Below are 57,671 nucleotides of genomic sequence, written 5' to 3' on the forward strand. Positions count from 1 at the left end.
ATGCTCCACCCGGACGTGCCCGAGGAGCTGCGCGGGACCTACGCGGGCATGGCGCACCCGTCGGTGATCGAGCACCTCGTGACGCTCGGCGTCACGGCGGTCGAGCTCATGCCCGTGCACCAGTTCGTCAACGACCCGAACCTTGTCGAGAAGGGGTTGTCGAACTACTGGGGCTACAACACGATCGGCTTCTTCGCGCCCCACAACGGGTACGTGGCCTACGGGACGCGCGGCCAGCAGGTCATGGAGTTCAAGTCCATGGTCAAGGCGCTGCACGAGGCGGGCATCGAGGTGATCCTCGACGTCGTGTACAACCACACGGCCGAGGGCAACCACATGGGGCCCACCCTGAGCTTCCGCGGCATCGACAACAAGGCCTACTACCGCCTGGTCGACGGCGACGAGGCGCACTACTTCGACACCACGGGCACGGGCAACTCGCTGCTCATGCGCTCGCCGCACGTGCTGCAGCTCATCATGGACTCGCTGCGGTACTGGGTGACGGAGATGCACGTCGACGGGTTCCGGTTCGACCTCGCGGCGACGCTCGCGCGCCAGTTCCACGAGGTCGACCGCCTCTCGGCCTTCTTCGACATCGTGCAGCAGGACCCGGTCATCTCCCAGGTGAAGCTCATCGCCGAGCCGTGGGACCTCGGCTCGGGCGGCTACCAGGTGGGTGGCTTCCCGCCGCTGTGGACCGAGTGGAACGGCGACTACCGCGACACGGTGCGCGACTTCTGGCGCGGCCAGTCCTCGACGCTGCCCGAGTTCGCGAGCCGGCTCACGGGGTCGTCGGACCTCTACGAGCACAGCGGGCGCAAGCCCATCGCGTCGATCAACTTCGTCACCGCGCACGACGGCTTCACGCTCAACGACCTCGTGTCGTACGACCACAAGCACAACGAGGCGAACGGCGAGGACAACAAGGACGGCGAGAACCACAACCGCTCGTGGAACTGCGGCGTCGAGGGTCCGACCGACGACCCCGAGGTCCGGGCGCTGCGCGCCCGCCAGCGCCGCAACTTCCTCACGACGCTCCTCCTGTCCCAGGGCGTGCCCATGCTCGCGCACGGCGACGAGATCGCCCGGACCCAGGGCGGCAACAACAACGGGTACTGCCAGGACAGCGAGATCACGTGGATGGACTGGCGCGGCATCGTCGACGACGCCCACTCGGCGGAGCCGCCGTCGCACGACGACGACGTGCCCGCGGACCCGGACGCCGAGGAGCGCCGCGCGCTGCTCGAGTTCGCCCGCCGCGTCGTGTGGCTGCGCCGCGACCACCCCGTGCTGCACCGACGGCGCTTCTTCGTGGGACGCGGCGCCGAGGACACGGCGGACGACGCCGCGCACCTGCCGGACATCGAGTGGCTCGACATCACGGGCTCGCGCATGGACTCCGAGGACTGGAACCAGGCGTTCGCACGGTCCGTGATGGTGTTCCTCAACGGCGACGCGATCCCGGAGACGGACCGCCGCGGCGAGCCGATCGTCGACGACTCGTTCCTGCTGCTCCTCAACGCGCACCACGACGTGCTCGAGTTCACGGTCCCGGGCGCGGAGTACGGCGAGTCGTGGTCCGTCGTGCTCGACACGGACGGCACGGTCGACCTCGGCGACGAGCTCCGCCCGGGCGACACCGTGCCGGTCACGGGCCGCAGCTCGATCGTCCTGACCCGGCCCCCGCTCCGGTGACGGGGCGCATGACCGGCACGGCGACGGAGCGGACGGGCGAGGCCGTGCGCGACCCGGAGCCGGGCGCGCCGTCGCACCGGGCCGCCCCGGTCTCGACCTACCGGCTCCAGCTGGGGCCGGACCTCACGTTCGACGCCGCCGCGCGCCAGGTGCCGTACCTCGCGCGCCTCGGCGTCACGCACCTCTACCTGTCCCCCGTGCTCCAGGCGGCGCCGGGATCGACGCACGGCTACGACGTCGTCGACCACTCCCGCATCAGCGCCGAGATGGGCGGCCGCGCCGGACTCGACCGGCTCGCCGCGGCCGCGCGGGACGCGGGGCTCGGGATCGTGCTCGACGTCGTGCCCAACCACATGGCGGTCCCGACGCCCGCATGGCACAACCGCGCGCTGTGGTCCGTGCTCGCGGACGGCCCCGAGTCGCCGTACGCGTCGTGGTTCGACGTCGACTGGTCCGCCGGGGAGGGGGCGCTGCTCATGCCCGTGCTCGGCGTGCGGCTCGGGGACGCGCTCGCCGCGGGCGACCTCGTCCTCGACGAGATCGTCGTCCCCGACGCGCCCGACGACGGCACGGTCGACCCACGCTCCGACGTCGCGGCCGACGACGCTCCGGGCGGGACGCGCACGACCGTCCTGCGGTACTTCGAGCACGTGTTCCCCGTGCGCGAGGGCACGCAGGACCTCCCCCTCGCCGAGCTCGTCGAGCGGCAGCACTACCGCCTGGCGTTCTGGCGCGTCGGCGACGAGGAGCTCAACTACCGGCGGTTCTTCGACGTCGGCTCGCTCGTCGCGGTGCGCGTCGAGGACGAGGCCGTGTTCGACGCGACGCATGCGCTCCTGCTCGAGCTCGTGACGTCCGGGGTCGTCGACGGCCTGCGCATCGACCACCCGGACGGGCTCGCCGACCCCGGGCAGTACCTCGACCGGCTCGCCGAGCGCACGGACGGCGCCTGGGTCGTCGTCGAGAAGATCCTCGCGGGCGACGAGCAGGTGCCGCCGGACTGGGCCACGGTCGGCACCACCGGGTACGACGTCGCGTGGCGCCTCCAGCAGCTCTTCGTCGACCCGGGCGGTCGCGCCGGGCTCGACGCGGTGATGACACGTCTCACCGGCGACCTGGCGGGTGGGCTCGAGGGCGTCGTCGAGCAGGCCAAGCACGAGGTCGTGGCCGGACCGCTGTACGCGGAGGTCCACCGCCTGACGGACCTCGCGGCCGCGGTCTGCCACGACGACCCGCGCCTGCGCGACCACACGTGGCGCGCCCTGCACCAGTGCCTGCGCGAGCTGCTCGTCGCGTTCGACCGGTACCGGGCCTACGTCGAGCCCGGCGTCACGCCGCGGCACGAGGCCGTGCGTGCCGTCGAGGAGGCCGCGGCGCGCGCCCGCGCGCGCCTGGACCCGCAGCGCGGCGACACGCTCGACGTCGTCGTCGACCTGGTGCTCGGGCGCGAGGTCGGGAGCGCGGGGCGCCGCCGCGAGGCGCGCCGCGACGAGCTCGTCGTCCGGTTCCAGCAGGTGTGCGGCGCGGTGACCGCGAAGGGTGTCGAGGACACCGCGTTCTACCGCTGGACCGAGCTCTCGAGCCTCTGCGAGGTCGGCGGCGAGCCGGACCGGTTCAGCCTCGGGGTGCACGACTGGCACGCCTTCGCCCAGCGCTTCTCGGCGCTCACACCGCTCGCGCTCACGGCCGGGTCGACGCACGACACGAAGCGCGGCGAGGACACCCGCGCCGCGCTCGGGGTCCTCGCCGAGGACGCGACCGGCTGGTCCCGGCTCGTCGAGGAGGTCCGGTCCGCGAGCGCCCCGTACCGCGGCGTGCTCGTCGACGGGCTCGCCGAGAACCTGCTGTGGCAGACGGTCGCGGGCACGTGGCTGCCCGACGCGCCGGCCGCGACCGACAGGACCGATGCCGCCGACGGGCCGACGCGCTCCGGCGACGAGCACCGGGTGATCGCGGCCGACCGACTCGTCGACTACCTGCGCAAGGCGCTGCGCGAGGCCAAGGTCCGCACGTCGTGGACGAGCCCCGACGAGGCGTACGAGCGCGCGGTCGAGGACCTCGCGCGGCGCGCGCTGGAGGACCCGGCGGTCCTCACCGCGTTCGCGCGCTGGTCCCACGACCACCGCGAGGAGCTGCGCGCGGCGAGCCTCGGCATCAAGCTCGCGCAGCTCACCGCCCCGGGGGTCGCGGACGTGTACCAGGGCAGCGAGGGATACTCCCCCACGCTCGTGGACCCGGACAACCGGCGCCCGGTGGACGTCCGCGACCTCGACCAGCGCCTCGTACGGCTCGACGAGGGCGGCGGCGCACGGACGCTCGCCGACGAGAAGCTCCTCGTCACGTCGCGCGCGCTGCGGCTGCGTCGCGACCTCCCCGAGGCCTTCGTCGGGCCCGGGGCGGGCTACTCGCCCGTCGCCACGTCGACCCCGTGCGCGCTCGCCTTCGCCCGTACGCTCGACGGCACGCCGCGCGCGGTGACGGTCGCGACCCGCCTGCAGGGCACGGTCCGGCGTCTCGGCGGGTGGCGCGACCACGTCGTCGCGCTGCCTGCCGCGACCGGCGGGTGGCGGGACGTGCTCACCGACCGCGTGCACCCCGCAGGGCCGGTCCTGGTCGCCGAGCTCCTGGCGGACCTGCCGGTCGCGCTGCTCGTCGAGGCGGGTACCGCATGACGCCGGCCCCACCGCCGCGCGGGACCCCGATGCTCTCCGTGCCGGGACCTCGACCGCTCGTGTGGGCGCCGACCGCGCGGACCGTCGAGCTGCTCCTCCCACGGCCGGGCTCGGGCACGTTCGACGACGCCCGTCGGGAGTCGCTGCGGCTCGTCGGGGCGCACGTCCCGGGCTGGTGGGGCTACGACCACGAGCTGCCGGGAGGGACGGACTACGGCTTCGCGGTCGACGACGGCCCCGGCCGCCCGGACCCGCGCAGCCCGTGGCAGCCCTACGGGGTGCACGGTCCGAGCCGCACGTTCGACCCGTCGTTCGCCTGGACCGACGACGGCTGGGCAGGTCGCGACGTGCGCGGCGAGGTCCTGTACGAGCTGCACGTCGGGACCTTCACGGAGGAGGGCACGCTCGACGCCGCGACCGGCCGGCTGGACCACCTCGTCGACCTCGGCGTCGGCGCGGTCGAGCTCCTGCCCGTCGCGGCCTTCGGGGGCCGCCGGGGCTGGGGGTACGACGGCGTCCACCTCTACGCGGTGCACGAGCCCTACGGGGGGCCGCGCGCGCTGCAGCGCTTCGTCGACGCCGCGCACGCGCGAGGTCTCGCCGTCGTGCTCGACGTCGTCTACAACCACCTGGGTCCGTCCGGGAACTACCTGCCCGAGTTCGGGCCGTACTTCACGGACGCCCACCACACGCCGTGGGGTGCGGCGGTCAACCTCGACCGCTCGGGCAGCCGTGAGGTGCGCGAGTGGGTCGTCGACAACGCGGAGCGCTGGTTCGTCGAGTTCCACGTGGACGCGCTGCGTCTCGACGCGGTCCACGCGCTCGTCGACGACTCGCCGACCCACGTGCTCGCCGATCTCGCGCGGCGGGTCGACCGCGTCGAGCAGGAGCTGGGCCGCCCGCTCACCCTGATCGCCGAGTCCGACGAGAACGACCCGGCGACCGTGACGGCCGTCGAGCAGGGCGGTCGCGGCATGCGCGCGCAGTGGGCCGACGACGTGCACCACGCCCTGCACGCGCTCCTCACCGGGGAGCGCGACGGCTACTACGTCGACTTCGGGTCGGTCGCCGTGCTGCGCAAGGCGCTGACCGGTGTGTTCGTCCACGACGGCACGTGGTCGACGTTCCGCGGCACGCCCTGGGGCCGGCCGGTGCCCGAGGGGACCGACGGGCACGCGTTCGTCGTGTGCACCCAGAACCACGACCAGGTGGGCAACCGCGCGCAGGGCGACCGGCCGTCGGCGACGCTCGACCCCGGAGGTCTCGCGACGTCCGCGGCGCTCGTGCTGCTGTCCCCGTTCACCCCGATGCTCTTCATGGGCGAGGAGTGGGGTGCGTCGACGCCGTGGCAGTTCTTCACCGACCACGACGACCCGGAGCTCGCCCGGGCGGTCCGGGAGGGCCGCGCCGCGGAGTTCGCCGGGCACGGCTGGGGCGCGGTGGACGGGGGCCCGGTCGTGCCCGACCCGCAGGACCCCGCGACGCGCGACGCGAGCGTGCTCGACTGGTCCGAGCGCCACGACGGCGACCACGCGCGCCTGCTCGACTGGTACCGCACCCTCGTCGGGCTGCGCACACGCGCCGACGTGCGCTCCGGTGACCTGTCGGCGGTGACGGTGCACGGCCCCGAGGGCGCGGACGACGACGCGTCCGGCGAGGAGGGCAGACGTGGCCCCGAGGACGGGCCGGCCTTCGTCGTGGAGCGCCGGACGATCGCCGTCGCCGTGAACCTGGGCCGCCGACGTCGGACCCTGCAGCTCGCCCTCGGCGGCTCGCCCCGACTGCTCGCGGCGTGGGACCCGGCGACGGAGGTCCGGGGACGGATCGTCGACCTTCCCGCGCGTTCCGTCGCCGTCGTGTCCTGGGTGTGACTACGCTCACGCCCATGGCTGCGGCGAAGAAGAAGTCCCACAAGAGCTCGGGCACGAAGACGTCGGGCAAGCACTCCGGCAAGCACGGAGGCAAGCACGGCGGGGGGAAGCACTCCGGCAAGGGGTCCTCCGCGACGTCCGGCGCGTCCGCGAAGAGGTCCGGTGCCGCGGGTGGCGCGGCCCCCGACTGGGACGCCCCGCCGACGGAGGTGCTGCGCGCGCCGTCGAGCTTCGACCTCGCGGCGTTCGACCGGCACTCCACCCCCGGTTTCAGCGGGGACAAGGCCGCCGGCGAGGCGCTCGTCGCGCACCACGCCGACGAGCTGTCGGACCTGCAGGAGCGGCTGTTCGCCGAGGGCCGGTCGGGTGGCTCGCGCTCGGTGCTGCTCGTCCTCCAGGGCATGGACACCTCCGGCAAGGGCGGGATCGTGCGGCACGTCGTCGGGCTCGTCGACCCGCAGGGCGTCGCGCACCGCTCGTTCGGCGTCCCGACACCCGAGGAGCTGCGGCACCACTTCCTCTGGCGCATCCGGCGCGCCCTTCCGCGCCCCGGGCACATCGGCGTGTTCGACCGGTCGCACTACGAGGACGTGCTCATCGGCCGGGTGGACTCGCTCGTGCCCGAGGACGTGCTCGAGAAGCGCTACGACGAGATCAACCGGTTCGAGGAGAAGGTCGTCGCGTCAGGCACCACGATCGTCAAGGTCGCGCTGCTCGTGTCCTACGAGGAGCAGCGCGCACGGCTCATGGAGCGGCTCGAGCGCCCGGACAAGTACTGGAAGTACAACCCGTCCGACGTCGACTCCCGCTCGAAGTGGCCCGCGTACCAGGAGGCGTACCAGACGGTGCTCGACCGCACGAACACCGAGGTCGCGCCTTGGCACGTGATCCCCGCGGACCGCAAGTGGTTCGCGCGCCTCGCCGTGAGCGAGCTCCTGCTGGACGCGCTGCGCCGGTTCGACCTCGGCTGGCCGGCGGCGGACTTCGACATCGAGGTCGAGAAGCGCCGCCTCGCCGCGACCTGACGCTCGCGCTCACGATACTCACGATCGAGACACTCAGCGGTGTGCAGATCGTCCCCTTCTTCGAGGACCTTCTAGTACCCCTCATCCGAACCCAGACGCACCTCGCTATCTCCGCGCCAAGCATGAGACGCGCCCCATTTGCATCTGTCGAAGGCACTGTGCGAGCAACTTCAGCCCCACGCCACCCGAATGCCAGGGCTTCCTGGCCGATAGTGCCGACGGCGGGTACCGTGTGCCCGTGACCCTTGCGATCATTGAGCGCGTCGAGAAGCGCGTCGAGAGCGTCCGCAACGACTGCGATGACACAACTCTGTTTCTTGAGTTGATGTATCTGGGCGAAGCCACGCTGAAGACGATGGTCGCAGGAATGATCGCAGGCATCGATGACGACCGAGACCGGCACCGGTATCGACTAGAGCATGCAGTACTTCGCGCATCTGGCATCGGAGACTGGGCGACGGCACTAGACGACCTACTCACGGGACCGGCCGCCGCAAGCCTCTCACTCGCGACCCGGAACGAAGCGTCCGAACTTACTCGGACGTTCGACTCTCGGGTCGCTGACGCCTGGCAAGTTGAGGCAGTTAACGAAATTGTTCAAGCATGCCGGAGCATCGAAGAAGACTACGCCACCGACTCTGTCAAAGTCTCGGCTCGAAACTGGGTTCGGCACTTTACATGGCTGCGCAACAAGACCCGTGGACACGGCGCGACCAAGGCCGCGACCTGTCGAAGGATGGCACCGCACCTGGAGAAATCAATCCGGGCTCTCATTGACAACTTTTCCCTATTCTCCCGAGAATGGGTGTATCTCCATCAGAACCTTTCGGGCAAGTACCGCGTGATTCCGGTGTCGCGCGCCGCGGGATCCCTGGAACACCTCAAGCGACCGAACGATGTCAGTCTAGATGACGGCATATACATTGTATTGGACGCGCCAAGGCGAGTTTCTTTGATCGATTCAGATGTCGAACTCGCCGACTTCTATCTCTGTAACGGAGCCTTCAACGATAGCTCCGCGATGGCTGAAGCCCTGTCATACGTCACAGATCAACGGCGTCTCATCGATGGGTCCCACTGGCTCACACCACCGAGCAAGCTGCCGGCCAGCGAGACTGAAGGTGCAATCGGATTAGAACTTGAGGGAAATCAGTTCGCGAATATTCCTCCACGCCAAGATGACTACGTACGCCGACCACAACTGGAAGAAGAACTTCACAGATTCCTTCTGAACGACAGGCATGCGGTCGTGACACTCGTTGGCCGCGGCGGAATTGGCAAGACGTCGCTAGCCGTCGAGGTTCTGCATAGAATCGCCGAATCGGACGACTTCTCGAGCCGCTACTTTGCGACCATTTGGTTTTCTGCGCGAGATGTCGACCTGACCGAGTTGGGACCGAAGCTCGTCCGTCCACAGGTTGTGAGCATCAAGGACGTGGCCGAGCAGTTGGTTACTTTGCTGAATCCCAGCGCTGGACGCGAGAAGGGCTTCAGCAAGTTGAACTACCTGGCGCAACAACTCGGGGCATCGGACGTAGGGCCGCTACTTCTCGTATTCGACAACTTTGAGACTGTGCTCGAACCCCAGCAGATGTACGAATGGCTTGACACCTACATCCGCCCACCAAACAAGATCTTGATCACGACGCGGCTGCGCGAGTTCAAAGGCGACTATCCCGTTGAAGTCGGAGGGATGCTACGCGAGGAGTTCGACGCCCTGGTGCACCGAACGGCAGTGCGGCTTGGGATCGGCAGCAAGGTGAGCAGCGACTACGAAGCAGTGCTCTACGACCAGTCCGATGGACATCCATACGTCGCCAAGCTCCTGCTGGGAGAAGTGGCGACGCTCGGTCGGCCAGTGCGCCTCGACCAGGTCGTAGCAAGCCGCGAGGACGTTCTCCAGGCTCTCTTCGAGCGGACATTCATCAAGCTCGCACCGTTGGCTCGTCGATTGTTCCTGACACTTTGCGGCTGGCGCTCTGCGGTCCCGCGGCTTGCTATCGAGGCCGCTCTTTTGCGGTTGGCAGAGGAGCCACTCGACACAAGTCGCGCCGTCGACGAGCTTGTTCGAAGTTCACTTGTCGAAGCAAGCAGGAGTCCAGAGGGCGATGAGTTCCTCAGCGTTCCACTGGCTGCGTCTCTCTTCGGGCGGAAGAAACTCCATGCCAGCCCTTTGCGAAGCGCTATCGAGAACGATGTAGAGTTCCTTCGGCTATTTGGAGCGGCTCGCGGGTCGGACGTTGAGCAAGGTTTCAAGCCACGCTTGAATCGTCTCGTCCGCGCACTGGCGCAGAAGTCGCAGACCGACTCGGAGATCATTGTCGCCAATCGTCCCGTTCTCGAGCATATCGCACGGCAGTACCATCCCGCCTGGCTGTTGATTGCAGACCTGCTTGAGGAGCAGGGCTCCAGATACTGGACGGGCGAAGCGACGGAGGCAGTTCGGCACTATCTTGAAGAAGCACCGGGCGACATCGCAGCATGGTCTCGGTTGGCTGAGCTTTGCCGTCGGCGGGGTGATTTCCAGGGAGAGGTGCAGGCGCTCGTGAGCCGGGCGACTCAACCCTCGGTGGGAGCAGCACTGAACAGTGAGGCTGCATTTCGGATCAACAACCTGCACTCGGCGGGTTCGCTCACCGATATTCCTTCCGATGAGCGTGAAACGATGTACTCCACACTCCTAGATGAACTGGACTCGATCGGCACTTCGTCACTAACGGCGACTGACTACAGCCGCATGACCTGGTTGGCGGTCAACGGGAAGGACAATGCGCGCGCCCGCGCCTATCTGACGCTGGGACGTGCGATCGATCCGACAAACCTGCACATTCAGCGACTTTCGTGGCTAGACTCTGCGCAACTCTGAACCACGTCAGGGCAACAGGGCGCCGGTTCTGATCTACGGATCCAGCAGGAGACTGAGCGCGAGTTGTAGTCATTCACCGCATCGCTGTGCCAAAGGGCGTGCTCAGCGTGTGCAACCGTCCCGTCAGCGTCCAGGATCAGCGCAGACGGCGAACGACTGTTCGGCCGTCCTCGGCGAGCGCGCCGAGCCGCGACAGGGCGCGGAAGTACTTCTTGCGGTAGCCGCCGCGCAGCATCTCGTCGGTGAAGAGGCCGGTCTCACCGGTCCCGCCCAGCAGGACCGGCACGTCGCGGTCGTAGAGCCGGTCGACGAGCACGACGAGGCGCAGCGCCGCGGACTGCTCGGTGACGGCGTGCACGCCCGTGAGGGCGACGGCCGCGACGCCGTCGAGCATCGCGCCGTACCGGCTCGGGTGCACGTGCGTCAGGTGGGCGAGCACGTCGTCGAAGGCGTCGAGCGTCGCCCCCGGCACGCTCGCCGCGGTCGTCCGCACGACGTCCTCGGGCAGCGGTGCCGAGTCGGTGACGACCGCGCGGTGGCGGTAGTCCTCGCCGTCGACCCGCAGCACCTCGAACCGCGCAGCGAGCGCCTGGATCTCGCGCAGGAAGTCCTCGGCGGCGAACCGGCCCTCGCCGAGCGCCTCCGGCAGCGTGTTCGACGTCGCGGCGAGCGCGACGCCGCGGTCCGCGAGCTCGCGCAGCAGGCGCGACATGAGCACCGTGTCGCCCGGGTCGTCGAGCTCGAACTCGTCGATGCACACGAGCTTCTTCGCCGCGAGCGCCTCGACGGTCGCCTGGAACCCGAGCGCCCCGACGAGGTTCGTGTACTCGACGAACGTGCCGTACGCGCTGACGTCGAGCCCCACGGCGTGCGCGAGCGAGGTGAGCAGGTGCGTCTTGCCGACGCCGAACCCGCCGTCCATGTACACGGCGGGGGCCGTGGTGCGGCGTGCGAAGAGACCCTTGCGCGGGGGCTTCACGACGGCGGCGGCGACCTCCTCGAGCCGCGCGACGGTCCGCTCCTGGCTGGGGTACCGCGGGTTGGCGCGGTACGTGGCGAACCGCACGTCGGCGAAGTGCGGCGGCGGGACGAGGTCGGCGAGCAGCCGTAACGGCGGGACGGACGGCCGGACGGCCGCGAGGGCGGCGACGCGCGCGACCTGCTCCCGCGATCCCGGGTCTCGCGGGGCGGGGTCCGGTCCGGTCGAACCCGTCGGCGCGGTGGTCCCGCCGGTGGCTGGCGCTGAAGTCACGAGGATCCAGCCTACGCCTGCCGCTACCGTGGCCGCTGTGACCTCTGCCACGACGCCCACGCCCGGGTCCACGCCCTCGGTGCCCTCGATCGGCGAGCCACCCGCGGGACGGGACGACCTGCCGCCGCTCGATCTCCTGCTCCCCGCGCCGCGGAGGATCGACCCGGACCCCCGCGAGGACGAGCTCGCCGCGCTCTACGCGGACGGCCCGCCCGCGCGCGGCTCGTCGACCGTGCGCGCCAACATGGTCGCGAGCATCGACGGCGCCGCGTGGGGACCCGACCGACGCTCCGGGTCCATCAACGACGACGCGGACTGGCGCGTCTTCCGCGTGCTGCGCGCCCTCGCCGACGTCGTGCTGGTCGGCGCCGGCACGGCCCGTGCCGAGCGCTACACGACGCTGGGCCGTCCTCGCGGTCTCGAGCACCTCCACGCGGCGCCGCTCGAGCTCGCGGTCGTGACGCGCACGGGCCTCGTCCCCGAGCACCTCACGGTCGCTCAGCGTCCACCGTTCGTCATCACGGGCCGCACCGGAGCGAGGATCGTGCGCGAGCGCGGACTTCCCGAGGACCGCCTCCTCGTCACCGACGGCGACACGTCGGACGGCGGCGGGTCCGCCGGCTCCGAGCCTGACGTCGACCTGGCCGCCGGCCTTGCGGCGCTCGCCGGGCGCGGCCTGCGTCGCGTGCTCACGGAAGGCGGGCCGTCGCTCCTCGGCGACCTGCTGCGCGCCGACCTCGTCGACGAGCTGTGCGTGACGACGACACCCGGCATCGTCGGCCCGGGGCCCGGACGCATCGTCGCGGGAGCCGCGCCGTCGGGCCCGTCCGTCGGCCCGCCGCGCGGCGCCCGGCTCGCCCACCTGCTGCACAGTCCCCACGCCCGCCCCGGCGCACCGGCCGGCACGACGCTCGCGCGCTGGCTCCTGCCGATAGGCTGACGCGCGTGACCGACACGATCCTGGTCCTCACCGAGGACACGCTGAACCCGGCCGACGTCCAGCACATGCTGTCCCTGCACGAGGGAGAGACGCTCGCCTATCGCGTCCTCGTGCCGGCCGACACCGAGCGCAACCTCGTCTCCGCGCTGATCGACCACCTCAGCGTGGGCGAGCTCAAGCAGGCGTGGGACGAGGTGCTCGGTCGTGAGCCCTCGGAGAAGCAGGCGAAGGCCACCGCCGCAGAGCAGCTCGAGCGCAGTGTCGCCGAGCTGCGCGCCGCCGGCCGCGACGCCGACGGCACCGTCACCGAGGACGACCCGCTGCCGGCGCTGCGCAAGGCCGTGGCGGCCGGTGACGTCCGCGAGGCCGTCGTCGTGACGTACCCGCACGCGGTCGAGGACACGTTCCACCGCGACTGGGCCTCCCGCGCTCGGGACGAGCTCCACGTGCCGGTCCTGCACCTGTACTCCGGCACGAGCGAGCTCGGCTGAGGCGCGCCGGCTGAGGCGTCCCGAGGACGCCGCCGGCCGGGCTGCTCAGTCCCGCACGCGGTGGCCCGCGCGACGGATCGTTGCGCGGGCGAGCTGGTCCATCGAGTCGAGGTACACGGGGTCGGCGAGCAGGCCGTGGTCGACGGCGACGACCGAGAGCTCGGTGCACCCGAGGACGATCACGGACGCGCCGCGCTCCACGAGGCGCCCCGCGACGGCGCGGAACGTGTCGACGTCGACGGGCCGACCCGCCTTGACCTGCTCGTAGATGATCTGCGAGACGAGCGCCTGGTCGGCGTCGTCGGGCACGACCGTGGTCACGCCGTGGGCGGCGAACGCGTCCTGGTAGACGCCCGCCGCGGCCGTGCCCGCCGTCGCGAGCAGACCGACGGTCGACAGCCCCTGGACGCGCTCGCGCGCCGCGTCCACCGTCGTGTCGATGATCGACACGAACGGCACGCTCACGGCGTCGACCACCTGCTGCGTGAAGTGGTGCGCCGTGTTGCACGGCATGACGAGGAACGACACGCCGAACGCCTCGAGGCGGCGCGCGTCGCGCGCGAGGACGGGTCCGGGGTCGTCGGCGGAGCGCCCGAGCACGAACGCGGTGCGGTCCGGGATCGTCGCGTGGTTGAGCACGACCATGTCCAGGTGGTCCTGGTCGCGCTCCGCCTCGGTGAGCTCGACGACGAGCTGGAGGAAGTACGCCGTCGCGAGCGGCCCGACGCCGCCGATCACGCCGACGGGCGGCCGGTCGTCGCCGGCGCCGAGCGCCGGGCCGGGTCCCGCGGGCGCGTCAGCCACGCCCACCGTCCCGTGCGGCGTCCGTCCGGGCGCCCGTGCTCACGTACGCGGCCTTCGCGGCGGCCACGGGGTAGAACTCGCGGAACCGCTGCACCTGGCGCAGCTCGGCGACGCGGACCCACAGGTCGCGGCGCCACGCGCGGTCCCGCGAGTACTTGAGCGGATGGCCGACGCGCCGGACCTTGCGCACCCGTGCGGCGACCGCCGGGTCGGTCGCTTCGCGCACGTACCGGCGCAGCAGGAACCCGGGCACGATCCGGTAGAGGACCGGGACGCGCCGGGGGTCGGGCACGCGCCCGCCCTGCAGGTGCTCTCCGACCCAGTACATGGCCGGGTTGATGCCGCTCGCCGTGAGGTAGAAGTTCGAGCGGCCCGTGCGCGGGTTGAGCTCGAAGAAGTACCCCGTGCCGTCGCGCGGGTCGACCTTGATGTCGAAGTTCGCGAAGCCCGTCCAGCCGAGGTGCTCGACGAGCTTGCGCGCGTCGGCCTCGATCTGCGGCAGCGGTCCCGTGAGGATCGCCGCCGGGTTGCCGAGCGTGCCCGGGGTGTGCTCCTCGAGCAGCACGTGGCCGCCGTGCGCCATGCGCACCTGCCCCTTCTCGTCCGAGAAGGTGGTCATGATGCGCATCTGCGCGTCGTTGCCCGGCACGAACTCCTGGACGATGAACGGCTCCCGGTACCCCGCCTCGCCCGCCGTGCGCAGGAGCCACTCGAGCTGGTCGCGGTCCGCGAGCTCGTGGACCTTGCGCTTGCCCGTGAACGACGTACGGTGCCAGGCGACGTTGTCCCCGGGCTTCGCGATGATCGGGAACCGCAGGTCGAGCTCGCCGACGCGCTCGCCGCCGTGGCGCACGACCGTGCGCGGGTGCGGCACGCCGAGCTCGATGCAGAGCTCGGAGAAGCGCTGCTTGTCCATGACCCGGTCGAGCAGGTCCGTGGTCGTGTACGGGACCACGGCGACGTCCTCGATCTTCGCGCGGTGCTCGGCGAGCGCCTGCACGTACCAGTCGACGCACGTGACGACCATCGCGGGCGCCTTCGCGCGCGCGGCGACGTCCCGGATCGTGCGCACCATGACCTCGGGGTCGTCGAGCTGCGGCTCGATGACGTTGTCGAGGATGGTCGAGTACCGGATGTTGCGCGTCGAGACGATCGTCACGACCGTGCTGCGCACCCCGTACGCCTCGTGGAACGCGCGGGCCAGGCTGTACGCGCCGGCGTCGCCACCCAGGATGATCGGGTGGACGACGGCCGGGCGTACGACGCCTCGACTCACGCGTCGCCTTCGCGCGTCTCGCTCCGGTCGCGGGTCCACTCGGTGTGGAACACGCCCGGACCGTCGACGCGGCGGTACGTGTGCGCGCCGAAGAAGTCGCGCTGTGCCTGGATGAGCGCGGCGGGCAGGCGCTCGGCGCGCACCCCGTCGTAGTACGCGAGCGACGACGAGAACGCGGGCGTCGGCACGCCGTTGAGCGCGGCCTGCGCGACGACGCGGCGCCACGCGGCGAGGCCGTTGCCGACGGCGCCGGTGAAGTACTCGTCGGCGAGGAGGAGCGGGAGGTTCGCGTCGCGCTCGTACGCCTCGGTGATGCGGTTGAGGAAGCGCGCACGGATGATGCAGCCCCCGCGCCAGATGCGGGCCATCGCGCCGCGGTCGATGTCCCAGCCGAGCTCGGCCGACGCCGCGGCGATCTGGTCGAAGCCCTGCGAGTACGCGACGACCTTCGACGCGTACAGCGCGAGGCGCACGTCCTCGACGAACGCGTCGCGGTCCGTGACGTCCCACGCCTGCGCGTCCGCGGGCAGCGCCGCGCGGCCCGCCTCGCGCTGCGGGACGGAGCCGGACAGCGCGCGCGCGAACGTCGCCTCGGCGATGCCCGTGATCGGGACGCCCAGGTCGAGGCCGTTCTGGACGGTCCAGCGGCCGGTGCCCTTCTGCTCCGCCTGGTCGAGCACGACGTCGACGAACGCCGAGCCGGTCTGCGCGTCGACGTGCTGGAGCACGTCTGCCGTGATCTCGATGAGGAACGACTCGAGGTCGCCCGTGTTCCACTCCTCGAAGATCTTCCCGATCTCCGCGGCCGACGCGCCGAGCCCCTGCTTGAGCAGGTCGTACGCCTCGGCGATGAGCTGCATGTCCGCGTACTCGATGCCGTTGTGGACCATCTTCACGAAGTGGCCGGCGCCGTCGGGGCCGACGTACGTGCAGCACGGGACGCCGTCGACCTTGGCGGAGATGTCCTCGAGGATCGGGCCGAGGCTCGCGTAGGACTCGCGCGTGCCGCCGGGCATGATCGACGGGCCGTTGAGCGCGCCCTCCTCGCCGCCGGACACGCCGGTGCCGACGAAGTGCAGGCCCTGGGCCGACAGCGCCTGCTCGCGGCGGATCGTGTCGGGGAAGTGCGCGTTGCCCGCGTCGACGACGATGTCGCCCTCCTCGAGCAGCGGGACGAGCTCGTCGATCACCGCGTCGGTCGCCGCGCCGGCCTTGACCATGATGACGACCTTGCGCGGGCGCTCGAGCGACGCGACGAAGTCGGCCATGGACTCCGACGGGACGAAGTCACCCTCGGAGCCGGCCTCGGCGATCAGGGACTCCGTCTTGGCGTACGAGCGGTTGTGCACCGCGACCGTGTAGCCGTGGCGGGCGAAGTTGCGGGCCAGGTTGCGACCCATGACCGCGAGTCCGGTCACACCGATCTGTGCTCGTGCTGCCATCTGCTTCCCTGCTCCTCGGAGATCGGTACCGGCGACCTCGGGGGCACGTCCACGGCCGGACGACGCCGCGCGTGCGGCACCGACGGACGCGACGGCGGGCAGGTGCAGCCGGTACGGGGCGGATACGCGGACAGCCTAGTCCCCCGTCCTCGACGGCTCCGGACGTGGCCAGCATCCGGGCGTGGTCAGCGGTGGTGACGATCGCGGTCACGATTCGGTGACGTCCGCGCGCGCCGCGGCCCTCACCGTGCGCGCGGGCTCGTAGTGTGCAGAGGGTGATCACCGCTCACGGGACCGACGCGCCCGCGGAGTTCCGCGCGGCGCTGGACTCCGTCGCCGCCCGCCGCGTGCGCCCCGAGGTGACCCTGCGGGAGGTCCCGGCGCCACGGCGGATCGCGCCGTTCTCCGTCGCGCTCACCGGGGAGGTCGCCGGCGAGGTCGACGACGATCCCGACCTCGCCTCGGGCCGGTTCATCCTCCTCCACGACCCCGCGGGCCAGGAGGCGTGGCAGGGGCGGTTCCGGGTCGTCACGCTCGTGCGTGCCACGCTCGAGCCCGAGATGGCGGCGGAGGACATGCTCGCCGAGGTCGCCTGGACCTGGCTCGCCGACGCGCTGCGCGACACCGGGGCGTCCACCCGGGCCGAGGGCGGCACGGTCACCCGCGTGCTGTCCCAGAGCTTCGGTGCCCTCGCGGGGCGCGCGAACGACGTCGAGCTCGAGATGCGCGCGTCCTGGACGCCGCTCACGACCGACCTCGGGCCGCACCTGGCGGCCTGGGCACAGCTCCTGTGCACGGCCGCAGGTCTGCCCCCGCTGCCCGAGGGGATCACACCGTTGCCCGCGCGACGCAATACCGTAGGTCCATGAGCTCGGCCGCAGCACCTGCACCGTCACCCCTCGACCAGCCCGACGACGCCCCGGACGACGGCGCGGTCTCCCCCGTCGTCGTGCCGCTCTCCGAGCCGTCGGACGGGGTGGGACCCGTGGTCGACACCCCGGAGGCTTTCGCGCGCGTCGTCGACGCGTTCGCGCGCGGGACGGGTCCCGTCGCTGCCGACGCGGAGCGCGCGTCGGGGTACCGGTACGGCCAGCGCACCTACCTCGTCCAGGTCCGGCGCGAGGGCGCGGGGACCGCGCTCGTCGACCCGGTGGGCGTCCCGGACCTCGCTCCCCTGCGCGCGGCGGTGGGCGACGCCGAGTTCGTGCTGCACGCCGCGTCGCAGGACCTGCCCGGGTTCGTCGACCTCGGACTGCTCCCGGCGCGCGTCTTCGACACCGAGCTCGCGGCGCGGCTGCTCGGCATGGAGCGGGTCGGGCTCGCCGCCGTGGTCGCGGAGCTGCTCGGCCTCGGCCTCGCGAAGGAGCACTCGGCGGTCGACTGGTCGACGCGTCCCCTCCCCCCGGAGTGGCTGCGCTACGCCGCTCTCGACGTCGAGGTCCTCGTCGAGCTGCGCGACGTGCTCGCGGCACGGCTCGAGGAGGCCGGCAAGACGGAGTGGGCGGCGCAGGAGTTCGAGGCGGTGCGCACGGCTCCCCCGCCGCCGCCGCGCGTCGACCCGTGGCGGCGCACGTCCGGGACGCACACGCTGCGCGACGCGCGCCGTCTCGCCGTCGTGCGCGCGCTGTGGGAGGCCCGCGACGTCAACGCGCGCCGGCGGGACATCGCCCCGGGTCGCGTGCTGCCCGACCGGGCGATCGTCGCGGCCGCCGAGGCCCTGCCTCGCAGCGTCGCCCAGCTCGTCGCCCTGCCGGCCTTCGCCGGGAAGGGCACGCGCCGGCGCGCCGCCTACTGGCAGCAGGCGATCGACACCGCGCTCGCCCTCCCGGCGAGCGACCTGCCGTCGGTGCGCGGGCCGCGCTCCGACGCCCCGCCGCCGCCGCGCGCGTGGGCCGACCGCGACCCGGGCGCCGCCGCACGGCTCGAGGCGGCCCGCGCCGTCGTGCAGGAGCTCTCGGAGCAGCACACCGTCCCGGCGGAGAACCTGCTCCAGCCCGACGCCCTGCGGCGCGTGTGCTGGACCCCGCCCGACCCGGCGGACGCCGACGGCGTGGCCGCGTTCCTGCGCGGCCGGGGCGCGCGGGAGTGGCAGGTCGGGCTGCTCGCGGAGCGCCTCGCGGCGGCGTTCGCGGACGTGTCGGACCGGTAGGCGGACGGGTAGGGTCGGGGCCGTGCACGACACGAACCTGACGATCCGGACAGTGACCGACCGCGACACCTGGGACGCCCAGGTGAACGCGCTCGGCGGCCACCCGCTGCAGCTCTGGGGCTGGGGCGAGGTCAAGGCGACGGGCGCCTGGACGCCGCGCCGCCTCGAGGCCGTCGACGGCGCGGGCCGCACCGTCGGCCTCGCGCAGGTGCTCGTACGGTCCCTGCCCGCGCAGTTCAAGGCGCTGTGCCACGTGCCGCGCGGCCCGGTCGTGGCGCCCGGTCCCGACGGCTGGGGCGCCGGGCCAGGGGTGGGCGACGACGACGCGCGCGACGCCGTGACACGGGCGGTCGTGGCGTGGTGCAAGGAGAACGTCGGGGGCGTCGGCATCACGATCGAGCCGGACTGGCCCGCGGGTACGCACCTCGACCTGCCCGACGCGCGCGACGCCGCGAACCCGATCCTCTACCCGGTCACGCTGATCCTCGACCTCACGAAGACCCCGGACGAGCTGACGGCCGCGATGGGCAAGTCGACGCGGTACGACATCCGCAAGGCCGCACGGAGCGGGCTCGAGGTGCGCCGCGTCACGGACGAGGCCGACGTCCGCCAGGTCCTCGCGGTCTACCACGAGACGGCCGAGCGGGCGGGCTTCGCGCTGCACGACGACGAGTACTACCTCGCGATCCACCGCGAGCTCGGCGAGCACTCGGTGCTCGTCGCGGCGTTCTCCGAGGGCGCCCCGGTGTCGTTCGTGTGGTGCGTGGCGTCGGCGACGACGTCGTTCGAGCTCTACGGGGGCATCAACGACGCCGGTCGGAAGCTGCGGGCGAACGCGCCGGTCAAGTGGCACGCGATCACGCTCGCGCAGGAGGCCGGGCTCGTCCGCTACGACATGAACGGTCTCCTCAACGACGGCATCAGCGAGTTCAAGCGGAGCTTCGCCCAGCACGACGACGAGCTCGTGCAGAGCGTCGACGTGCCGTTCTCGATGTGGTACTCCGCATGGAACAAGGGCCTGCCGACCGCGAAGAAGGTCGTGCGGAAGCTGCGCGGCGGACGCTGACCGCGCTCCTGCCCGAGGCTCCACCGAGACCCGGTATCGCCCTCCTCGCGAGAGGGGCGATACCGGGTCTCGATGTGTCGTAGCATCGTCCTCGTGCTTTCCCGATACTCGCGGTAGCGTGTATCACCTGAGCGGTGTCGCTCCGGACGCCGCCGTCCCGACCATCTGACCCGGCCCGACCCGGCCGGACCACCCGACCGGATGGAGATACCATGACCGTGGCCGACACCGTGGCCCCAGGAGCCGACGGCGCGACCGCCCCCGAGGCCCACGCACCCACCCAGGCGGCACGCCGTCGTGCGGTGCGCGACGTCGTCTTCGTCGAGGGCGTGCGCAGCCCGTTCGGCAAGGCGCGCCCTGACGGGATCTACGCCGAGACGCGCGCCGACGACCTCGCCGTGAAGACGATCCGCGAGCTCCTGCGGCGTCGGCCCGAGCTGCCCGCCGAGCGCATCGACGAGCTCGCGCTCGCCGCGACGACGCAGACGGGCGACCAGGGCCTCACCCTCGGGCGCAGCGTCGCCGTGCTCGCGGGGCTGCCGAAGTCGGTACCCGGGTTCGCGATCGACCGCATGTGCGCGGGGGCGATGACGGCCGTCACGACGACCGCCGCCAACGTGGCCGTGGGTGCCCAGGACGTCGTCGTCGCGGGCGGTGTCGAGCACATGGGCCACCACCCCATGGGCGAGGGCTCCGACCCGAACCCGCGCTTCGTCGCCGAGAAGCTCGTCGACTCGTCCGCGCTCGTCATGGGCGCGACGGCGGAGAACCTGCACGACCGCTACCCGCACCTCACCAAGGAGCGCGCCGACGCCTACGCCGTGGCGAGCCAGGCCAAGTACGCCAAGGCTCTCGCCAACGGCGACGTCTCCGCCGACCTCGTGCCGATCGCGACCCGGTCGACCGAGCTCGGCTGGGGCCTCGCCACCGCCGACGAGCTCCCGCGCCCCGGCACCACGGTCGACGCGATCCGCGACCTCAAGACGCCGTTCCGCCCCGGGGGCAAGGTCACCGCGGGCAACGCGTCGCCGCTCACCGACGGCGCGACGGCGTGCCTGCTCGCCGCGGGCGACGTCGTCGACGAGCTCGGCCTGCCCGCGCGCATGCGCCTCGTCTCCTACGCCTACGCGGGCGTGGACCCCGAGGTCATGGGCTACGGCCCCGTCCCCGCGACGGAGCGCGCGCTCGCGTCCGCGGGCCTGACGATCGACGACATCGGCCTGTTCGAGATCAACGAGGCCTTCGCCGTCCAGGTGCTCGCGTTCACCGACCACTTCGGCCTCGCCGACGACGACGAGCGGGTCAACCTCTACGGCGGCGCCATCGCGATGGGCCACCCGCTCGCGTCGTCGGGCGTGCGTCTCATGACCCAGCTCGCGCGGCAGTTCGAGCAGCACCCCGAGGTGCGCTACGGCCTGACGACCATGTGCGTCGGCCTCGGCATGGGCGGCACCGTGATCTGGGAGAACCCGCACCACGCCGACTACTCCGGCCACGGCGCCGCCGACACGACCACCGCGACCGACGGGGAGAACTGACCGTGAGCGAGACGACCTCCGAGACCACCAGCAGGCCCGGCACGACGACCGCCGACCAGACCATCACCCCCGAGCCGTCCGCGCAGCGAGACGGCGGCTCGGCCCCGGCGCGCGGGGAGCGCGTGACGCACTCGCTCGTTCGCGACGTCGCCCTCCCCGGCGGGACGGGCACGCTCGCCCTGGTCACGCTCGACAACGGGCTCGACCACACCAAGCCCACGACGCTCGGGCCCGAGGGGCTCGCGGAGCTCCGCTCCGCGCTCGAGCGGATCGAGCGGCGTGCGGCCGACGGCGAGATCGTCGCCGTCGCGGTCACGGGCAAGCCCTACTTCCTGGCCGCCGGCGCCGACCTCACGCAGGCCGCCGCGATCCAGGGCCGGGACGACGCGCTCGGGCTCGGTCGCGCGGGCCACGCCGCGTACGCGATCCTCGGCGGGCTGCGCGAGCGGACCAGCGTCCCGACGTTCGCGTTCGTCAACGGCGTCGCGCTCGGCGGCGGCCTCGAGATCGCGCTCAACTGCGACTACCGCACGGTCGCGTCCGACGCCGGGGCGCTCGCCCTGCCCGAGGTCGGCCTCGGCCTCGTGCCCGGCTGGGGCGGCGCGTACCTCGTGCCGCGCCTGCTCGGGGTCGAGAAGGCCATGGACGTCATCCTGGCCCGTCCTGCGGCGAACAAGCCGTTCAAGGCGAAGGAGGCCGTCGAGATCGGCCTCGTCGACGCGCTGTTCGACGCGCCCGACTTCCTCGAGTCCTCGATCCGGTGGGCGGAGGCGGTCCTGCGCGGGGACGTCGTCGTCGAGCGCCGCGAGCTCGACCCGCAGCCCGTGTGGGACGCGGTCGTCGCAGGCACGCGCCAGCGGCTCGACGCCGTCGTGGCGGGCTCGCGGCCCGCGCCGTACCGCGCGCTCGACCTCGTCGCCGCCGCGCGCACGGCGACCAAGGAGGAGGCGTTCGCCGCCGAGGACGAGGCCCTCGCGGACCTCATCATGAGCGACGAGATGCGCGCGAGCGTGTACGCGTTCCAGCTCGTGTCGAAGGGCAAGCGGCCGCAGGGCGCGCCGGACGCGAAGCTCGCGCGGCCGGTGACCCGGGTCGGCATCGTCGGTGCCGGCCTCATGGCGGCGCAGATCGCGCTGCTGTTCGCCCAGCGGCTCCAGGTGCCCGTCGTCATGCGCGACCTCGACGCCGATCGCGTCGAGAAGGGCCTCGGCTACGTCCGCTCGACGGTCGAGAAGCTCGTCGGCTCCGGGCGCATGTCGCGCGACGCCGGCGCCCGCATCGTCGCGAACGTCCACGGCACCACCGAGCTCGGCGACTTCGCGGGCTGCGACGTCGTCATCGAGGCGGTCACGGAGATCCTCGGCCTGAAGAAGACGGTGTTCGCCGAGCTCGAGGGCGTCGTGGGCGACGAGACCGTGTTCCTCACGAACACGTCGGCGCTGTCCGTGACCGAGATGGCGGCCGACCTGCGCCACCCGGAGCGCGTCGTCGGGATGCACTTCTTCAACCCCGTCGCGCAGATGCCGCTCGTCGAGATCATCCAGGCGGCGAAGACGGACGACGCCGCGCTCGCCACCGCGTTCGCCATGACGAAGAAGCTCCGCAAGACCGCCGTGCTCGTCGCGGACCGGCCCGGCTTCGTCGTCAACCGCCTCCTCATCCTCCTCATGGGCAAGATCGTCGAGGCGGTCGAGAACGGGACGTCGGTCGAGGTCGCCGACCGCGCGGTCGCGCCGCTCGGGCTGCCGATGCCGCCGTTCGCGCTGTTCGACCTCGTCGGTCCGGCCGTCGGCCTGCACGTGCTGACGTCGCTGCGCGAGGACCTCGGCGACCGGTTCCCGGTCTCCCCCGGGCTGCAGCGCATCGTCGACGAGAAGATCCCCGTCGTGCTCGACGCACCCCGCGGTCTGCCGAAGCCGGTCGACCCGGCGATCCAGGCCGTGTTCGGCGACGGCACCGCGCGCGGTGAGGATGCCCTGGATGAGGCCGGCGTGCTCGACTCCGTGCTGACGGCGCTCACGCAGGAGATCGGGCTCATGCTCGACGAGGGCGTCGTGTCCTCGCCGTCGCAGGTCGACCTGTGCATGATCCTCGGAGCAGGCTGGGGCTTCCACCTCGGCGGCATCACGCCGTACCTCGACCGCACGGGCTACTCGGAGAAGGTCCTCGGCCGACGGTTCCTGCCCGACGGCGTCGCGAACGTCCCGGCGGCCGCTGCGGTCCAGCACGCCTGAGGTTCCCGGCACCACCCGGTGCCGATCGTGTCGTGGCCCGTCCGGAGCTCCGGACGGGCCACGGCCGCCTGGTCGACGGTGACGAGGGCCTGGTCGCGGACGACGCCGACCGGGCAGCCTCAGTCCCAGGTCAGCCTGACGACCTCGAACGTCGTCGCGTGCTCGACGCCGAGCGCCTGGCCCGCGGGCCGGGTCATGGACCCGAGGAACTCGGCCGGGTCGAAGCCCTCCCAGCCGAGGCCGTCGAGATACGCGGCGTGCGCCGCGAGGGACGCGACGCCCGCGTCGAACGTCGCGCTGACGTCGACGACGTGCGTCGCCGTGGGCGAGCCGGAGACCCACACCTGCTCGACGCCGCCCCACGGCTCGAGCCCCTCGTCCTCCACCTGGTCCCGGAAGATCCAGCGGTTGCCCGCGTCGCGCACGGCGTCGAGGACCGCACGGCCGGTCGCGACGTGGTCGGCCTGGTTCGGGACGCCGTTCGGGAACGCCTCCCGGTGGTTCCCCGTGATCACCACGTCCGGACGGTGACGCCGCACGACCCGGGCGATCTCGCGCCGCAACGGCACGCCGTACTCGAGCACACCGTCGGGCAGACCGAGGAACTCGACCTCGTCGACGCCCACGAGCCGCGCCGACTCCACCTGCTCGGCCTCGCGGATCCCGCGCGCGACGTCGGGGTCCATGCCGTCGATGCCCGCCTCGCCGCTCGTCACCATGCAGTACACGACGCGCTTGCCCTGACCGGTCCACCGCGCGACGGCAGCGGCCGCGCCGAACTCCATGTCGTCGGGGTGCGCGACGACCGCGAGCGCCGTCGACCAGGTCTCGGGCAACGGGGTGAGCGCGACGGGTTCCTGGGCTTCGGTGGTCATACGGTCACGGTAGGGCCCGGTACTGCATACCGCACCCGGCCTACTCGAGCCCGCGGTGCTCCGCCCACCGGCGCGACGCGGCGGTGGCGCCCGCCTCGATCAGCGCGGCGAGCTCGGGGCGGTCCGGGACGCGGAACGAGACGTAGCCGCCGCGGCCGCCGGCGACGGGCCGGCCGTACGCCTTGGCCGCGAGGTGACCGTCCGGCAGGAGGCGGACGGTGATCGTCTGCAGCTGGAAGACCTCGCCGCGACGCTCGTCGGTCCAGCGGAGGTCGTCGGGGACGGTGACGTTGATCGCGAGAGCGCCCACCTGGACGTCGGGTGTGGTGTCGGGCATCAGCCCATCCTCGTCGACGGCGTGCGTGCCCCGCAGCACGGCGCGTCGGTCAGAGCCCGTCGACGACCGCGTCCTCGACCGACGTGACGCGCGGGTCGACGACGAGCCGCGCCCGTTCCGCGGCGACGATCGTCCGCGCGAGCGCAGCCTCCGACACGTCGACGGCGCCCGCGACCTCCTCGGCGAGCGCGCTGCGCCGCGCGTACGCGTCGAAGAGCCGCGCCTTGGTGTCGAGGATCCGCACGAGGTGCTCGTCGACGCTGTCCTGCGTGAGCAGCCGGTGGACCTGCACGGTCTCGACCTGACCCATGCGGTGTGCGCGGGCGATCGCCTGCGCCTCCGTGGTCGGCTTGGTCTGCGGCTCGCAGAGCACGACGACGGACGCCGCCTGCAGGTTGAGGCCCACTCCCCCGACGTCGATCTGGCTGACGAGCGCACGCGGGACCGGCGAGGCGGTGAAGTCGTCGACGATCGTCTGCCGCGCCGCAGCGGGCACCGACCCGGAGAGCGGGCCGACGGCGAGGTCGCCGAGCACCCGCGCGACGAGGTCGACGACGTCGCGGAAGAAGGAGAACACGACGACCTTGCGCCCGTTCTGCGTCGCTTCGGCCACGATCTCGACCAGGCGACGCACCTTCGCCGAGTCCTCGGCGTGCTCCACGGCGAACGCCGCGCGCCGCATCGCCATGAACCCACCGGTCGCGACCGCCTCCCGGTACGCCGCGCCGTCGACGGGCCCGAGGTCCTCCCACTCGTCGACCTGGACGAGCTCGGGCAGCTCCTCGAGGACGTCCTCGGCGTTGCGGCGCAGGTAGGCCGGCGCGACGGCCCGGCGGAACGCCTCGGGGCCCGCAGCACCCGCGGCGGCGTCGAGGCCGGCGGCGAGCTCCGGATGCAGGTAGCCCACGAGCGTGCGGAACTCCTCGACGCGGTTCTCCATCGCCGTCCCCGTGAGGAGAAGCACGTGTGGCGTCCCGGCCGCGAGCGCGGCGACGGCGAGCGAACGCTTGGCCTCCGGGTTCTTGACGTAGTGCGCCTCGTCGACCACGACGACGGCCGGCCCCGACGCCAGGAACGTCTCGGTCCCCGCGGCGCGCAACCCGGCGAAGGTCGTGACCGCGACGCCACCGCGTGCGCGCCATGCCGTCTCCGCCTCCTCGCGCGCCTCGCCGTGCAGCGCGTGGACCGTGAGGTCGGCGTGCGCGCGCAGCTCACGCACCCAGTTCGTCAGCACGCTCGCGGGGCACACGACGACGGCGTGCGTCGCGCCGCCCGCGACGAGGTGCGCGATGACGGCGATCGCCTGGACGGTCTTGCCGAGGCCCATCTCGTCGCCGAGGATCGCGCGCCGCTGGGCCAGCGCGAACCGTGCGCCGAACGCCTGGTACCCGCGCAGAGAAGCGCGGAGCAGCGTCTCGTCGAGCGCCTGCGTCTGGACGCGCTCGACGAGCTCCGCCGGCAGGTGACCCTCGGTCGCGGCGAGATCCCGTCCCGTGGGGGCGACGCCGTCGAGCAGCGCGTAGTACGCGGCGGAGCGGCGGCGGAAGTCCTCCCAGACGTCGTACGGCCGGCCGGGCTCGGCCAGCAGCGCGACGACCCGGCGCGCGTCCTCGGCGAGGCCCGTGGCGCGCGCCTCGTCGCCCAGCGCGGAGAGGGTCGCGACGGCGGCGAACGCCCGCCGGCGACGCTCCCCCCACGCGAAGAAGCGGCGGGTCCCGCTCGCCGCGACGCGGGCGTCGTCGTGCACGCGCTCGTGCTCGGCGAGCGCGCGTCGCGCCTGGTCGCCGTACCGCGCGAGGGCGGCCTCGGCCCGGTCGAGCGAGTGCAGCGCCTGGACGAGCGCTGTCGCGACGGGGTCGGTCGGGGTGAGGTCGATGCGGAACCGCAGGCTCGCGCGCACCGCGCGCGCCACCTGCTCCGCCGCGGCGAGCAGGTGGGTCGCGGTCTGCGGGCCGATGCCCGGGACGCGCTCGAGCCCCCGACGCCCGAGGCGCGCGACCTCGCCGACCGTCGCGACCCCGGCGTCGGTGAGCGTGCCGAGGCGCAGCCGCTCGCGGGTCACGTCGCGCAGCGCCGCGACGTCGACGCCGTCGAGGTGCGCGAGGACCTTCTCCTCGCGGCTGTCGCCGAACGCGGCGCGGACGCGCTCGCGCGCCACCGACGGCGCACCGAGGAACCGCTCGAGCAACGCCGCGAGCGCATCCCCGTCGTCGACGGCCTGCCGCGCCGCTGCCACGTCACGGCGCGGCGGCACGTCCTCGGTCACGTCTCGCTGCGGATCACGCAGGCTGCGAGCCTGGCCGCGACGGTCGGCACGTCCTCGACCTCGCCGGCGGCGATCTGGATGACAAGGTCGTACGCGTCGTCCTGCGGCATGGCGAGTCGCGCACCGTTCAGAGCGTAGAAGAGCCGCGCCCCGACCCAGCCGAGGCGCTTGTTCCCGTCGATGAGTGCGTGATTCTTCGTCAGCGAGAGCAGCAGAGCAGCGGCCTTCTCGTCGAGCCCCGGATACGCCTCCACACCGAACATGGACGCCCCGGGGCGCGCGAGAGCCGACGAGAGCAGCCCGTAGTCCCGCACGGCTGCGGGAGCACCCAGAAAGGCGTCCGCAGCGGCGAGCAGGTCGTCCTCGTCGAGGTAGACGACCACTGCTACTGCGCGAGCCGGTCGAGGAGCTCGCGGTCCTCCTCGACGATCTGCGCGATGAGCCGGTCGCGCAGCTCCCGCCGTTTGGCGTCGTACTCCACGACGGCGCGGCCGACCGCGACGTTCGCCGAGACGCCGTCCCGGCGCGCGATCCGTTCGAGCGCAGCCTGCGCCTCGTCGTCGAGCCGCAACGTCATGGCCATGGAAGCCTCCTGGTCGAAGTGATACCAGCACGGTACCACTCTGCCCGGAGACCGGCCTCGGTGACCACGACGACGCCCCGCGTGACCTCTTCCAGGTCGTCGGCGCGCACCGTCAGCTGCGCTCAGTACGTCGTGAGGCCGTGCGCGCGGAACTGGTCGCGCACGCGGTCGGTCAGCTCTGCCGACGGTGCCGGCGCGTCCTCGAGCGCGTACGTGCGTCCGAGCGCGTCCCACTTGTCGCGGCCCATCTGGTGGAACGGGAGCACCTCGACGCGGGTCACCGTCCCGGGACGGATCGCGTTCAGCGAGGCCGCGTACTCCGCGACCTTCTCGACGTTCTCCACGTCGTCCGTGAGGCCCGGGACGAGGACGAACCGTACCCACACCTCGGGCGCGTGCCCGTCGAGGCCGCGCTCGGCGATCCGACGCCCGAACCGCAGGGTGGGCTCGAGGTCGCGGCTCGTCACACGACGGTAGGTCTCCGGGTCGCCCGACTTCACGTCGAGCAGCACGAGGTCGGTGTCGTCGAGCATCGCGTCGGTCGCGTTCGTGCCGAGGAAGCCCGACGTGTCGAGCGCGGTGTGCACGCCCATGGCCTTCGCGCCGCGCAGGACCCGGGCGGCGAACGCGGGCTGCATGAGCACCTCGCCCCCCGAGAGCGTGAGCCCGCCGTGCGTCGCCAGGAAGACCGGCAGGTAGCGCCGCACGCGCGCGAGGAGACCGTCCGCGGTGACGGGCTCGCCGTCCTTCATCGCGAACGTGTCGGGGTTGTGGCAGTACAGGCACCGCAGCGGGCAGCCGTTGAGGAACACGGTCAGGCGCGTCCCCGGCCCGTCGACCGCGGTGACGAGCTCCCACGAGTGGACCGAGCCGAGCTCGCCCGCGCGCATCGCCGCGAGCTTGTCGGCCCGGTCCACGTCCGCGACCGTCAGCCCGTCCAGGCCTGCGCCCGCCCGGCGGGCGTGGCCCACCGGCGAGCCCGTCATCGCGGGGTCCGCCGCGGCGTCCGGCACCTCGAGGCGCGTGGCGTCGTCGGGCGGCACGCTGCCCGCGGGGAGGCCGCAGCCTCGCCCGGTGCGGGCGGCGGGGGCGGGAAGGGTGACGGTCATCGGGTCTCCTCGTGGTGCGCGGTGCGGCTACAGCGCGCCGTGGAACGTGCGCGACAGCACGTCGAGCTGCTGCTCGCGCGTGAGGCGGACGAAGTTCACCGCATAGCCGGACACGCGGATCGTCAGCTGCGGGTAGTTCTCCGGGTGGTCCATGGCGTCCAGGAGCGTCTCGCGGTTCAGCACGTTGACGTTCATGTGGTAGCCGTTCGAGCCGACGTACGCGTCGAGGAGGCCGGCGAGGTTGGTCACCTGCTCCTCCTTCGTCCGCCCGAGGCCGCTCGGCACCACGGTGTTGGTCAGCGAGATGCCGTCCTGCGCCTCGTCGTACGGGAGCTTCGCGACGGACAGCGCCGACGCCAGCATGCCGTGCGTGTCGCGGCCGTTCATCGGGTTCGCGCCCGGGGCGAACGGCTCGCCGGCGCGTCGGCCGTCGGGCGTGTTGCCCGTCGCCTTGCCGTACACGACGTTCGAGGTGATCGTCAGGACCGACTGCGTCGGCACCGCGTCGCGGTAGGTCGGGTGCGTGCGCACCTTCGCCATGAACCGCTCCACGAGGTCGACGGCGATCTCGTCGGCCCGGTCGTCGTCGTTGCCGAAGGTGGGGAACTCGCCCTCGGTGTCGTAGTCGACGACGATCCCGCGCTCGTCGCGCACGACCTTCACGGTCGCGTAGCGGATCGCCGACAGCGAGTCCGCCGCGACGGAGAGGCCGGCGATGCCGCACGCCATCGTCCGCAGCACGTCCTTGTCGTGCAGCGCCATCTCGAGGCGCTCGTACGCGTACTTGTCGTGCGACCAGTGGATGCAGTTGAGCGCCTCGACGTACGTGGCGGCGAGCCAGTCCATCGTGGCGTCGAACTTCGCCATGACGTCGTCGTAGTCGAGCACGTCGCCCTCGACAGGTGCCGCCACGGGCGAGACCTGCTTGCCCGAGACCTCGTCACGCCCGCCGTTGATCGCGTAGAGCAGCGTCTTGGCGAGGTTGACGCGCGCACCGAAGAACTGCATCTGCTTGCCGACCCGCATCGGGGACACGCAGCACGCGATCGCCGCGTCGTCGCCCCACGCCGCACGGATGAGCTCGTCCGACTCGTACTGCACGGCGGACGTGTCGATCGACACCTGCGCGCAGTAGTCCTTGAACCCCTGCGGCAGCTCGGGGCTCCAGAAGACCGTCATGTTGGGCTCCGGTGCCGGGCCGAGGTTGTAGAGCGTCTGGAGGAACCGGAACGAGCTCTTCGTGACGAGCGGGCGGCCGTCCTCGCCCATGCCGGCGATCGTCTCCGTGACCCACGTCGGGTCGCCGGAGAACAGAGCGTCGTACTCGGGGGTGCGCAGGAACCGCACGATGCGCAGCTTGATGACGAAGTCGTCGACGATCTCCTGCGCCTGCGACTCCGTGATGCGTCCGGCCTCGAGGTCGCGGTCGATGAACACGTCGAGGAACGTCGACGTCCGCCCGAGCGACATCGCGGCGCCGTTCTGCTCCTTCACGGCGGCGAGGTAGGCGAAGTAGAGCCACTGCACGGCCTCGCGGGCGCTCGTCGCCGGGCCGGAGATGTCGTACCCGTAGGTCGCGGCCATCTCCTTGAGCTCGCCGAGCGCCCGGATCTGCTCCGCGTGCTCCTCGCGCTCGCGCGCCACCGTCTCGGTGAACGGGAGCGTGTCGAGCTCGAGCTTGTCGAGCGTCTTCGCCGCGACGAGGGCGTCGACGCCGTACAGCGCGACGCGGCGGTAGTCCCCGATGATCCGGCCGCGTCCGTAGGCGTCCGGGAGACCGGTGATGATGTGCGAGCTGCGGGCCGCGCGGACGTTCGGCGGGTAGACGTCGAACACGCCCTGGTTGTGGGTCTTGCGGTACTCGCTGAAGACCTTCCGCAGGGTCTCGTCGACCTCGTAGCCGTAGGTCTTCAGGGCACCCTCGACCATGCGCCAGCCGCCGTTCGGCATGATCGCCCGCCGGAGCGGCGCGTCGGTCTGCAGGCCGACGACGATCTCGTTGTCCCGGTCGATGTAGCCGGGCGCGTGCGCCGTGATGCCCGCGGGGGTGTGCGGGTCGACGTCGTGGACGCCCTTCTCGCGCTCCTCGGGGAACATCGCGGAGAGCGTCGCCCAGATGCCGGTCGTGCGCTCGGTCGGGCCCTCGAGGAACGAGGAGTCGCCCGTGTAGGGGCGGTAGTTGCGCTGGATGAAGTCGCGGACATCGACGTGGTCGCGCCACGGACCGTCCACGAACCCCTCCCAGGCGGGGACGTGGGCGTCGTCGGTCTGCGGACGGGTCCCGCCCTGCGTGCGCGGTGCCTCGGAAACGCTGGTCATCGGTCCTCCTTCGTGCCTCACGCGCTGATCCGCGCGCCGGCCGGTTCCCGGTAGCCCTGCCCCGGGCTCCGTCGCCACTTCCAGGCTAGGGACATGCAGCCGTCCGTGGGCCGGTTCCGAGCGTCCCGGTGACCTAGGTCCCGAGCCGGGCACGACGGGGAGGAACGGCGACATCCCAACGATCCCGTCCCATTTCCACGCCCCACGGACCATCCTTGTGATCACCTTCACAAGGATGGTCGACGGCTCACCCCACGCCGCAAGGCAGCGCCGCGACCTGACGGACATCACCAGCGACGCGGGCGGGGCCGGTCCGTGTGACACTTCCCGGGTGACACGGACCGTAGGTGTGGAAGAAGAGTTCCTGCTCGTCGGCGAGGACGGCCGTCCCGTCGCCAAGGCCCAGGAGGCGCTGGAGGCGACCGGGACGTCGGACAAGGGCGGCGGGACCGGCTCGCTCGAGTCGGAGTTCATGGAGGAGCAGCTCGAGACGGCGACGCACCCGCGCACCGAGCTGGAGGACCTCGCGAAGGAGATCCGCGCCGGACGGGCACGTGCCCAGGAGGCAGCCGACCGGGTCGGGGCCCGCGTCGCGGCGCTCTCCACGTCGCCGCTGCCATTCGAGGGCACGACGGTGGCACGGCTGCGCTACCTCGAGGCCCGCGCCGCGTTCGGGCTGACCGCGCGCGAGCAGCTCACGAGCGGGTGCCACGTGCACGTCGCCGTCGCGGACGACACCGAGGGCGTCGCCGTGCTCGACCGGATCGGCCCCTGGCTCGCGACGCTGCTCGCCCTGAGCACCAACTCGCCCTACTGGCAGGGCGAGGACAGCGGCTACGCGAGCTTCCGGTCGCAGGTGTGGTCGCGGTGGCCCACCTCGGGGCCGGCGCGCTCGTTCGGCAGCCCGGAGGCGTACCACGACGCCGTCGCCTCCCTCGTCGCGACCGGCACCATCCTCGACCAGGCGATGGTGTACTTCGACGCGCGACTCTCGGCGCGGTACCCGACCGTCGAGATCCGCATCGCCGACGTGTGCCTCGACCCCGAGACCGCGACGCTCGTCGCAGCGCTCGCACGCGGACTCGTCGAGACGTCGGCCCGCGAGGCGGCGGCGGGCACGGCGGCGCCCGAGCTGCGGCCCGAGCTCCTGCGCACCGCGTCGTGGCGCGCCGGGCGCTCGGGGCTCGCCGATGACCTCGTCTCGCCGCTCACCTGGCGCCCCGCCCCCGCGCACGACGTCGTGGGGCAGCTCGTCGCGCACGTGCGGGACGCGCTCGTCGACACCGGCGACCTCGACACCGTGACCGAGCTGCTCGGACGGCTGTGGTCACGCGGCAACGGGGCCGCCCGGCAGCGCGAGTGGTTCGCCGAGTCGGGCGGGGACCTGCGGGTCGTCGTCGAGAAGGCGGTCGGGGTCACGCACTCCTGAGCGACCGCTGGAGCGGGGCGGGCGTCCCGGGGCCGGTCGCGGCGACCCGGGACGCCGCCGCCGCGAGCGCCAGGGTCTCGACCGTCGTCACGCCCGCGACGTCGGGCTCCGCCCCGCCCGCCCAGGCGTGGCCGTGCGAGACCCAGGCGGTGCGCACACCCGCCGCGCGACCCGCGGCGACGTCGAGGTGGGCGGCGTCGCCGACCATCCAGACCTCGCGCCGTTCGACCGCGCCCGCGCCGAGGCGCTCGAGTGCGATCTCGAGCAGGCGCGGGTCCGGCTTGGCGACCTGCTCCTCGTCGGAGACCACCACGTCGTCGACGTGCGGTGCGACGTCGCAGCGGGCGATCTTCCCGCGCTGCTGCGCGGACGTGCCGTTCGTCACGACGACGACGCGGTGCCCGTCCGCACGCAGCCCGTCGAGCGCGGCGAGCACGCCCGGGTACGCCTCGACGTGCTCGAGGATCCCCTGCCGGAAGCGCTCCACCACGGCGGGAATCTCGTCCCGCCAGCCGAGCCGCTCGACGATCACGCGCGCGACGTCGGTCTTCGGGGCGTGCCCTCCCCGGTCCGCCGCCACGATCGCGGCGACGTCGGACTCGTCGCCGCCCACCTCGGCCACCGCGCCACGGGCCCAGGCGGCGAAGGCGACGTCGCGCCCGACCAGGGTGTTGTCGAGGTCCAGGAGCCAGATCATGGGCCGGACCGTAGCGCAGGTGGCCGCCACCCGGTCGAGCCGTCCGCGCGAGATCGGTCGCCGAGCGCGAGATCGGTCGCCGAGCGCGAGATCGGTCCTCCGGAGGACCGATCTCGCGCCGATGTGCCGATCTCGATGACGTCATGGCGACGAGCAGTGTCGTCGCGCACGTCGGGCGTGGCGAACCTGCGCGGTTCAGTCGCGCCCGAGCGCCGCGAGCCCGTCGAGCACGTCGCGGGCGACGTCGGCAGCCGTGAGGCGGAACGCCGTCACGACCTGGTCGCGGCTCGCGTGGTCGAGGAACTGCGCCGGCAGCCCGATCGCGTGGACCGGCGTGCGCACCCCCGACTCGAGGGCACGCTGCGCGAGCAGCGACCCGACGCCGCCGTCGGCGACACCGTCCTCGACGCTCACGACGAGGTCGTGCTCGCCCACGAGCTTGACGAGCGCGCTCGGCATCGGCAGGACCCACGTCGGCGACGCGACCGTGACGTCCACGCCGTGCGTCGTGAGCGACTCCGCCGCCCCGAGCGCGACGCGCGCCATCGAGCCCAGACCGACGAGCAGGACGCGGCGACGCGGAGAGCCCTCTGCTGCGGCGCCGTCGCCCACCTGGGCCTCGTCCGCGCGGTCCGCGGGCACCGCGAGCAGGTCCACGCCGTCGACCGTGTCGAGCGCGGGCAGCGCCTCGGAGAGCGCGCCCTTCGGGTACCGCACGACGGTCGGGGCGTCGTCGACGTCCACGGCCTCGCGCAGCGCGGTCCGCAGGGTCTCCTCGTCGCGCGGCGCCGCGAGGCGCAGCCCGGGGACGATGCGCAGCATCGCCATGTCCCACATGCCGTTGTGGCTCGCGCCGTCGTCGCCGGTGATGCCCGCGCGGTCGAGCACGAAGGTCACGCCCGCCTTGTGCAGCGCGACGTCCATGAGGACCTGGTCGAACGCGCGGTTGAGGAACGTCGCGTACACGGCGACGACCGGGTGCAGCCCGGCGAACGCCATGCCCGCCGCGGACGTCGCGGCGTGCTGCTCGGCGATGCCCACGTCGAACGTGCGCTCGGGGAACGCCTGGGAGAACGGCTTGAGGCCCACCGGCTCGAGCATGGCCGCGGTGATCGCGACCACGTCGGACCGCCGACGGCCGATCTGGACGATCTCGTCCGCGAAGACGCTCGTCCAGCCGAACCGCGAGGGCGCGACGGGCAGCCCGGTCTCGGGGTGGATCTGGCCGACCGCGTGGAAGCGGTCCGCGACGTCCTGCTCGGCGGGCGAGTACCCCCGCCCCTTCTCGGTGATCGCGTGCACGAGCACGGGCGCGCCGTACGCCTTGGCGCGGCGCAGCGCGTGCTCCATCGCCTCGACGTCGTGGCCGTCGATCGGCCCGACGTACTTGATGCCGAGGTCCTCGAACATGCCCTGCGGCGCGACGACGTCCTTGAGACCCTTCTTCAGGCCGTGCAGCCACTCGTAGGCGAACCGCCCGGGCGCACCGGACCGGGTCAGCGTCCGCTTGCCCCACTGGAGGAAGCTCTCGTAGCCGCGCGTGGTGCGCAGGGTCGACAGGTGGTGCGCCATGCCGCCGATGGTCGGCGAGTAGGAACGCCCGTTGTCGTTGACGACCACGATCAGCCGGCGGTCCTGCGACTCGGCGATGTTGTTGAGGGCCTCCCACGCCATGCCGCCCGTGAGCGCGCCGTCGCCGATGACGGCGACGACGTGGCGGTCCGTCAGGCCCCGCACGACGTTGGCCTTCGCGATCCCGTCGCCCCAGGACAGGGCGGTCGACGCGTGCGAGTTCTCGACGACGTCGTGCTCGGACTCGGCGCGCGACGGGTATCCCGAGAGCCCGTCCTTCTTGCGCAGCGCGGAGAAGTCCTGGCGACCGGTCAGAAGCTTGTGCACGTAGGACTGGTGCCCCGTGTCGAACACGAACGTGTCCGTCGGCGACGAGAAGACGCGGTGCATCGCGATCGTCAGCTCGACCACGCCGAGGTTCGGGCCGAGGTGACCGCCCGTGCGCGACACGGACTCCACGAGGAAGTCGCGGATCTCGGCGGCGAGCTCGCGGGCCTGGGCCGGCGTCAGCCGTTGCACGTCCTCGGGGGAGGTGATCGTGCTCAACAGGCTCATGCAGTGCTCCGTTCCGTTCCCGTCCGACCAGCCCGACAACTCTAGGTGCTGCGCGGCGGTGCGCCGCGCACCGGTGCGCGGCGGGACGAGACCTTCACGCCATTGACGCACACTCCGTCGCACGCCGCACCGGCGGCAGCCGTGCACGCGATGGAACTCCAGTTCCGTACCGCGGACAACCCGGGCGACCACCGTAGGATGGGACTCATGCGCTTCCTGCCCGGCCAGACCCCCGCGACCGACCTCACCTACGGCGACGTCTTCCTCGTCCCGTCGCGCTCCGAGGTCACGTCCCGCTTCGACGTCGACCTCTCGTCGGCGGACGGCACGGGCACCACCGTCCCGCTCGTCGTCGCGAACATGACCGCGGTCGCCGGCCGCCGCATGGCGGAGACCGTCGCGCGGCGCGGCGGGATCGCGATCCTCCCCCAGGACGTCCCGACCGACGTCGTCGCCGACGTCGTCGCGGACGTCAAGTCCAAGGACCCCGTCATCGAGACGCCGGTCGTCGTCCGCCCGCACGACACCGTGCACACCGCGCTCACCCTCATCGGCAAGCGCGCCCACGGCGCGGCGGTCGTCGTCGACGACGGTCGCCCGGTCGGCGTCGTCACCGAGGCCGACTGCACCGACGTCGACCGGTTCACGCAGGTCCACCAGGTGATGACCGACCACCCGCTCGTGCTCGACGCGTCGGTCCTCGACGGCGGGCGCGCCGGGCTCGAGGCCGCGTTCGACCAGCTCTACACGGCACGCCTCAAGGTCGCGCCCGTGACCCGCGACGGCGCGATCGTCGGCGTCCTCACGCGCAAGGGTGCGCTGCGCTCCTCCGTGTACACCCCGGCGCTGGACGCCGACGGCCGCCTGCGCGTCGGCGCGGCGGTCGGGATCAACGGCGACGTCGCGGCCAAGACCAAGGAGCTGCTCGCCGCGGGCGTCGACGTGCTCGTGGTCGACACCGCGCACGGCCACCAGACGAAGATGCTCCAGGCCCTCGACGCCGTGCGGTCCGTCGCGCCGGACGTCCCCGTCGTCGCGGGCAACGTGGTCACCGCGGACGGCGTGCGCGACCTCGTCGCGGCCGGCGCCGACATCGTCAAGGTCGGCGTCGGCCCGGGCGCGATGTGCACGACGCGCATGATGACCGCCGTCGGGCGCCCCCAGTTCTCCGCGGTGCTGGAGTGCGCCGCGGCGGCGCGCGAGCTCGGCAAGCACGTCTGGGCCGACGGCGGGGTCCGCCACCCGCGCGACGTCGCCCTCGCGCTGGCCGCCGGTGCGTCGCAGGTGATGATCGGCTCGTGGTTCGCCGGGACCTACGAGTCCCCCGGCGACCTGCACGACGACGGCACCGGCCGTCTCTACAAGGAGAGCTTCGGCATGGCGTCGGCGCGGGCCGTGGCCGCGCGCACCGCGGGCGGCTCGCCCTTCGACCGCGCGCGCAAGGGCCTGTACGAGGAGGGCATCAGCTCCAGCCGGATGTTCCTCGACCCGCAGCGCCCCGGTGTCGAGGACCTGCTCGACGAGATCACGTCCGGGCTGCGGTCGTCGTGCACGTACGCCGGTGCGGCCGACCTGCAGCAGTTCGCCGAGCGCGCCGTCGTCGGCATCCAGTCCGCCGCGGGCTACGAGGAGGGCCGCCCGCTCCCCGTGAGCTGGTGACCTCGCTCGTGCCGGTGACCGAGGGCCCGACGGGCTCACCCTCCGCCCGCGACCAGCTCGCCGCGCTCCCCCACGACGGCGGCGACTGGCCGTCGCCGTGGCGCGTCGCCGTCGGCGCGCTCAACGAGCGTGCGCGCCCGGCGGCCGTCCTCATGCTGTTCGGCGTTCTCGACGGCGTGCCGTCGGAGCACGCCGCCCGGGCCGTCGCGAGGGACCTCGACGTCCTCCTCCTCGCCCGCGCGACCACCCTCGGCCACCACCCGGGACAGGTCGCCTTCCCCGGCGGCCGCGTCGACCCGGGCGACGACGACGCCGTCGACGCCGCGCTGCGCGAGGCCGTCGAGGAGACCGGTCTGGACCGCTCCGGCGTCGAGGTGCTGGGGACGCTCGGCGAGCTCCCCGTCCCGGTGAGCAACCACCTCGTGACGCCCGTGCTCGGTTGGTGGGCCCGTCCCACGCCGGTCCGCGCGGTCGACGACGCCGAGTCGGCGCACGTGTTCCGCGTCCCGGTCGCGGACCTGCTCGACCCCGAGCGACGTCGCACCGTGACAGTGCGCCGGGGTCGCAGCGTGCACAGGAGCCCGGGGTTCCTCGCCCGGGCCGACGGCCGGGACCACCTCGTCTGGGGCTTCACGGGTGGCCTGCTCGACGCGCTGTTCGACCGCCTCGGGTGGACCGAGCCCTGGGACCGGTCCCGCACGCTCGACGCGCCCCTCTGAGGTCGCTGTCCGGACGGCGGCACCTCCGGTAGCGTCGCGAGGTGCCTCTCATGCCCTCCGCCGAGGCCGACGTCACCGTCGACCTCGCCCGCGCCCTGCTCACCGCGCAGCACCCCGACCTCGCGGGACTGCCGATCGTCGTCGCCGCGAGCGGCTGGGACAACGTCGTGCTGCGCCTCGGCGACGACCTCGCGCTGCGGCTGCCGCGGCGCGCCGCCGCCGCGCAGCTCGTCGAGAACGAGCAGCGCTGGCTCCCCGCGCTCGCCCCGTCGCTGCCCGTCGCCGTCCCCGCACCCGTGCGTGTCGGGCGGCCGTCCGACGGGTCCGTCGCCCCGGTCTACCCGTGGTCGTGGAGCGTGGTCCCGTGGTTCGACGGCGTCCCCGCGTGGCGGGTGGAGCCCGCCGCGCGCCACGGGCTCGCCGGACCGCTCGCGGACGTCGTCGCGGCTCTCCACGTCCCCGCACCCGAGGACGCACCCGCCAACCCCTACCGGGGCGTCCCGCTCGCCACGCGCGACGCCGCCGTGCGCGAGCGTCTCGCCTCGGGTGCCGTACCCGAGCCCGGTCCGCTGCTCGACCTGTGGTCGCGCCTCTGCGGCACGCCCGACCGGGACGGTCCCGCCGTCTGGCTCCACGGGGACCTCCACCCGGCGAACCTGATCGCCACGCCGGGCGACGGGCCCAGGGCGGCCGGTGCCGCCTCCCTCGCCGCGGTGGTCGACTTCGGCGACGTCACGAGCGGAGACCCGGCGACCGACCTCGCGACCGCGTGGCTCACGTTCGACCCGCCCGCGCGCGCGACGTTCCGCGACCGCGTGACGACGGCGTGCGGTACCGACGACGCGACGTGGGACCGCTCGCTCGCGTGGGCCGTCCTGTTCACGTCGATCCTGCTGGCGCACTCCGACGACGCGCCGCACCTGCGGGCGATCGGCGAGCACGCGCTCGCGCAGGTCCTCGCGGAGGAGTGACGCGGGCGCTCGACCGAGCGCCGGCGCCGGCCCGTCCGGACGTCGCGGACGCCGGCTCAGCCTGCCGGCTCGGCCGACGGCCCCGAGACGTGCCCGCCGCGCACCGGCGTGCCCGTGACCGACGCGTACGACCGCCGCACGGTCTCCTCGAGCACGTCGAGGTCCACCTGGTCGAGGTCCTTGACGTAGAGGCAGCCCTTGCCGACCGTGTGGGGCCCCAGCCGGGCGAGCAGCTCGGCGTGCTCGGCGACGCCGTCGGCGAGGTAGATCGTCGTCGCCGCCTTGCGGGGCGAGAACCCCGCGGCGGCCATGTCACCCTCGCGGCCGCTCTCGTAACGGTAGTGGTACGTGCCGAACCCCACGATCGACGGGCCCCACAGTCGGGGTTCCTCGCCGGTGACCCGGGCCATCAGCGTGACGAGCCGCTGCGCGTCCCGTCGCCGGACCGGGTGATCGACCGCGGCGAGGAACGCCGGGACGTCCGCGTCCGTCGGCCGGGTCGCGTTCTCGCTCGCTGCCATGGTCCCAGTCTGCCCCCTTCCTGCCCGCACGCGCCGACCGTGCAAGGACGACGGCGGGGCGCCCACCTCGAGAGGTGAGCGCCCCGCCGGGTGCGCGTGCGGCGTCGGGCAGACCCCGACGACCTGCTGGTGGGTCAGGCGACGAGCGAGCGCAGCACGTACTGCAGGATGCCGCCGTTGCGGTAGTAGTCCGCCTCGCCCGGGGTGTCGATGCGCACGACGGCGTCGAACTCGACGGTCGTGCCGTCACCCTTCGTGGCCGTGACCTCCACGGTCGAGGGCGTGCTGCCCTCGTTGAGGACCGTCACGCCGGCGATGTCGAACGTCTCGGTGCCGTCGAGCCCGAGCGACCCCGCGCTCTCGCCCGCCGGGAACTGCAGCGGCAGGACGCCCATGCCGATGAGGTTCGAGCGGTGGATGCGCTCGAAGCTCTCGGTGATGACGGCCTTCACGCCCAGGAGCGCGGTGCCCTTGGCGGCCCAGTCGCGCGACGAGCCGGAGCCGTACTCCTTGCCGCCGAGGATGACGAGCGGGGTGCCCTGGGCGGCGTAGTCCTGCGCGGCGTCGTAGATGGTGTCCTGGGCGTCCTTCACGAAGTTGTACGTGTAGCCGCCCTCGACGCCGTCGAGGAGCTGGTTGCGCAGGCGGATGTTCGCGAACGTGCCGCGGATCATGACCTCGTGGTTCCCGCGGCGCGAGCCGTAGGAGTTGAAGTCGCGACGGCCCACGCCGTGCTCGGCGAGGTACTTGCCGGCCGGCGAGTCCGCCTTGATGGCGCCCGCGGGGCTGATGTGGTCCGTCGTCACCGAGTCACCGAGCTTCGCGAGCACGCGAGCGCCCGAGATGTCGGTGACGGGCGACGGTTCGGCCGCCATGCCGTCGAAGTACGGGGGCTTGCGCACGTAGGTCGACTCGGTGTCCCACTCGAACGTGTCGCCTTCGGGCGTCTCGAGCGCGCGCCACCGGTCGTCGCCCGTGAAGACGTCCGCGTAGTCCTTGGTGAACATGTCACGGTCGATCGAGGAGTCGATCGTCGCCTGCACGTCCTCGGGCGAGGGCCAGATGTCCTTGAGGAACACCGGCTCGCCGTGCGGGTCGGTGCCGAGCGGCTCGCCCTCGAAGTCGAAGTCCATCGTGCCGGCGAGCGCGTAGGCGATGACGAGCGGCGGCGACGCGAGGTAGTTCATCTTCACGTCGGGGTTGATGCGGCCCTCGAAGTTGCGGTTGCCCGAGAGCACCGAGACGACCGACAGGTCGTGCTCGTTGACCGACGCGGAGATCTCCTCGGCGAGCGGACCCGAGTTGCCGATGCACGTCGCGCAGCCGTAGCCCACGAGGTGGAAGCCGAGCTTCTCGAGGTACGGCCAGAGGCCGGACTTCTCGTAGTAGTTCGTCACGACCTGCGAGCCCGGAGCCATCGAGGTCTTGACCCACGGCTTCGACGCGAGCCCGCGGTCGACCGCGTTCTTCGCGAGCAGCGCCGCGGCGAGCATGACCGAGGGGTTCGACGTGTTCGTGCACGACGTGATCGAGGCGATGACGACGTGCCCGTGGTCGAGCTCCGTCGTCGTGCCGTCACCGAGCGTCACCGGGACGACCTTGTGCGGACGCGTGGCGCTGTCGCCGTGGCCGGGGGCGACCGGGTGGTCGGACTCGTTGTCGTGCGCGGCCGCCGCGATGGGGTCGGACGCCGGGAAGGTCTCCTCGACGGACTCGTCGAGCCCGGTGAAGGGCGCGGCCTCCTCGGCGCCGACGTAGTCGAGGATCGCCGAGGCGAACGACTCCTTGGCCTCGGTGAGCTCGATGCGGTCCTGAGGCCGCTTCGGGCCGGCGATCGACGGGACGACCGTCGAGAGGTCGAGCTCGAGGTACTCGGAGAACGTCGGCTCGACATAGGTCGCCGCCGTCGGGTCGAGCCACAGGCCCTGCTCCTTGGCGTACGCCTCGACGAGCGCGAGCTGCTCCTCGCTGCGGCCCGTGAGACGCAGGTAGTCGAGGGTCACGCCGTCGATCGGGAAGATCGCCGCGGTCGAGCCGAACTCGGGGCTCATGTTGCCGATCGTCGCGCGGTTCGCGAGCGGCACCTGGGCCACGCCCTCGCCGTAGAACTCGACGAACTTCCCGACGACGCCGTGCTGGCGCAGCATCTGGGTGATCGTGAGCACCACGTCGGTCGCGGTCACGCCCGCCGGGATGGAGCCGGAGAGCTTGAAGCCGACGACGCGCGGGATGAGCATCGACACGGGCTGGCCGAGCATGGCCGCCTCGGCCTCGATGCCGCCGACGCCCCAGCCGAGCACGCCGAGGCCGTTGACCATCGTCGTGTGCGAGTCGGTGCCGACGCACGTGTCGGGGTAGGCGCGGAGGACCCCGTCGACCTCACGCGTCATGATCGTCCGCGCGAGGAACTCGATGTTCACCTGGTGCACGATGCCGGTGCCCGGGGGGACGACCTTGAAGTCGTCGAACGCCGTCTGGCCCCAGCGCAGGAACTGGTAGCGCTCGTGGTTGCGCTCGTACTCGATCTCGACGTTGCGCTCGAACGCGTCGGGGCGGCCCGCGACGTCGATCTGCACGGAGTGGTCGATGACCATCTCGGCGGGCGCGAGCGGGTTGATGCGCGACGGGTCGCCACCGAGGTCGACGACGGCCTCGCGCATCGTCGCGAGGTCGACGACGCAGGGGACGCCCGTGAAGTCCTGCATGATCACGCGCGCGGGCGTGAACTGGATCTCGGTGTCGGGCTGCGCCGCGGGGTCCCACGACGCGAGCGCGCGCACGTGGTCGGCGGTGATGTTGGCGCCGTCCTCCGTGCGCAGGAGGTTCTCGGCGAGGATCTTCAGGCTGTACGGGAGGCGTTCGACACCCTCGACGGCGGACAGGCGGAAGATCTCGTACGAGCTCCCACCGACCTCCAGTGTTCCCTTCGACCCGAACGTGTCGACGCTGCTCACTCGTGGCTCCTTCGTGGCGAGACGGTGGCACGGATGCCATGGTTCTGGGGGGCTTCGCCCAGCCTACGCCGGGCCGGTGCGGCGGTCCGGCCGGGGTCGCGCGCACGTCGAGCGCTCGCGTCCGTCGGCGCCGGGACCAGCACCGCGACCAGCATAGCGCACATATCTTGACGTCAAGATATCTACCGGACACACAAGCTGCAGGTCAGGTCCGGTCGTCAGAGGTCGCAGTCGCACAGCACGTTCAGCTCGACGACCTGCTCGCCCTCCTCGGGCCGGGCCCACGCCTCGGCCTCGGCGCGCGACGCGAACGCGCGACCGGCGAGCCTGCCGTTCGGCAGCAGCACCCCGACGCCCACGACGTCGCGGACGTCGTCCGGCTGCGCCGACCTCCCGGCCTGCCGGGTCGACCCCTCCCGCACCTGCTCGCCCATCTCCGCGCTCCCGTCCGCCCTCGCCGGCCGCGCGACGGCGACCGGACGGTCCAGGGCTCCTGACTGCTCAACGCTCGAGGACCGCGACCGCTTCCAGGTGGTGCGTGTGCGGGAAGAGGTCGAACGCCCGCAGGCTGCGCAGGCCGTAGCCGTGCTCGCCGAGATACGCGACGTCCCGCGCCAGTGCGGCGGGGTCGCACGCGACGTACACGACGCGCCCGGCACCCGTCCCGGCGACCGCCTCCACGACGGCGCGGCCTGCACCGACACGCGGCGGGTCGAGCACGACGACGTCCGCTCCCCCGCGCGCCACGGCCTCCGCACCCTCACCGCGCCCGGTGAGCACGTGCTCGACCGGCCCGTGGTGGAGCTGGACGTTCTCCACGCCGTGGGCGTTGCGCCGCGCGTCGCGCACCGCCCGCTCGTCGCCCTCGACGGCGACGACGGCCCCGCTCGCCCCGACCGCCGCCGCGAGCGGCAGCGTGAAGAGACCGGCGCCCGAGTAGAGGTCGAGGACACGCGCGCCGTCGACGTCGCCCACGCCGGCGAGGACCGCGTCCGCGAGCGCGGCGGGTGCGCGGTGGTGCACCTGCCAGAAGCCGTCGGCCGCGACGCGGTAGGCGTGCTCGCGACCGCCCACCGTCACGTGCTCGACGACGCTGCGTCGCGCGTTGGTCCGCTTGTCCAGGGACCCGCCGCGCCACGGCTCGCCGTCGACCAGGAGCAGCGGGGCGGAGCCGGTCGGGGCGACGAGCTCGAGGCGCGTCCCGGGGCGCCAGCGCCGCGTCCAGACCTTCTCCTGCTCGGCCAGCCCCGCGACCTCGTCGGTCGCGAGCGGCATCGCGTCGAGCGCGACGACGTCGTGCGAGCGGAACCGGTGCATCCCGGCGTGCCCGTCGGCGTCGGCCACGAGGTCGATGCGCGTCCGGTAGCCGAGGCCGCCGGACTCGTCGTCCCCCGGCAGACCCTCGACCTCCACCTGAAGGTGAGGCCGGGCGTCGAGATCGAGGCGCGCGAGGCGCCGCAGCTGTTCGGCGAGCACGTCGCCCTTCCAGCGGCGCTGGGCAGGGAGGGCGACGTGCGCGAGCTCGCCACCGCCGACGCCGCCGGGACCCGCCTCCGGCCACACGGACGGCACCCGGTCGGGCGACGGCTCGAGGATCTCGACGGCGTCCGCGCGCCAGAACTTCGACCCCTCGCCCCCCTCGGTCACGCGTGCGCGGACGCGTTCGCCGGGCAGCGTGTGCCGCACGAAGACCACACGACCGTCGTGGCGGGCGACGCAGTGCCCACCGTGCGCGACGGGACCGACCTCGACCTCCATCTCGACCTCGACCTCAGGTCGAGGGTTCGGACGGGTACGTGCTGCGGCGCGGCCGCGCGGGGAGGAGGGCATGCCACCCAGTATCCCCGGTGGCTCCCCGCACGGCGGCCCTCAGCGGTCCCCGACGGCCACGGACGCGTCACATGCCCGGGAAGCGGGACCGGAAGCCCTCCCCCTCGAGGCCTGTCTGACCCTCGGTCGACGCGAGCTGCCACGGCACGGACGCCACGACCACGCCGGGCGTGAAGAGCAGGCGGCCCTTGAGCCGCAGCGCGCTCTGGTTGTGCAGGAGCTGTTCCCACCAGTGGCCCACGACGTACTCCGGGATGTACACGACCACGAGGTCGCGGGGCGACTCGCGCCGCACCGACCGCACGTAGGACAGGACAGGTCGCGTGATCTCGCGGAACGGGGAGTCGAGGACGCGCAGCGGGACGGGGAGGTCGAGCCCCTCCCACTCCCGCATGAGCTCGGTGACGTCCTCCGGGTCGACCCCCACCGTGACCGCCTCGAGCACCGACGGGCGCGACGCGCGCGCGTAGGCGAGCGCGCGCATCGTCGGCCGGTGGATCTTCGACACCAGGACGATGGCGTGGACGCGGCTCGGCAGGGCGCGGGCCTGGGTGAGGTCGTCCCCGAGGGCCAGCTCGTCGCGGACCGTGTCGTAGTGCTTGCGGATCGCGCGCATGAGCACGAACACGACGCCCATGGCGAGGATCGCGATCCAGGCCCCGTGGGTGAACTTGGTGACGAGCACGATGACGAGGACGGTCCCCGTCATCGCGAGCCCGACCGAGTTCACGACCCGCGAGCGGCGCATGCGGGAACGCTCGCGCGGCTGGTGCTCCGTGCGCAGCGCACGCGTCCAGTGCCGCACCATGCCGAGCTGCGAGATCGTGAACGAGACGAAGACGCCGACGATGTAGAGCTGGATGAGCCGCGTGACCTGGGCGTCGAAGGCCCAGATGAGCACGATCGCAGCGACGGCGAGGGTGATGATGCCGTTGGAGAACGCGAGCCGGTCGCCCCGCGTGTGGAGCTGCCGGGGCAGGTAGCCGTCCTTCGCGAGGATCGAGCCGAGCACCGGGAAGCCGTTGAACGCGGTGTTCGCCGCGAGGACGAGGATGAGGCCCGTGACCACGGAGACGGCGACGAACACGAAGGGCGCACCGGAGAACACCGACTCCGTGAGCTGTCCGAGCACGGGGTGTTGCACGTAGTCGGCCGGCAGCGGCTCGCCGTTCAGGGTGAGCTGCTCGTGCGGGTCCTCGACGTAGTGCACGCCGGTCGCGCTCGCGAGGAAGAGGATCACGAGCATCATCACCGTCGAGATGCCCCCGAGCAGCGCGAGCGTCGTCGCCGCGTTGCGCGACTTGGGCTTGCGGAACGCGGGCACGCCGTTGCTGATCGCCTCCACCCCCGTCAGCGCCGCACACCCCGACGCGAACGCGCGCGCGACGAGGAACGCACCCGCGATCCCGACGAGCCCCTGGTCGAAGCCGCTCTCCGCGACGAGCTCGAGATCGGCGCTCTCGGCCGGGGGCAGGTTCCCGGTGACGTACCGGAAGAACCCGACGACCGCCGTCGAGCCGATGGCGAGCATGAAGAGGTACACGGGGATCGCGAAGAGCTTCCCGGACTCCTTGACCCCGCGCAGGTTGACGAGCGTGAGCAGGACCACGAGCACGATCGCGAACGTCGCCTCGTGGCCGCGCAGCGCGGGGATCGCGCTCGCCGCGTACTGGGCCCCGGACGAGATCGACACGGCCACGGTGAGCACGTAGTCGACCATGAGCGCCGAGGCCACGCCCACGCCCGCCGTCGGGCCGAGGTTCACGGTCGCGACCTCGTAGTCGCCGCCGCCCGAGGGGTACGCGCGCACGTTCTGCCGGTACGAGGCGACGACCGTGAGCAGCACGACGACGACGGCGAGGCCGACCCACGGCGAGATCGTCGTGGCCGCCAGACCCGCGACCGCGAGGGTCAGAAGGATCTCGTCGGGCGCGTACGCGACCGACGAGAGGGCGTCCGACGCGAACACCGGCAGCGCGATGCGCTTGGGCAGCAGCGTGTGCCCCAGCCGCTCGCTCCGCACGGGGCGTCCGACGAGCAGCCGCTTGGCGGCATCAGCGATCTCCGACACGAGGCCTCATGCTATGCCCGTCGTCGGCCGGTCGCCGGTCTCACGGCACGGGCGGGCTGCGGGCGGTATAGCGTTCGTTGCGTGCACTTCGTGATCATGGGCTGCGGCCGCGTCGGTGCGACGCTCGCGCAGTCGCTCGAGGCGAGCGGACACTCCGTCGCCGTCGTCGACCAGAACCCCGACGCGTTCCGCCGGCTCCCCGGCGAGTTCACGGGGAAGAAGGTGACGGGCATGGGCTTCGACCGCGACACCCTCGTCCAGGCCGGCATCGAGGACGCGTACGCGTTCGCGGCGGTCTCCGACGGCGACAACTCGAACATCCTGTCGGCCCGCGTGGTGCGCGAGACCTTCGGCGTCGAGAAGGTCGTGGCCCGCATCTACGACCCGCAGCGCGCCGAGATCTACCAGCGGCTCGGCATCCCCACGGTGGCGACCGTGCGCTGGACCGCCGACCAGGTCCTGCGTCGCATGCTGCCCCTGGGCGCGACCGACGAGTACCGCGACCCGTCGGGTCGCGTCCGGCTCGCCCAGCTCGACTTCCACCCCGCGTGGATCGGCCGCACCGTGCGCGCGATCCAGGAGGCGTCGGGCGCGCGGATCGCCTTCGTGAGCCGGTTCGGGGACGGCGTGACCGTCACCGACCGCACCGTCCTGCAGGAGAACGACGTGCTGCACGTCCTCATGGGCACCGACGACGCACCGACCGTCGAGCGGGTCCTCACGCACGCCCCGAAGACGGAGGTCGAGTGATGCGCGTCGTGATCGCCGGGGCGGGCTCCGTCGGCCGCTCGATCGCCCGCGAGCTGCTGAGCCACGACCACGAGGTCATGCTCGTCGACAAGCAGCCCGCCGCGATGCGCGTCGCACAGGTCGCCGACGCCGACTGGCTGCTCGCCGACGCGTGCGAGCTCTCGACCCTCGCGGACGCGAAGGTCGACGAGTGCGACGTCATCGTCGCCGCGACGGGCGACGACAAGGTCAACCTCGTGGTCTCGCTCCTCGCGAAGACCGAGTTCGGCGTGCCGCGCACCGTCGCGCGCGTGAACAACCCGAAGAACGAGTGGATGTTCGACGAGTCGTGGGGCGTCGACGTCGCGGTGTCGACGCCGCGCATCATGACCGCCATGGTCGAGGAGGCCGTCGCGGTCGGCGACCTCGTCCGGATCTTCACCTTCCACCAGTCCGGCGCGGACATCCTCGAGGTCACGCTGCCGGTGTCCTCGCCCCTCGTCGGCCGACGGGTCGGCGACGTCGCGTGGCCCCCGGACACGGTGCTCGCCGCGGTCGTGCGGGGCACGCGCCCCATCGCGCCGAGCCAGGACGACACCCTCGAGGCCGGTGACGAGCTCCTGCTCGTCACCGGTGACGAGGCCGACGAGGACGCCCTCTCCCGGCTCCTCGTCGCGACGCCGACGGACGCCGCCGCGGGCCCCGTCACCGACCTGACGACGGGCACGGCCACCGCCACGGCCGACGACGACGCCCCGGTCCGGGACGTCCTCGACGTCCTGCCGCCCCCCGAGGCCGAGGACGCTGCCCTGCTCAGGCCGGACGACCTGCCGCAGGACGACGCACGAGGACCCAGGTGAGCCAGAGCACGAGCGCCCACAGCGGGATGCCCATGACGAGTCGCGCGGTCCCCAGCCACCCGACGGACCCGTCGAGGTAGAGCGGCACCTGGACCGCGAGCCGCGCGGCGAACAGCCCGACCCAGAGCCACGTCGCGGCGGCGTAGCGGCGCATCAGCGTCCGGTCGGAGCGCCACACCTGGGCCCAGCGGGCGAACGCACCAGGCCCTGCCTCGCCGGCCGGCCCGGCGTCAGGCTCTGCCGCGACGGCCGGCTCGGCGTCGGCGGACCGTGCGGTCCCCGTCCCGAAGCCGCTGCGGAAGCCCTCGACGACGAGGCCGACCAGCGGCCAGCGGATCGCGAGCGAGACGAGCAGCGCGAGGAGGTAGGCGGCGTTGGTCCACAGCCCCCACGCGAAGTAGTCCTGCGCCTCGCCGGACCTCCAGGCCCAGAAGACGCCGATCCCGACGCCCAGGAGCCCGCCGAGGGCCTGCGTCACGGGCGTGCGCTGCGCGAGCCGGACCCCCACCGCCACGAGCGCGACGGCGACGGAGCCCACGAGCGCCCACGTCAGGTCCGAGGTCGCGACGTAGAGCACCACGAAGACGAGTCCCGGCGCGACGGACTCGACGAGCCCACGGACGCCGCCCACCGCCTCGGCGACGGAGAACTGCTCGCCGGCCAGCGCGCGGACGCCGCGTGCGGGACCGTCCTCGGGCGCGGCGACGTCGTCGACGACGGTCTCGACCACGTCGGCCTCGTGCGCGACGTCGCCGGCGTCCGTGCCGTCCGGTCGCATCGACGGGTGCTCGGGGCCGGGGCGTCCCGACGGGGGCGTGCTGGTCATGTGGCGTCCTCGGGGTGTGCTGACGGGCGCCCACCGGGCGCCGGTGCGCGGTCGGTCACGGTCGCGGCTCGGGTGGTGCGCCGGTCACTCCCCCGGCTTGGGGAGCAGCTCGTAGCGAGGGTTGAACATCGTCCGCCGCCCGTCGACGTCGCACACGAGGCCTTCGACGAGCGCGCGACGCCCGGGCTCGATCCCCGCGATGCGCCGGCGGCCGAGCCAGACGAGGTCGATCGCGCCGGAGCCGTCGTAGAGCTCGACCTCGACCGTCGGCACGCCCTCGCGGGGTCGGAGCACGACCGAGCGCAGGATGCCCGTGACCTTGGCCCGCCGGCGGTTCGGCAGGTCCGCGACGGCGCGGCAGCCGGTCTGCCGGGCCGCCTCGACCCGTTCCTCGTCCGCGGCGACCTCCTCCTGGGAGGCGAGCGCCGAGTGCCAGGCGGCACGCAGGGTCGGGGACATGTCAGCGGATCTCCGTGATCTCGGGGCCACGGGTGAGCGGGTCGAACGACGGCGCCTCGGGCGTGCCCGCCGGCACGGCAGCCGTCGGGGCGGGCGCCTTGCCGGGGAGGTGGAGGGTGAGGAGGTCGCGCGGCGGGCGCGGGCTCTGGTCCCGCACCACGACGATGTTCGCGAACACCGACTCCAGGAGCCGTGCCTCCTGCGGGTCGACCGCGGCCTTCCCCGTGAGCACGCCGCGCAGGAACCAGCGCGGGCCGTCGACCCCGACGAAGCGCGCGGGGCGGACCCCTGTGCGGCCGTCGGGCGCCTGCGCGGGGATGCGCGCGATGAGCTCGCGGCCGAAGGGGCCGGGGACGTCGTCGACCGTCCCGCCCTGCTTCGTGACCGACGCGGCGATCTCGCCGCGGATCTCGTCCCAGATGCCTTCGGAGCGCGGGGCGGCGAACGCCTGGACCTGCAGGCCCGACCCGGCGACCGCGCACGCGACACCGGTGATGCGCTGGGTCTTCTTGTCGACCTCCATGCGCAGCTCCATGCCCGGCACGCCGGGGAGCCACACGGCACCCAGGTCGACGCGCGGACCGCGCTCGGGCACCTGCGACGAGTCGTAGGGACCGCGACCGGGGGCGTTCGCCTCGCCGGCCGCGCTCGTCCCCGTCCCGGGGGTCGCGGCGTCGACGGTGTCGGCGGCGTCCTGCGCTGCCGGTGGCTCGGCCGGCTGCGACGACGGGGAGCGACGGAACAGACCCACGAAAGAGCTCCTTCACCTGCCCGGCCACCGCCGGGACTCCAGCCGGGGCGCTCGCCCCGACCCTTCCACAGTAGCCCCAGCGCGCCGTGGCGATCGCCACTCGTCCGCGGGGTGTGGATCGGCCCTGCGCGAACGTGCCGGCAGGGTCACCGTGACCTCGGACGACCTCAGGTCGCCGCGGCCCACCCGCCGCTCGACCCGAAGCCGCCGTCACCGCGATGCGAGCCGGGCAGGCGCTCGGCGCGGACGAAGCGCGCGCGCTCGACCTTCTGCACGACGAGCTGGGCGACCCGGTCGCCGCGGCGCAGCACGACCGCCTCGCGCGCGTCGGTGTTGAGCAGCGTCACCCGGATCTCGCCGCGGTAGCCGGCGTCCACCGTGCCGGGCGCGTTGACGACCGTGAGGCCGTGCTTCGCCGCGAGGCCCGAGCGCGGGTGGACGAACGCCGCGTACCCGTCCGGGAGAGCGATCGAGACGCCGGTCGGGACGACGACGCGCTCGCCCGGGGCGAGCTCGACGTCGACCGTGGTCACGAGGTCCGCGCCCGCGTCGCCCGGGTGGGCGTACGCCGGCAGCGGCACGTCGTCGAGGAGGGTGATGAGGACGTCGACGTCGCCGGGCGTGGGCTGCTGGTCGGTCGGCACCCGGCAGATCCTAGTGCGCACGGTTGCCGGGTGCGAGCACGGCCCCGGTTCCGGGGGCACGCCGGGCGGCTGGGATGATGGAGGCATGACCGACGCCCCGGACCGTTCCCCCCGCCCGACCGACGCCCCGGCGCCCGGGACGGTCGGGCCGGGCTTCCGCGAGCGCGTCCTGCCCGGCGTCGGCGGCTGGGCCGCCGTCGTGGGGTTCGCGGCCGTCCTCGGCGTGGCGCTGTGGCCCGCGAGCCACGCGATCGCGCTCGGCGTCGCGGGACTCGCCGCCGTGGCCGGCCTGGTCGGGCTCTGGTGGACGTCGCCCGTCGTGTCCGTCCAGGACGGGACCTTCCGCGCGGGCCGCGCGTCGATCCCCGTCGTGCTGCTGGGTCAGGTGACGACCCTCGACGCCGACGCCATGCGGGGCGAGCTCGGACCGCGTCTCGATGCGCGCGCCTTCGTGTGCCTGCGCGCCTGGGCCCGCACCGGGGTCCACGTGACGCTCGACGACCCGCAGGACCCGACACCGTACTGGCTCGTCTCCACACGCCGGCCCCAGGCCCTCGCGGACGCGTTGCGGCGCGCTGCCCGCTCCGACGGCTGAGCGGCCGGGCCCGCGCCCGGAGACGGACCGGCCCCCTCCCCTGCACGACGTCGGCCGCCGTCCCCTGGTGGGGACGACGGCCGACGAGGACGTGCGGGCGCGGGTCAGGCAGCGCACTCCGAGCAGATCTGCTGCCCGTTCTTCTCGTACGCGAGCTGGCTGCGGTGGTGCACGAGGAAGCAGCTCGAGCAGGTGAACTCGTCCGCCTGGCGCGGCAGCACCCGGACGGAGAGCTCCTCGCCGGACAGGTCCGCGCCGGGAAGCTCGAAGCCTTCCGCCGCCTCGGTCTCGTCCTCGTCCACAACGCCCGAGCTCTTGTCGGAGCGACGAGCCTGCAGCTCCTGGATCGAGTCCTCGCTGAGCTCCTCTTCGCTCTTGCGGGGGGCGTCGTAGTCTGTTGCCATCTGTGGGGTCACTCTCCGGAAGTTCGTCGATCGCGACAACGCGCACCCGGTTCCGCCGGCGATGGCCGGCCGTTCCGGACGAGCGCGGGTGCGGGACGCGGGGGTGCGTCCCGGGACGTGGCGTGCCCCGAGGTCGTCGCGGCACGTGCACGCTGATCAATGCACGGCGCACCGGAATTGTTCCCGGCGGGCCACCGGATTCTGCACCATTTCCGGGGCGGATGCACCCCGTGGCGCACGACGCGCCCGGTGTCCTTCGTCACGACCCCCGGCGCACGGTCACTCGTCGGCGTCGGCGCCCACGTCCTCGAGGAGCCGGACGAGCTCCCCGACCCGCCCCGACGCTCCCGCCACGGTCATCTCGTGGTCGGCCGCGCGCTCGCGCAGGCCCGTGAGCACGGCGCCCGCCTCCTGCGCCACGAGGCCTCCGGCGGCCATGTCCCACGGGTTGAGCCCGCGCTCGTAGTAGAGGTCGAGCTCGCCGCTCGCCACGAGGCACAGGTCGATCGCCGCCGAGCCCAGCCGCCGGATGTCCCGGACCCGCGGGAGCACCTCGACGAGCACGCGGGCCTGCGCGCGCCGCCGGTCGGCGTCGTAGCCGAAGCCGGTGCCGACGAGGCACTGGGCGAGCGACGTCGGCTCCACGACCCGCAGGGAGCGGCCGTCCACCGTCGCGCCCCCGCCGAGGCCGGCGGTCCACGTGCGCCCGTCGACGACGGAGTGCACGGCGCCCGCGAGCACGGTCCACTCCTGCGGGTCGGGTGGCCCGACCACGGCCGCGACGGAGACCGCGTACGACGCGACGCCGTACAGGTAGTTGACCGTGCCGTCGATCGGGTCCACCACCCACGTGATGCCCGACGTGCCGGAGGACGCGCCGTCCTCCTCGCCGAGCACGGCGTCGTCCGGACGCGCGGCGGCGATCTCCCGGCGCAGCAGCGCCTCCGAGTCGGCGTCCATCCGGGTGACGACGTCGGTGGCCGACGACTTGGTCGACGCGACCTCGACACGGTCGGGGCGGCCCGTGCGGACGAGGTCGCCGGCAGCGCGCGCGAGCCGCTCCGCGAGCTCGCGCAGGTCGGCGACCGTGACGTCGTCGGGCAGGCGGGGGTCGTCGATGAAGGAGTGCACGGTCACATCCTGCCGGAACCGCGCCGCCCGGGGCGACCCTCCCACGGCCCGGGGGCCGACCAGCCGAGACGCAGCGACAGCAGGCGGAAGCCGAAGATCAGCGCGAGCACGCCCGCCTGGGAGAGCGGGCCGAGCAGGTCCGCCTCCCACAGCCCGACCGTGAGCGCGGCTCCCGCGAGCGCCGGGATCGCGTAGAGCTGCTTGTCCTGGAAGAGCAGCGGCGCCTCGCTCGTGAGGACGTCGCGCAGGATCCCGCCGCCGACACCGGTCAGGACGCCGACGAAGACGGCTGCGAGCGGCCCGACGCCGTACTCCAGCCCTTTCATCGTGCCGGAGAGCACGAACAGCGCGAGCGCCCCGGCGTCCAGCACGACGATGCTGCGCCGCAGCCGCTCGAGCCGCGGGTGCCAGAAGAACGTCACGATCCCCGCGGCCGCGGCGACGGCGACCAGACGCCAGTCGGAGATGCCCACGGGCGGGATCGCGCCGATGAGCACGTCGCGGAGCAGACCGCCGCCCAGTCCCGCCGCCCAGGCGAGGACGAGCACGCCGACGAGGTCGTAGCGCTTGCGCACGGCAGCGAGACCGCCGGACAGCGCCGCGCAGAACACGCCGCCGAGCTCGAGGGCGTCGCCGGGGACGAGGTCGAGGATCACACGGCGCATCATCCCAAGGCGGCCAGTCCGCGGCACACCGGGCGGGTTGCACCCGCCGCACGCGCGAGGATGGCACCCTCGAGGGAGCGGGCGCGGCGACACGGGAGGGCTGATGGACGAGCTGGAGCTGGTGAGACTGCACGAGGACGGGGAGCACCTCGTCCTCGGCGGGGTGGGCGGTGCTCACTACCTGCTGCCCATCACCGAGTCGTTGCGCGCCGCGGTCCGGCGCGACAGGCCGCACCTCGAGCACCTGCGGGCCGAGGGCGAGCGCAACCTCTCGCCGCGTGAGATCCAGTCGCGGCTGCGCGCCGGCGACGACGTCGAGGAGGTCGCGGAGGCCGCGGGGATCCCCGTGGAGAGCGTGCGCCGTTTCGCCGGCCCGGTGGTGGCGGAGCAGGAGTACGTCGTCGACCGGGTGCGGCGGTCGCCCCAGGGGCACGGCGACGACGCCCCGACGATCGACGACCTCGCGGCGCGCCGGCTCGTGGCCCGCGACGTCGACCCGGCCGGGGTGGTGTGGAGCGCGGCGAGGCAGCACGGCGCGGCATGGGTGGTGACGGCGACGTTCCAGGTCTCGTCGGGTCCGCGCACCGCGCGCTGGACGTACGACCCGGCGTCGCGCGCGCTGCACGCGCTCGACGACGAGGCGCGCTGGCTGTCGCAGCCCGAGTCGGACCCGGACCCGTCGCCGGGGACCGCGGCGGTCTTCGACGTCGACGCCGGGGCCGCGCGCCGCCGGACGGAGCCGGTGACGCCCGAGCCGGACGGCACCGCCGACCTGCTGGACGACCTGGGCCGACGGCGGGGTGTGCGGTCGCGCACCGAGCCCGCCGGGGCTGCGGCGGACCTTCCGGGGCAGGAGCCCTTCGAGGGCTTCGGCCCGCGCGTCGCGCTGCGGGACGGCACGGACGCGGGCACGGATCCCGCCGTCCGGGACACCGACCGGCCCGGGAGCGAGCACGGCGGGCAGGACGACGAGCAGGGTCGTGGGGCGACGGTCGTGCACCTCCCGTCGATCCGGGCGCGCGAGGAGGCCGACCACCCGCACCCCGCCGCCACCCGGGACCACCCGTCGGCTCGAGACCCGCAGCACGCCGCTCGGTCCGAGGACCCGCACGCCGACCCCGCCGACGCGCCGGAGGCCGCCTCGCGGGGCGACGCGTCCGGAGCGGAGCCGGAGCCCGCACGACGCCCGGGTGCGCGCGAGCCGCGCAAGGGCAAGAACCGCTCCCGTGCCAAGGTCCCGAGCTGGGACGAGATCGTGTTCGGCGCGCGGCCCGAGGGCTGACGGGCCTCAGTCCGGAAGGTCGAGCGACAGCCCGTCGGCGGGCGCGAGCGCGCGCGCCGCGGCGGTCGTCATCCGACGCATGTGGTGCCGACGGCACAGGACCTCGTACGCCACCTCACCGCCGCCGTCACCGACGTCGCCCACCACGACCTGCTCCCCCGCCACGACCATCCGACCGTCGACCGTGCGCGCGTTGTGAGTGGCCCGTGCGCCGCACCAGCACAGCGCGTGGGCCTGGAGCACCTCGACGCGGTCGGCGAGCTCGACGAGGCGTGCGGACCCGGGGAAGAGCCGCGTGCGGAAGTCGGCGGTGATGCCGAACGCGAAGACGTCGACCTCCGTCTCGTCGACGAGGCGCGCGAGCTGCTCGACCTGGGCCGGCGAGTAGAACTGGGCCTCGTCGCACACCAGGTAGTCCACCGGGACGGGCTGCGCGGACACGAGCTCCCAGAAGTCGGTGGCGTCCGTGACCTCGAGCGCCGCGACCTCGAGCCCGAGCCGCGAGGAGAGCCGGTCCGTCCCGGCACGGTCGTCGCGGGAGAAGATCAGGCCTCGCCGTCCGCGCGCCGCGTGGTTGTGGTCGAGCTGCAGGGCGAGCGTGGACTTGCCGCAGTCCATGGTCCCGGAGAAGAAGACGAGCTCTGCCATGGCGTCAGCGCCCCGCCACGAGGAGCGGGACCCGCATCTCCCGCTCAGTGAGGGAGCCGTGGACGCCGACGAGCGCGAGCGACGCGGCGGTCTGCATGCGGGAGTCGACGACGGTCGCGCGACCGCGCATCGCCACGACCACGTCGCCCGCGGCCCGGACCGCGTCGTCGCGGGCGTGGAGGCCCAGGAGGCCGCGCGCGAGGACCTCCTCGCGCTCGAGGACGAGAGCGTCGTCCCCCAGCACGTCGCGCCAGCGCGCCGCGACGGCACCCGCCGCGCCAGGCTGGGTGTAGACGTGGACGGCCCGGGGCTCGCCGCCGACGAGCGTCACGCCCTCGTTGAGGACCGGGTCGGTCGCCACGTCGCGGCGCAGTCCCGGGTCCACGTCGATCATGCCGTGGTCGGCCGTGACGAGGAGCAGCGTGCCCGCGGGGAGCGAGCGCGCGAGGCGCGACAGCTCGCGGTCGAGGTGCTCGAGCTCGTCCCCCCACTGCCAGGAGCCCGAGCCGTGGTGGTGGCCGGCCTTGTCGACCTCGCCCCAGTAGAGGTACACGAGCCCGGGCCGGGAGAGGGCGAGACGCGCCGCGTCCACGCGCCGCTCCAGGGGGTCGGCGGCGGCGTACGTCCCGCCGCGCAGCGCGGCGACGGTCATGCCGGAGCCGGCGAACCGCGCGGGACCGGTCGAGGTGACGGCCACGCCGGCCTCGGCGGCGACGGCGAGGAGAGGCGTCTCGCGCTGGAGCTCGTGGGGGGCCGTCGCTCCCTCCCAGGAGACCATGTTGGCGAGCCCGCCCGTCACCGGGTTGCGCTGGGTGTAGCCGAGCATGCCCGTGCGCCCGGGTGCCGTCCCCGTGCCGAAGGCACCGATCGCCGCCGCGGTCGTGCTGGGGAACGTCGAGGTGAGCGGGCGGACGTCGGGCAGGAGCGAGCGCAGGAACGGCGCGTGACCGGCCCGCTCGGCGAGGTTGAGGTGCCCGAGGCCGTCCACGAGCACGACGCACACGCGGTCCGCGCGCGGCAGGTCCAGGGCGGTGCGCGCGGCTCCGCCCTCGATGCCGGTCGCCGTCGTGACGGGCACGCCGAGCGCGTCGAGGGCTGCCGGCAGCACGGCCGCGAGCGATCCGGTGCCCTGGTCGGGCGCGAGCAGCCCGTCGGCCAGCTGCGGCGCGTCGACGGGCGCGTGCTGCGCCGTCCGGGCGGGCACCGACGTCATCGGGTGCGCTGCGCGGTCGCGCGGGACAGGGCCTTGGCGAAGTCGACCGCGGCACCGACGGCCGCGCGCCCCTCGGCCTCGGCGCTGACGCGGACCACGACGTCGTCGGGCGTGATCTGGCCGGTCAGACCGTGGTCCGCCTCGCAGCTCGGGTCGGGGCAGGCCGCGGGCTCGAGGTCGACGCGCGAGACGGCGCCCCAGCCGAGCGCGAGGGTCACCTCGAGCGGGAGGTTGCCGCCGCGGTGCGTCTGCGGGTCCGCGACGACGTGCGTGAGCGACACGGACCGGACCTCCGACAGCGGGACCGACTCCGTCGTCGCCGCAGCGGACGCCGAGGGGTTCTCGCTGTCGGCCGGGTGGTCGTCGACGTGCGCGGTGACGAGCCGGGTCGGGGTCAGCACGAGGACCGTCAGGTGGCGACGGACCTCGGACGCGTCGAACGTCGTCTCCGGGAGCACGAGGTGGGACACGATCTCCTCGCCGGCGACCGCGACGTCGAGGACGTCCGCGACGAGCTCGGGGTAGTACCCGGCCCGGTGGAGCTGGGTCGTCAGGTCGGTCCACGCATCGGGAGCCGTGTCAGGGGTCGCGTCGGGGGTTGCTGAGGGCACCCGCGCATTCTCCCACCCGTCGGTCGCGCGCGGCCAGCCCGCCCGACCCGGCGTGTGGACGACGCCGCGGTCCGCGCGATCAGCCCGGCAGCGCCCGCCGCAGCGCGTCGGCACGCTGGGCGTCGGCGAGGCTCACGCGCGCGCTGAGCACCGCGGCGTCGTGCTCGGACACGACGACCGGGTACAGCTCGAGGCTGCGCACCTCCGGGAGGTCGTCCGCCAGCACCGAGACCCGCGCCAGCACGTCCTCGAGCGCGGCGGTGGCGGCGACCTGCGTCCCCATGTAGCCGAACAGGCGGGGCGCGGCGCGCACCGACCGCACCATCGCCGCCACGTCGACGTCGGTGAGCGGGGGCACGCCGTAGGCGACGTCCCCCAGGAGGTCGACGGCGTCGCCCGCGAGACCGAACGAGACGACCGGACCGAAGAGCTGGTCCTCGGTGGAGCGCACGACGCACGCCACGCCCGCGTCGGCCATCGCCTGCACCTCGAGCGGCTGGTCCGCGGCGCCCGGCAGCACGGCCGCGAGCGCCTCGCGCATCTGGTCGACGTCGGCGCGCAGCTCCGCCTCGTCGGCGATCCCGAGCCGCACGCCGCCGAGGTCCGCGCGGTGACGCAGGCCCGGCGCGGTGGACTTGAGCGCGACGGGCCAGCCGATCTCGCGCGCGGCGGCGACCGCCTCGTCAGGGGTGCGCACGCGCCGCGCGGGCCAGACGTGCACGCCGTAGCACGCGAGGAGGTCGGCGGTCGCCACGGGGTCGAGGTCGACCTCCGCGGCGCCCGCGAGGGCACGGTCGACGATCTGGCGCGCCCGTGCTCCGTCCACGCCTGCGGGCCGGACCGGGGAGCCGTGGTCTGCCTCGCGCCAGCGCGCGTAGCGCACGACCGCGCCGAGCGCGGCCACGGCGTCCTCGGGCGTGGAGTAGGCGGGCACCCGGCAGAGCGCCGTCGCCGCGCTCCCGGCCGCGGCGTCGTCCGCCCCCTCGGCGGGGGACGTCGGTGCGTGCGGGTCGGGGGCCGAGAGCTCGTCGGTGAGACCGTGCAGGCCGAGCATGCTCGCCACCG

General features: G+C 73.1%; 49 protein-coding genes (2 of these 49 only partly in view). 20 read left to right on the plus strand and 29 right to left on the minus strand.

Features of this window, described 5'->3' with window-relative positions; genetic code table 11:
- From glgX to ACZCLJ_RS04130, 5 genes are all read left to right on the plus strand, one after another.
- A protein-coding gene (gene glgX / locus ACZCLJ_RS04110; RefSeq protein ID WP_463105565.1) for a glycogen debranching protein GlgX crosses the window boundary here: on the plus strand, positions 1–1,695 show its 3' portion. It extends 597 nt beyond the left edge of the window; the window shows 1,695 of its 2,292 coding nt (coding positions 598–2,292); its start codon lies beyond the left edge, outside the window; the stop codon is at positions 1,693–1,695.
- Between the two features lie 8 nt (positions 1,696–1,703).
- Positions 1,704–4,367: a malto-oligosyltrehalose synthase gene (gene treY, locus ACZCLJ_RS04115; RefSeq protein ID WP_463105566.1), complete on the plus strand. Its 2,664-nt coding sequence runs from the start codon at positions 1,704–1,706 to the stop codon at positions 4,365–4,367.
- Positions 4,364–6,238: a malto-oligosyltrehalose trehalohydrolase gene (treZ, locus tag ACZCLJ_RS04120; RefSeq protein ID WP_463105567.1), complete on the plus strand. Its 1,875-nt coding sequence runs from the start codon at positions 4,364–4,366 to the stop codon at positions 6,236–6,238. Before treY ends, treZ begins: the two co-directional genes overlap by 4 nt.
- 14 nt (positions 6,239–6,252) lie before the next feature.
- Positions 6,253–7,263 carry a PPK2 family polyphosphate kinase gene (locus ACZCLJ_RS04125; protein WP_463105568.1) on the plus strand — a complete coding sequence of 337 codons (1,011 nt, stop codon included), beginning with the start codon at positions 6,253–6,255 and terminating at the stop codon, positions 7,261–7,263.
- A gap of 238 nt (positions 7,264–7,501) precedes the next feature.
- On the plus strand, positions 7,502–10,129 hold the full coding sequence (locus ACZCLJ_RS04130; RefSeq protein ID WP_463105569.1) for a hypothetical protein: 2,628 nt from the start codon (positions 7,502–7,504) through the stop codon (positions 10,127–10,129).
- A gap of 136 nt (positions 10,130–10,265) precedes the next feature.
- Here ACZCLJ_RS04130 and zapE read toward each other — a convergent pair whose 3' ends face one another.
- Positions 10,266–11,381 carry a cell division protein ZapE gene (gene zapE / locus ACZCLJ_RS04135; RefSeq protein ID WP_463105570.1) on the minus strand — a complete coding sequence of 372 codons (1,116 nt, stop codon included), beginning with the start codon at positions 11,379–11,381 and terminating at the stop codon, positions 10,266–10,268.
- Positions 11,382–11,418: 37 nt separating this feature from the next.
- Between zapE and ACZCLJ_RS04140 the strand changes: the two genes are divergently transcribed.
- Together ACZCLJ_RS04140 and ACZCLJ_RS04145 are read left to right on the plus strand one after the other, a co-directional pair.
- Entirely contained in the window at positions 11,419–12,321 is a 903-nt protein-coding gene (locus tag ACZCLJ_RS04140; protein ID WP_463105571.1) for a dihydrofolate reductase family protein, read from the plus strand.
- A gap of 5 nt (positions 12,322–12,326) precedes the next feature.
- Positions 12,327–12,812 carry a hypothetical protein gene (locus tag ACZCLJ_RS04145; RefSeq protein WP_463105572.1) on the plus strand — a complete coding sequence of 162 codons (486 nt, stop codon included), beginning with the start codon at positions 12,327–12,329 and terminating at the stop codon, positions 12,810–12,812.
- A gap of 45 nt (positions 12,813–12,857) precedes the next feature.
- Here ACZCLJ_RS04145 and cuyB read toward each other — a convergent pair whose 3' ends face one another.
- The 3 genes from cuyB to gndA are packed head-to-tail and all read right to left on the minus strand — an operon-like array spanning position 12,858 to position 16,334.
- A complete protein-coding gene (gene cuyB / locus ACZCLJ_RS04150; RefSeq protein ID WP_463105573.1) occupies positions 12,858–13,616 on the minus strand; it encodes a cysteate racemase in 759 nt (252 codons plus the stop codon).
- On the minus strand, positions 13,609–14,892 hold the full coding sequence (locus tag ACZCLJ_RS04155) for a carboxylate--amine ligase (RefSeq protein WP_463105574.1): 1,284 nt from the start codon (positions 14,890–14,892) through the stop codon (positions 13,609–13,611). The genes cuyB and ACZCLJ_RS04155 overlap by 8 nt, the downstream gene beginning before the upstream one ends.
- The gene (gene gndA / locus ACZCLJ_RS04160; protein ID WP_251150855.1) at positions 14,889–16,334 is read right to left on the minus strand and encodes an NADP-dependent phosphogluconate dehydrogenase; all 1,446 of its coding nucleotides are present in this window, start codon (positions 16,332–16,334) and stop codon (positions 14,889–14,891) included. Before gndA ends, ACZCLJ_RS04155 begins: the two co-directional genes overlap by 4 nt.
- Positions 16,335–16,609: 275 nt before the next feature.
- Between gndA and ACZCLJ_RS04165 the strand changes: the two genes are divergently transcribed.
- The 5 genes from ACZCLJ_RS04165 (at position 16,610) to ACZCLJ_RS04185 (ending at position 23,321) form a co-directional block, all read left to right on the plus strand.
- Positions 16,610–17,203 carry a DUF3000 domain-containing protein gene (locus ACZCLJ_RS04165; RefSeq protein ID WP_353050425.1) on the plus strand — a complete coding sequence of 198 codons (594 nt, stop codon included), beginning with the start codon at positions 16,610–16,612 and terminating at the stop codon, positions 17,201–17,203.
- Complete coding sequence (locus ACZCLJ_RS04170; protein ID WP_463105575.1) at positions 17,200–18,483, plus strand: HRDC domain-containing protein; 1,284 nt, start codon at positions 17,200–17,202, stop codon at positions 18,481–18,483. Before ACZCLJ_RS04165 ends, ACZCLJ_RS04170 begins: the two co-directional genes overlap by 4 nt.
- Positions 18,484–18,505: 22 nt before the next feature.
- On the plus strand, positions 18,506–19,549 hold the full coding sequence (locus ACZCLJ_RS04175; protein WP_251150853.1) for a lipid II:glycine glycyltransferase FemX: 1,044 nt from the start codon (positions 18,506–18,508) through the stop codon (positions 19,547–19,549).
- 212 nt (positions 19,550–19,761) lie between these two features.
- Positions 19,762–21,087: a thiolase family protein gene (locus ACZCLJ_RS04180; RefSeq protein ID WP_251150852.1), complete on the plus strand. Its 1,326-nt coding sequence runs from the start codon at positions 19,762–19,764 to the stop codon at positions 21,085–21,087.
- Positions 21,088–21,149: 62 nt separating this feature from the next.
- Complete coding sequence (locus tag ACZCLJ_RS04185) at positions 21,150–23,321, plus strand: 3-hydroxyacyl-CoA dehydrogenase NAD-binding domain-containing protein (protein ID WP_463106351.1); 2,172 nt, start codon at positions 21,150–21,152, stop codon at positions 23,319–23,321.
- A 119-nt stretch (positions 23,322–23,440) separates the two neighbouring features.
- On the opposite strand, the gene ACZCLJ_RS04190 is transcribed toward ACZCLJ_RS04185, so the two are convergent.
- From ACZCLJ_RS04190 to pflB, 7 genes are all read right to left on the minus strand, one after another.
- Positions 23,441–24,196, minus strand: a complete 756-nt coding sequence (locus ACZCLJ_RS04190; protein WP_463105576.1) for a PIG-L deacetylase family protein — start codon at positions 24,194–24,196, stop codon at positions 23,441–23,443.
- Positions 24,197–24,236: 40 nt separating this feature from the next.
- A complete protein-coding gene (locus ACZCLJ_RS04195) occupies positions 24,237–24,533 on the minus strand; it encodes a hypothetical protein (protein WP_251150850.1) in 297 nt (98 codons plus the stop codon).
- Positions 24,534–24,582: 49 nt separating this feature from the next.
- Complete coding sequence (locus tag ACZCLJ_RS04200; protein ID WP_463105577.1) at positions 24,583–26,799, minus strand: DEAD/DEAH box helicase; 2,217 nt, start codon at positions 26,797–26,799, stop codon at positions 24,583–24,585.
- The gene (locus ACZCLJ_RS04205; RefSeq protein ID WP_251150848.1) at positions 26,796–27,182 is read right to left on the minus strand and encodes a type II toxin-antitoxin system death-on-curing family toxin; all 387 of its coding nucleotides are present in this window, start codon (positions 27,180–27,182) and stop codon (positions 26,796–26,798) included. Before ACZCLJ_RS04205 ends, ACZCLJ_RS04200 begins: the two co-directional genes overlap by 4 nt.
- Before the next feature lie 2 nt (positions 27,183–27,184).
- Complete coding sequence (locus ACZCLJ_RS04210) at positions 27,185–27,382, minus strand: hypothetical protein (RefSeq protein ID WP_251150847.1); 198 nt, start codon at positions 27,380–27,382, stop codon at positions 27,185–27,187.
- A 122-nt stretch (positions 27,383–27,504) separates the two neighbouring features.
- Positions 27,505–28,368 carry a pyruvate formate-lyase-activating protein gene (gene pflA / locus ACZCLJ_RS04215; RefSeq protein ID WP_463106352.1) on the minus strand — a complete coding sequence of 288 codons (864 nt, stop codon included), beginning with the start codon at positions 28,366–28,368 and terminating at the stop codon, positions 27,505–27,507.
- 150 nt (positions 28,369–28,518) lie between these two features.
- Entirely contained in the window at positions 28,519–30,810 is a 2,292-nt protein-coding gene (pflB, locus tag ACZCLJ_RS04220) for a formate C-acetyltransferase (RefSeq protein WP_463105578.1), read from the minus strand.
- Between the two features lie 349 nt (positions 30,811–31,159).
- Between pflB and ACZCLJ_RS04225 the strand changes: the two genes are divergently transcribed.
- The gene (locus ACZCLJ_RS04225; RefSeq protein WP_463105579.1) at positions 31,160–32,239 is read left to right on the plus strand and encodes a carboxylate-amine ligase; all 1,080 of its coding nucleotides are present in this window, start codon (positions 31,160–31,162) and stop codon (positions 32,237–32,239) included.
- On the opposite strand, the gene ACZCLJ_RS04230 is transcribed toward ACZCLJ_RS04225, so the two are convergent.
- The gene (locus tag ACZCLJ_RS04230) at positions 32,226–32,936 is read right to left on the minus strand and encodes an HAD family hydrolase (protein ID WP_463105580.1); all 711 of its coding nucleotides are present in this window, start codon (positions 32,934–32,936) and stop codon (positions 32,226–32,228) included. The two genes, ACZCLJ_RS04225 and ACZCLJ_RS04230, sit on opposite strands and share 14 nt — an antisense overlap.
- Positions 32,937–33,131: 195 nt before the next feature.
- On the minus strand, positions 33,132–35,063 hold the full coding sequence (dxs, locus tag ACZCLJ_RS04235) for a 1-deoxy-D-xylulose-5-phosphate synthase (protein ID WP_463105581.1): 1,932 nt from the start codon (positions 35,061–35,063) through the stop codon (positions 33,132–33,134).
- A gap of 207 nt (positions 35,064–35,270) precedes the next feature.
- Here dxs and guaB1 point away from each other — a divergent pair, with 207 nt between their 5' ends.
- From guaB1 to ACZCLJ_RS04250, 3 genes are read left to right on the plus strand one after another with little or no spacing between them, the layout of a single operon-like run.
- On the plus strand, positions 35,271–36,722 hold the full coding sequence (gene guaB1, locus ACZCLJ_RS04240; RefSeq protein WP_463105582.1) for a GMP reductase: 1,452 nt from the start codon (positions 35,271–35,273) through the stop codon (positions 36,720–36,722).
- Positions 36,719–37,441 carry an NUDIX hydrolase gene (locus ACZCLJ_RS04245; protein ID WP_463105583.1) on the plus strand — a complete coding sequence of 241 codons (723 nt, stop codon included), beginning with the start codon at positions 36,719–36,721 and terminating at the stop codon, positions 37,439–37,441. Before guaB1 ends, ACZCLJ_RS04245 begins: the two co-directional genes overlap by 4 nt.
- 50 nt (positions 37,442–37,491) lie before the next feature.
- Entirely contained in the window at positions 37,492–38,412 is a 921-nt protein-coding gene (locus ACZCLJ_RS04250) for an aminoglycoside phosphotransferase family protein (protein WP_463105584.1), read from the plus strand.
- A gap of 56 nt (positions 38,413–38,468) precedes the next feature.
- Here ACZCLJ_RS04250 and ACZCLJ_RS04255 read toward each other — a convergent pair whose 3' ends face one another.
- From ACZCLJ_RS04255 to ACZCLJ_RS04275, 5 genes are all read right to left on the minus strand, one after another.
- Positions 38,469–38,933 carry a DUF1801 domain-containing protein gene (locus tag ACZCLJ_RS04255; protein ID WP_463105585.1) on the minus strand — a complete coding sequence of 155 codons (465 nt, stop codon included), beginning with the start codon at positions 38,931–38,933 and terminating at the stop codon, positions 38,469–38,471.
- Positions 38,934–39,067: 134 nt separating this feature from the next.
- Positions 39,068–41,887 carry an aconitate hydratase gene (locus ACZCLJ_RS04260; RefSeq protein ID WP_463105586.1) on the minus strand — a complete coding sequence of 940 codons (2,820 nt, stop codon included), beginning with the start codon at positions 41,885–41,887 and terminating at the stop codon, positions 39,068–39,070.
- Between the two features lie 218 nt (positions 41,888–42,105).
- The gene (locus ACZCLJ_RS04265; RefSeq protein WP_435735761.1) at positions 42,106–42,321 is read right to left on the minus strand and encodes a hypothetical protein; all 216 of its coding nucleotides are present in this window, start codon (positions 42,319–42,321) and stop codon (positions 42,106–42,108) included.
- 67 nt (positions 42,322–42,388) lie between these two features.
- Complete coding sequence (locus ACZCLJ_RS04270; protein WP_463105587.1) at positions 42,389–43,717, minus strand: class I SAM-dependent RNA methyltransferase; 1,329 nt, start codon at positions 43,715–43,717, stop codon at positions 42,389–42,391.
- A gap of 67 nt (positions 43,718–43,784) precedes the next feature.
- Positions 43,785–45,788, minus strand: a complete 2,004-nt coding sequence (locus tag ACZCLJ_RS04275) for an APC family permease (RefSeq protein ID WP_463105588.1) — start codon at positions 45,786–45,788, stop codon at positions 43,785–43,787.
- A gap of 96 nt (positions 45,789–45,884) precedes the next feature.
- Here ACZCLJ_RS04275 and ACZCLJ_RS04280 point away from each other — a divergent pair, with 96 nt between their 5' ends.
- Positions 45,885–46,538 carry a potassium channel family protein gene (locus tag ACZCLJ_RS04280; RefSeq protein ID WP_251151231.1) on the plus strand — a complete coding sequence of 218 codons (654 nt, stop codon included), beginning with the start codon at positions 45,885–45,887 and terminating at the stop codon, positions 46,536–46,538.
- Entirely contained in the window at positions 46,538–47,377 is an 840-nt protein-coding gene (locus ACZCLJ_RS04285) for a potassium channel family protein (RefSeq protein ID WP_463105589.1), read from the plus strand. Before ACZCLJ_RS04280 ends, ACZCLJ_RS04285 begins: the two co-directional genes overlap by 1 nt.
- Here ACZCLJ_RS04285 and ACZCLJ_RS04290 read toward each other — a convergent pair.
- The 4 genes from ACZCLJ_RS04290 to dut form a co-directional block, all read right to left on the minus strand.
- On the minus strand, positions 47,331–48,203 hold the full coding sequence (locus ACZCLJ_RS04290) for a DUF3159 domain-containing protein (protein WP_463105590.1): 873 nt from the start codon (positions 48,201–48,203) through the stop codon (positions 47,331–47,333). The two genes, ACZCLJ_RS04285 and ACZCLJ_RS04290, sit on opposite strands and share 47 nt — an antisense overlap.
- An 84-nt stretch (positions 48,204–48,287) precedes the next feature.
- Positions 48,288–48,662, minus strand: coding sequence for an OB-fold nucleic acid binding domain-containing protein (locus ACZCLJ_RS04295; protein WP_463105591.1), 375 nt, complete (start codon positions 48,660–48,662; stop codon positions 48,288–48,290).
- Between the two features lies 1 nt (position 48,663).
- A complete protein-coding gene (locus ACZCLJ_RS04300) occupies positions 48,664–49,413 on the minus strand; it encodes a DUF3710 domain-containing protein (RefSeq protein ID WP_251150831.1) in 750 nt (249 codons plus the stop codon).
- 167 nt (positions 49,414–49,580) lie between these two features.
- Complete coding sequence (dut, locus tag ACZCLJ_RS04305) at positions 49,581–50,057, minus strand: dUTP diphosphatase (protein ID WP_463105592.1); 477 nt, start codon at positions 50,055–50,057, stop codon at positions 49,581–49,583.
- Positions 50,058–50,142: 85 nt separating this feature from the next.
- On the opposite strand from dut, the gene ACZCLJ_RS04310 reads away from it, so the two are divergent.
- On the plus strand, positions 50,143–50,652 hold the full coding sequence (locus tag ACZCLJ_RS04310) for a DUF3093 domain-containing protein (protein ID WP_251150829.1): 510 nt from the start codon (positions 50,143–50,145) through the stop codon (positions 50,650–50,652).
- A gap of 104 nt (positions 50,653–50,756) precedes the next feature.
- Here the strand turns inward: ACZCLJ_RS04310 and ACZCLJ_RS04315 are convergent, their stop codons facing one another.
- The 3 genes from ACZCLJ_RS04315 to ACZCLJ_RS04325 form a co-directional block, all read right to left on the minus strand.
- On the minus strand, positions 50,757–51,056 hold the full coding sequence (locus tag ACZCLJ_RS04315; RefSeq protein ID WP_229245043.1) for a DUF4193 domain-containing protein: 300 nt from the start codon (positions 51,054–51,056) through the stop codon (positions 50,757–50,759).
- A gap of 279 nt (positions 51,057–51,335) precedes the next feature.
- Entirely contained in the window at positions 51,336–52,187 is an 852-nt protein-coding gene (locus tag ACZCLJ_RS04320; RefSeq protein WP_463105593.1) for an inositol monophosphatase family protein, read from the minus strand.
- Positions 52,188–52,189: 2 nt separating this feature from the next.
- Positions 52,190–52,843, minus strand: coding sequence for a trimeric intracellular cation channel family protein (locus tag ACZCLJ_RS04325; RefSeq protein WP_251150827.1), 654 nt, complete (start codon positions 52,841–52,843; stop codon positions 52,190–52,192).
- 112 nt (positions 52,844–52,955) lie between these two features.
- On the opposite strand from ACZCLJ_RS04325, the gene sepH reads away from it, so the two are divergent.
- Complete coding sequence (sepH, locus tag ACZCLJ_RS04330; protein ID WP_463105594.1) at positions 52,956–54,134, plus strand: septation protein SepH; 1,179 nt, start codon at positions 52,956–52,958, stop codon at positions 54,132–54,134.
- A gap of 6 nt (positions 54,135–54,140) precedes the next feature.
- Here the strand turns inward: sepH and ACZCLJ_RS04335 are convergent, their stop codons facing one another.
- From ACZCLJ_RS04335 to ACZCLJ_RS04350, 4 genes are all read right to left on the minus strand, one after another.
- Complete coding sequence (locus ACZCLJ_RS04335; RefSeq protein ID WP_251150825.1) at positions 54,141–54,782, minus strand: thymidine kinase; 642 nt, start codon at positions 54,780–54,782, stop codon at positions 54,141–54,143.
- Between the two features lie 4 nt (positions 54,783–54,786).
- Positions 54,787–55,995: an alkaline phosphatase family protein gene (locus ACZCLJ_RS04340; protein WP_463105595.1), complete on the minus strand. Its 1,209-nt coding sequence runs from the start codon at positions 55,993–55,995 to the stop codon at positions 54,787–54,789.
- Positions 55,992–56,606, minus strand: coding sequence for a DUF5998 family protein (locus ACZCLJ_RS04345; protein ID WP_463105596.1), 615 nt, complete (start codon positions 56,604–56,606; stop codon positions 55,992–55,994). The genes ACZCLJ_RS04340 and ACZCLJ_RS04345 overlap by 4 nt, the downstream gene beginning before the upstream one ends.
- Positions 56,607–56,685: 79 nt before the next feature.
- Positions 56,686–57,671 carry the final stretch of a bifunctional acetate--CoA ligase family protein/GNAT family N-acetyltransferase gene (locus ACZCLJ_RS04350; RefSeq protein ID WP_463105597.1) on the minus strand. The gene runs 1,876 nt beyond the window's last position, so the window shows 986 of its 2,862 coding nt (coding positions 1,877–2,862); its start codon lies off the right edge, out of view; its stop codon occupies positions 56,686–56,688.

It is taken from the genome of Cellulosimicrobium sp. So1_17 (assembly GCF_055181235.1).

Bases quoted from the DNA above. Each gene is read 5' to 3' on its own strand.
- ACZCLJ_RS04180 (WP_251150852.1), top strand. From the start codon at position 19,762: ATGACCGTGGCCGACACCGTGGCCCCAGGAGCCGACGGCGCGACCGCC.
- treY (WP_463105566.1), top strand. From the start codon at position 1,704: ATGACCGGCACGGCGACGGAGCGGACGGGCGAGGCCGTGCGCGACCCG.
- ACZCLJ_RS04255 (WP_463105585.1), bottom strand. From the start codon at position 38,933: ATGGCAGCGAGCGAGAACGCGACCCGGCCGACGGACGCGGACGTCCCG.
- pflB (WP_463105578.1), bottom strand. From the start codon at position 30,810: ATGACCAGCGTTTCCGAGGCACCGCGCACGCAGGGCGGGACCCGTCCG.
- ACZCLJ_RS04285 (WP_463105589.1), top strand. From the start codon at position 46,538: ATGCGCGTCGTGATCGCCGGGGCGGGCTCCGTCGGCCGCTCGATCGCC.
- ACZCLJ_RS04125 (WP_463105568.1), top strand. From the start codon at position 6,253: ATGGCTGCGGCGAAGAAGAAGTCCCACAAGAGCTCGGGCACGAAGACG.
- guaB1 (WP_463105582.1), top strand. From the start codon at position 35,271: ATGCGCTTCCTGCCCGGCCAGACCCCCGCGACCGACCTCACCTACGGC.
- ACZCLJ_RS04335 (WP_251150825.1), bottom strand. From the start codon at position 54,782: ATGGCAGAGCTCGTCTTCTTCTCCGGGACCATGGACTGCGGCAAGTCC.
- ACZCLJ_RS04265 (WP_435735761.1), bottom strand. From the start codon at position 42,321: ATGGGCGAGCAGGTGCGGGAGGGGTCGACCCGGCAGGCCGGGAGGTCG.
- sepH (WP_463105594.1), top strand. From the start codon at position 52,956: ATGGACGAGCTGGAGCTGGTGAGACTGCACGAGGACGGGGAGCACCTC.
- dxs (WP_463105581.1), bottom strand. From the start codon at position 35,063: ATGAGCCTGTTGAGCACGATCACCTCCCCCGAGGACGTGCAACGGCTG.
- ACZCLJ_RS04280 (WP_251151231.1), top strand. From the start codon at position 45,885: ATGGGCTGCGGCCGCGTCGGTGCGACGCTCGCGCAGTCGCTCGAGGCG.
- ACZCLJ_RS04295 (WP_463105591.1), bottom strand. From the start codon at position 48,662: ATGTCCCCGACCCTGCGTGCCGCCTGGCACTCGGCGCTCGCCTCCCAG.
- gndA (WP_251150855.1), bottom strand. From the start codon at position 16,334: ATGGCAGCACGAGCACAGATCGGTGTGACCGGACTCGCGGTCATGGGT.
- ACZCLJ_RS04340 (WP_463105595.1), bottom strand. From the start codon at position 55,995: ATGACGTCGGTGCCCGCCCGGACGGCGCAGCACGCGCCCGTCGACGCG.
- ACZCLJ_RS04195 (WP_251150850.1), bottom strand. From the start codon at position 24,533: ATGCCCGACACCACACCCGACGTCCAGGTGGGCGCTCTCGCGATCAAC.
- ACZCLJ_RS04170 (WP_463105575.1), top strand. From the start codon at position 17,200: ATGAGCTCGGCCGCAGCACCTGCACCGTCACCCCTCGACCAGCCCGAC.
- ACZCLJ_RS04315 (WP_229245043.1), bottom strand. From the start codon at position 51,056: ATGGCAACAGACTACGACGCCCCCCGCAAGAGCGAAGAGGAGCTCAGC.
- treZ (WP_463105567.1), top strand. From the start codon at position 4,364: ATGACGCCGGCCCCACCGCCGCGCGGGACCCCGATGCTCTCCGTGCCG.
- ACZCLJ_RS04310 (WP_251150829.1), top strand. From the start codon at position 50,143: ATGACCGACGCCCCGGACCGTTCCCCCCGCCCGACCGACGCCCCGGCG.
- ACZCLJ_RS04210 (WP_251150847.1), bottom strand. From the start codon at position 27,382: ATGGCCATGACGTTGCGGCTCGACGACGAGGCGCAGGCTGCGCTCGAA.
- ACZCLJ_RS04290 (WP_463105590.1), bottom strand. From the start codon at position 48,203: ATGACCAGCACGCCCCCGTCGGGACGCCCCGGCCCCGAGCACCCGTCG.
- ACZCLJ_RS04190 (WP_463105576.1), bottom strand. From the start codon at position 24,196: ATGACCACCGAAGCCCAGGAACCCGTCGCGCTCACCCCGTTGCCCGAG.
- ACZCLJ_RS04270 (WP_463105587.1), bottom strand. From the start codon at position 43,717: ATGCCCTCCTCCCCGCGCGGCCGCGCCGCAGCACGTACCCGTCCGAAC.
- ACZCLJ_RS04230 (WP_463105580.1), bottom strand. From the start codon at position 32,936: ATGATCTGGCTCCTGGACCTCGACAACACCCTGGTCGGGCGCGACGTC.
- ACZCLJ_RS04250 (WP_463105584.1), top strand. From the start codon at position 37,492: ATGCCCTCCGCCGAGGCCGACGTCACCGTCGACCTCGCCCGCGCCCTG.
- pflA (WP_463106352.1), bottom strand. From the start codon at position 28,368: ATGACGGGCTCGCCGGTGGGCCACGCCCGCCGGGCGGGCGCAGGCCTG.